Here is a 57671-nt window from a genome sequence, read left to right on the forward strand (position 1 = left end):
CTGGATCAGGCCGCATCAATTCAACGATGGGCTACCGCCTGCGGTGGCCGAAGAAAAACTTAACCCACTGTCCGGGATGGGTTGACCACTACAGTTGGGCAGGCTGAGAGTCGGCGTACTCCCCCTGCTTAATGGAGCGATCCAACGTCTTTAGGAACTGGGCTTCACCCAGCTCGTAGGCCTCGTGTTCAAGATGCAGCTGCTGTGCCGCGAGGTCTTCTCCGTACAGTTTGCTGAGGGTCTCGAACGCCCAGGGGTTGTGCTTGATGTCCGAGAAATCTTGTCTCTCGGGGACCAGCTGATTGCTTTGCATTGCGTTGGATTTCCATATGATTACCACGACTGTGAGCGAAACCTTGAGGAGCCTTTGTGGAGACTTTAGGGACCCTCAGAGAGATTTCATCTCATAGTGGGGGTTTTTAATTCTCCAGTGCGTCTACCTCGATCCGCCCTATCACATCAGACATCTTGTAAATGAAGTGCTTGGTCTCTCCTCCCCGTGACGTTTGGCTGACAGTCAGTAGCTCCTTATCGAGCTGATACCGCAGCACAGCAATATTCCTGCCATCCGCAAGAAAGGTGGTCGATTTGACTTCGTTAGTGAGCTGTCCCTGGGCGATGCTGGGGATCATTACGAAGAACTTGATGCGCTGAATCTCGGTCATTTTGGTATCCATGAAGAAACTGCTCGAATACTGCATTCGGCAGAAGGAGGTCCTCGAAGGTCCCCTTCTCAGTCCAATATCGCTGCTCATCCTGGCGGACGGCGAGCATGATAGCTTCCCTGCGAGAAACAAGGGCCACCACCGACGATAGTACGGTCTCGAACCGCGTTCTCAGCATTTCTTGCATGGCTTGGCTTGCGTCAAAATCAAGGCGCCCTCCCTTGCGGGTCACTACCTTGACGTTGAATTCTCGACACTCCCTTGATAACCTGCGCCGAATTGACGAAATCTGTTCGTCTATGGCCCTTACCTCTTGTGTGGACTTCTGGCGCGTGCTATCGGGAATTGTCTTCCTGTGCCTCCTCAGGCTTTCCATATCAAACATGGGTCTCACTCTATGAATCGCGGCAAGGACACGAAAATGAAGGCAGTGAAGCCGAGCAAGAAGCCCAGCCCCAAGTCTACCGGCCTGAGCCGCTTCGCAATTGCGCCCGGTGAAACTCCGCGCAAGGTCCCGAAGGACCTGCTGGATGAGTTCGATGAGGCGTGCCGTCAAGAAGACGAAGACACCCCCACCTGATCCCCGCTATTTGATCTCGCTCCAGAACACCAGAAGATTCCGGGTGCCCTCCGTTACGGGCAGACCCTGGTGCAGCGTCTTACTGCCCTGGAACAACATCGCGTGCCCCACGGGCAACTGCGGGACCTCGAAGGGCTCACCGAGACCCTGAGGCTTCACCATCGTGCCTCCGCCTTTGTGATGGTCCGTCAGGGCCACCACCAGCGTAATGTCCGAATCCTTGTCGTGGTGCCAGTGGCCCTTGGAGACCTCCTCGGGCGTGTACTGAGCGAACTGGATCGAGCGCATGAACTTCGGCTCCAGCTGGTACAGGACCTTGCTCAGCGGGTTCACCACATGGACGAACATCGAGTACAGGCAGTTGAAGAGACTCGGGCAGGTGTCCTGCAGGGTGATCTCAGGGATTTGCACCTCGGCCTCCTCGTCCGGGTTCACGGCGAAGGACATCAGGGTTATCTCCGTCAGGAGGTCCTGAATGTAGTCCGGGTGCAGGAACGGGATCGAGTAGACGCCTGAAGTAAATGCCCCAGCAGCGCTTCCCCCAAACTCCCTCACCACCTGCCCAAGTGCTGCGAGCCACCCAGGATTACTAAAGTCCTTCCACGTCAAACCATTGCACTCTTCGGCCACCCTGCCCATTTCTTGAATGGTCCCGAGGTGTGCCCGGAGGTCTGGGTGGTATTTGTCCTTGGATGGAATAGCTGTCGAGGATTTCAGAAGAACGTGAGACATCAGGCTTGCCTCCGAACGTAGTCACCGGACTGGTACGTGGAATCGTCCCAGAAGACCATGGTGACCATCCTGGCGTCGCTCGTCTCGATAGACTGCGGGAAGACCATGTAGGGCTCGAAGTCAGTGCCCAGCAGCTCCCAGCGTTCCACCTTGCGCCGGAAGAGGCCCACACGCTGGATCACCTTACGGGCATAGTAACGCCGCCCTTTGTGCTCAACAACGTGTGTGGCCCCTGCCAGGCGCAGCTGCCGCTTATGGGCGGCCCCTCGTAGTAGTGCGTCCATGCGCTGTTTCTCCTTGGCAGCTTCCTCTTGCTTGCGTTGAGTTTCTCGACTGGCTTTCACCAGCGGATGCTCCTTGAGTGACGCCACCATAGCCGTGAGGCGCTCGTACTCGCGCATCGCTTCTTCGGACCAATAGAAGAACGCGGCCCGAGTGATCTCGTAACCACAGTCCTGGGCGTTCCTATCGAGGAACTGGAAGACGCAGAGGTCTATTTCTCGCTCACTACGCTCAGACTTGATGTCCACGCGAAGCCAGCGCTTGCCCCTGCGGTTCTCCAGATACTGGCTATGACCAGTCTCGATTGCCTTCACCATGGCCGAAATGATGGCCTTGCCGGTCGCCTCGTGAGCGAATGACGTTTCGTTGAGCTTTTGCATTGCGTTGCGTTTCCCTGTGTATGGCGGGCTGCCTCCGCCGTACTGTACACGCATACAGTATAGACAGAAGTGTGACCGCGTTATCAAGAGGTTTTGAGGTGCGTTGCGTTGGGTTACAGCTCTGGCGTCAGTTGTGCCTCCAGAATTTCGTCAGGAACAGGTTGAGACCCTTGGTCCAGGGCCATGCGAGCGCGTAGAAGATTCCGAGCGTGAGGGCCAGTGCGTAGGCCGCAAAGAAACCGCCGGAATCACTCTGGAGCAGCACCCTGGCGAACTCCCAGGGCGTGAAGTAGCGGAGCCCCAGGACCTTTGCAGCCAGAGGGGCCGCAACGAGGAACGGGACGAGGTACGACAGGCGGAACATAAAGGGCATTGGGTCACCAATGATTCCAACGGAGAGCCCACCATATCGGGCGGTAGGCTCTCGACTTGAATCACTCAGGGATCGCAGCGGGTCTTCTGGCACGGGCGGCCATTACGAACCACAGGCCATTCTCGCGGCTCAACCACACTCTTCTGCCCGCCTTGGCCTGCTCCCAGGCCTCAGCGAATGCCTCCATGCGGGACATAGTGGTCACTCCCCGTCCAGCTCGTAGCTGTCCACTCGGAACGAGCTACGGTCACGGATGGAGTACCGGTTGATGCGCTCTTGGGCCAGCTCCGGCGACGAGTGCGCGGAGTGGAACTCATCGATACCGTCGAAGTTGGTGAACCAGACAATCCAGATCGTCATGGTGGTCACTCCTCGTCTTCATCGTCGGACTCAAGGTCCTCGACGAACTCGATACCATCGGAGTCTTCGTCGGCGAGCTGCTGCTCAAGCTCAGACTGAAGCCCAGACTCGTAATCGCCTTTCATGCAACGGAAGGCGACCGGATCGCACGACTCAAGGATGTCCCCAGCCGAGAACGTCATGCCTGCTACTTGGACATCCTCATGCGCCTCATCGAGGTACTCGCGGTACTCGCTGTCGCTGAGAGTGACCTCACCACCCACCACGTCGAAGCCACGGAATTGGCTCACGTTGGTGCTATCAAAATGTCTTCTGCTCATGATGGTTTCCTTGCGATGCGTTGCGTTGAGTTGCTTTGGGTTGCGTTACTTGCAGCCGCCTTGGGCGTTGCTGCGGACCATTGAGTCCAGCGGAAGGCACCGAGCGTGATGCCTTCGACTTGAATCAATAACCTTTGGACTTACCGGGCCACTCCCCTTCGATTGCCTTACGGATGCGCTCAGCGGCCTTTGTGGCACCGGCCTTTGTTGCGCGTCCAAGCTGCATCCGACAGTAGCGGAGCTGAGTGGCGTCACAGTGATTGAACTGAACGCCAGTCTCTTCGGACACCACACGTTCGATATACGTAGCTTCGTCGTTCCAGTTGATAGTCATTGCGTTGTTCCTTTCGGATTGCTTTGCGTTAGCACCTCAAGGTCAAGCCCTGGGCGCTGTTTGGGTTGAATCATTGGATTGGCCCCTATGGTCCCTTTCGAGACCCAAGAGCCAACACCTAATGAGCCATCCCATGGTGCGTGCTTTGTCACTATTCATCAGATTGTTAAAGAGCGGTAGAGCGTAGAGCTGGCCTATCGCCTCCCCTCAGTGCCTTACGGTCTTACCGTTGGGTGCGCCTACCTATTGTGTCGGCCCCCTTTGATGGCTCTTTAGGAGCACTCAGGGACCAAGATCGTCGGCAGACCAGTGAAGCTTAGAGCCCTCCTTAGGGACCGTTTACCGTGTCGCTCTGGAGTGATGCCAATTTACCACAGTCATACCCCGAGTCAATAGGCTAACCAAAAGATTTATTGAGATGGGAATAGACCATGTATGTCAGTTGCTTAGAGAGCAAACCTAATGCCCTACCTTATGGCCCTCCCTGGGTCTCTCTATTAGTGGGTGCTTTTGGCCCTTTCCTTATGTGGTCCTTATGTAGTGCTGCTGTCGTTATGAGAGAACCTCATGATGGCTTAAGGGAACGTGAAGAGGACTCATAGTGGGCCTACAGATAGGGACACACAGGGACGCTAAGTCAACTCAAGGTCACCCTAATGATCCCTCACCCATCCCTAAGGCCCACCTAATGCCTCCCCTATGGCAATCCCCCAGAGATTCCCACTGTTAGAGCCCTGTTAATCACAAGGAATACACAGGGTATCCCCAGGGTATCCACAAGGGTTCCTGAGGTGAATCGAGGGGTGGTACGGGGGGTGCCCAGGGCTGTGCCTGAGTGAGATGGGCTCTCAGATTTTTCTCTCAGATTCTTAAAGGCCACCTGAAGGCCTCTTAATGAGCTGCCTACCTAATGAATCAACCTAATGTTGACCTTCAGGGCCTAATGGGTACTCTGTGCGCCCATGGTTGACCTGGGAGGCTATTCTGAGTGGAGTGGTAACGACCTCAGAATAGCGGCGCGGCTCACTGTTAGAGGGTGTTAGAACCCTGTTCGACCCTTGTTAAACCCTGCTAAGATGCTGATTCCAAAGGTCTCAGCGGCGCACCTGCGGAGTCCTGCATACCCCGATGGAAATTTTCAAAGAATTCATTTTCGAAGCCGCGCACTTCCTGCCCAATGTTCCGGCAGGTCACAAGTGCGGGCGTCTCCATGGGCATTCCTTCAAGGTAGGCCTGCACATCGAAGGCGCGGTCGATCCCCATACTGGCTGGGTCCGGGATTTCGCCGACATCAAGGCCGTCTTCAAACCCCTGTACGAGCGTCTCGACCATCACTATCTGAACGACATCCCAGGGCTCGAGAACCCCACCAGCGAGGTGCTCGCCCGCTGGATCTGGCAACAACTCAAGCCCCAGCTGCCTGAGCTCAGCCAGGTCCGTGTCCATGAGACCTGCACCTGCGGCTGCATCTACCGCGGCGACTAATTCGCCTCTCCCATCCAAGGTGGCGATGGCGGCAGTCATTTTTCTGCCATAATTCGCGCCTGCCAACTGTCGACGTATCCCCATGTTCGAACTTTTCAGCGGACTCCACGCCTGGGTCGCCATCAGCCTCGTCTTGGCCCTGGCCTTTGTGCTGGCCTTTGAATTCATCAACGGCTTCCACGACACCGCCAACGCCGTCGCCACGGTGATCTACACCAAGGCCATGCCGCCGCACCTCGCGGTGTTCTTCTCCGGCATCTTCAATTTCCTCGGTGTGCTGCTCGGCGGCGTCGGCGTCGCCTACGCCATCGTCCACCTGCTGCCGGTGGAGCTGCTGATCAACGTCAACACCGGCCACGGTCTGGCCATGGTGTTTTCCCTGCTCGCCGCGGCCATCACCTGGAACCTGGGCACCTGGTATTTCGGCATCCCCGCCTCCAGCTCCCACACCCTGATCGGTTCCATTCTCGGCGTCGGCGTGACCAACGCCCTGCTCACCGGGATCCCAATGAGCGAAGGCGTGAACTGGCAGAAGGCGATCGACATCGGCCTATCGCTGATCTTCTCGCCGCTGGCCGGCTTCGCCGTCGCCGGCCTGCTGTTGCTCGCCCTCAAGCGCTGGCGGCCGCTGTCGAAGATGCACAAGACCCCGGAACAGCGCCGCGAAGTGGATGCCAAGAAGCACCCGCCGTTCTGGAATCGCCTGATGCTGGTCCTCTCGGCCATGGGCATGAGCTTCGTGCACGGCTCCAACGACGGCCAGAAAGGAATCGGCCTGATCATGCTGGTGCTGATCGGCATCGTCCCGGCCAAGTTCGTGCTGGACCTGGACAGCACCACCTACCAGATCGAGCGCACCCGCGACGCCGCCATCCATTTGGGCCAGTTCTACGAGCGCCAGGGCGACAACCTCAAGGACTTCCTCGCCGAAGTGCCCGGCAATCGCGACCTGCCCCAGGAATTCCGCTGCGCCCCGCACATGACCGTGCCGACCCTGCAGGCGCTGCTGGCCGACCTGGAAGGCATCACCGACTACCGCGCCATGAGCGACGACCATCGCCAGCAGGTGCGCCGCTACCTGCTGTGCCTGGACGACACCGCCAAGAAGGTGAGCAAGCTGCCGGTACTGACCGCGCGCGATCGCGACGACCTCAGCCGCCTGCGCAAGGATCTGACCAGCACCACCGAATACGCGCCCTTCTGGGTCATCATCGCGGTCGCCCTGGCCCTGGGCATCGGCACCATGGTCGGCTGGCGCCGCGTGGTACTGACCGTCGGCGAGAAGATCGGCCGCCAGGGCATGACCTATGCCCAGGGCGTCAGCGCCCAGGTGACGGCCGTGGCCGCCATCGGCATGGCCAACGTCTTCGCCCTGCCCGTCTCCACCACCCACGTGCTGTCCTCGGGCGTGGCCGGTACCATGGTCGCCAACCGCAGCGGCCTGCAGGGCAGCACGGTACGCAACATCCTGATGGCCTGGGTCCTGACCCTGCCGGCCTCCATGGCCCTCTCCGCCGGCCTGTTCTGGCTGGCGCACCTGTTCCTGTGATCTGCGCCAACCGGGCGCCGCGTCAGCGGTGTCCGGTTGGACCCCTCGTCGGGAAAGCCTGAACAGGATAGCTATTGACGAGTCTAGTGAAATGTGTCCCAGCAAAGACACCTTTCCGAGACAGCCGTACGGTGAACGTCAATGACTCCTGCGACCTACATCCTTCTTCTGATACTGGGCTGGCTGGCTCTGGCGCTGGCCATACTCTGGGCCATGCTGCGTCTGGCACGTCGCGCCAGGCCCGTGGCGGCGTCCTCGTCCAGGATGCTGCCCAAGGCAACGCCTACCTCCCCCTTGAGTCCAGGCAAACACCTGGCCTGCTAGAGCTCCAGGCGTGACGAGACCACCTCGACACCCAGAGAGTGCGCGGGAGAAAAAAGAAGGATTCTTATTGTTGGAAGGGAGGAGATTCGAGCGGAAGCGAATTAGGTGAGCAGGGTATTTTCCTGAGCGCTGCGGCTCATCTGCTCGAGGATCTGGTCTTTCTGCTGCGGGGTCAGGGTGTCCCAGCAGTGGTGCTTGATGAACAGCCCGGCGCCAAAGGCGACGTATAGCGACAGGGCGACGATGACGAGCGTTTCCAGCCCTACGATAGCCCAGGAACGACTCTTGGACGCATTGTCCTTGGTTTTCATAACGACCTCATCAAATCAAGAGGGGCAATAGTTTAGTCCCTTAAGCAACTGCCGTGCAGCGCCAGCCGTCGAATGGTCAAGCCTCTTGACCTGAATGATCGACGCAGCCGTTCGCTTCTATCGGACCCACCACATCGGCAACATCGCCCCACAGCCAGGCCGCGCCAGTGCGAATGCACGCCAGGCGCCGCGCTGATATACTCCGCCGACTGACGGGTCGCTGCAGGCCCTGCCGGGTCCGCTGGCTGTATCGGCCGATCCCGCAATTTCCGCAGCGACGCTTTGTCGCATCGCACGTCCATCGCCGCCGCGCCTGTCGCGCGGCCCGATAACGCCTTCTTGGGGCGTCTATCGACTCAAGGGTCGATCCTCGCTCGCCCGGCTTCGCGCCACAGCTGTGATAAAGAGGAGTTAAAGCAAGACATGTCCACCACGTCGAAGATCATCTACACCCTGACCGACGAAGCGCCCGCCCTGGCGACCTATTCGCTGCTCCCCATCGTCGAGGCCATCACCGCCTCCTCCGGCGTCGCCCTCGAAACCCGTGACATCTCCCTTGCCGGCCGCATCATCGCCCTCTTCCCCGAGTACCTGAAGGAAGAGCAGCGCATCTCCGACCACCTCGCCGAACTCGGCGAACTGGCCACCACTCCCGAAGCCAACATCATCAAGCTGCCCAACATCAGCGCCTCGGTTCCGCAGCTCAAGGCCGCGATCAAGGAACTGCAGGGTCAGGGTTACGCCCTGCCGGACTATCCGGACGAGCCCAAGGACGACAAGGAAAAGGACGTCAAGGCGCGTTACGACAAGGTCAAGGGCAGCGCCGTGAATCCGGTCCTGCGCGAAGGCAACTCCGACCGCCGCGCGCCGCTGTCGGTCAAGAACTACGCCCGCAAGCACCCCCATCGCATGGGTGCCTGGAGCGCCGACTCCAAGTCCCACGTCGCCCACATGGACGCCCATGACTTCTATGGCAGCGAGCGCTCGGCCACCATCGAGAACGCTGGCAGCCTGAAGATCGAACTGATCGGCAAGGACGGCGGCAGCAAGGTCCTGAAAGAGAAGACCGCGGTCAAGGCCGGCGAGATCGTCGACGCCTCGACCATGAGCCGCAAGGCCCTGCAGAGCTTCATCGCCGCTCAGATCGAAGACGCCAAGGCCAAGGGCGTGCTGTTCTCCGTGCACCTGAAGGCCACCATGATGAAGGTCTCCGACCCCATCATGTTCGGCATCATCGTCGGCGAGTTCTACAAGGACGTCCTGGCCAAGCACGAAGGCGCCCTGAAAGAAGCCGGCTTCGACCGCAACAACGGCATCGGCGACCTCTACGCCCGCCTGTCCAGCCTGCCGGAAGCCACCCAGGCCGCCATCAAGGCCGATTTCGACGCCCAGTACGCCCAGCGTCCGGCGCTGGCCATGGTCAACTCCGACAAGGGCATCACCAACCTGCACGTGCCGAGCGACGTCATCGTCGACGCCTCCATGCCGGCCATGATCCGTGACTCCGGCAAGATGTGGAACGCCGAAGGCAACCTGCAGGACACCAAGGCCATCATCCCAGACCGCTGCTATGCCGGCGTCTACCAGGTGGTGATCGAGGACTGCAAGCAGCACGGCGCCTTCGATCCCAGCACCATGGGCAGCGTGCCCAACGTCGGCCTGATGGCGCAGAAGGCCGAGGAATACGGCTCCCACGACAAGACCTTCCAGATCCCCACCGACGGTACCGTGCGCGTGACCGACGACCAGGGCAAGGTGGTCTTCGAGCATCCGGTCGAGGCCGGTGACATCTGGCGCATGTGCCAGACCAAGGACGCGCCGATCCAGGACTGGGTCAAGCTCGCCGTCAACCGCGCCCGTGCCAGCGGCACCCCGGCCATCTTCTGGCTGGACCAGAATCGCGCCCACGACGCCCAGGTCATCGCCAAGGTCGAGCGCTACCTCAAGGACCACGACACCAACGGCCTGGACATCCGTGTCCTGGCGCCCGAGGAAGCCACCCGCGTGTCCCTGGAGCGCATCCGCAAGGGCGAGGACACCATCTCGGTGACCGGCAACGTCCTGCGCGACTACCTGACCGACCTCTTCCCCATCATGGAACTGGGCACCAGCGCCAAGATGCTGTCCATCGTCCCGCTGATGAATGGCGGCGGCCTGTTCGAGACCGGTGCCGGCGGCTCCGCGCCCAAGCACGTCCAGCAGTTCGTGCAGGAAAACCACCTGCGCTGGGATTCCCTGGGCGAATTCCTGGCCCTGGCCGAATCCCTGAACCACCTGGGCGAGACCACCGGTAACGCCAAGGCCAAGATCCTGGCCAAGACCCTGGATCAGGCCAATGGCAAGTTCCTCGACAGCAACAAGTCGCCGTCGCGCAAGGCGGGTGAACTGGACAACCGCGGCAGCCACTTCTACCTGGCGCTGTACTGGATCCAGGCCCTGGCCGAGCAGAATGACGACACCCAGCTCAAGGCGCAGTTCGAGCCGGTGGCCAAGTCGCTGACCGCGGACGAAGCCAAGGTGGTCGCCGAGCTGAACGGCGTCCAGGGCCAGGCCGTGGACATCGGTGGCTACTACCACCCCGACCAGGCCAAGACCCGCCAGGCCATGCGTCCGAGCGCCACGCTCAACGCCGCCCTGGAACAGCTCAAGGGCTGAACCTGAGGGCTGCGTCCGCAGCCTTTATGGGTGATCAAGCGAACCCCGGCCCCGGCCGGGGTTCGCTGCATTTGGGACCGGCAAAGCTTAAGGCGTATACTGCGCGATTACCGATAGCGGAGTCCGAGATGGATTGGCACGCCCACGTCACCGTGGCCACCGTGGTGGAAGACGCCGGTCGCTTCCTGCTGGTGGAAGAAGAGAAGCAAGGTCGCCTGGTGCTCAACCAGCCAGCCGGGCACCTGGAGCCGGGCGAGAGCCTGATCGAGGCGGCGCGGCGCGAGACCCTGGAAGAAACCGCCTGGCAGGTGGAGATCCTGGGCGTGATCGGCATCGGCCTCTATGTCGCCCCGGCCAATGGCGTGACCTACTATCGCACGGCCTTCCATGCCCGGCCCCTGGCCCACGAGCCCGGGCGCGCGCTGGACGCCGACATCACCCGCGCGGTGTGGCTGACGCTCGACGAGATCCGCGCCGAGCAGGCCCGACTGCGCAGCCCCCTGGTCCTGGACGCCATCGAGAAATACCTGGACGGGCACCGCTATCCCCTGTCGATGATCGTAGATATGAGAGGTTTTTGAAGTGAACGGCACCCGCGTCATCGTCGGCATGTCCGGCGGAGTGGATTCCTCGGTCTCGGCCCTCTTGCTCAAGGAGCAGGGCTACCAGGTCGAGGGCCTGTTCATGAAGAACTGGGACGAGGACGACGGCACCGAGTACTGCACGGCCAAGGAAGACCTGGCCGATGCCCAGGCGGTCTGCGACCGCATCGGCATCAAGCTGCACACGGCCAACTTCGCCGCCGAGTACTGGGACCACGTCTTCGAGCACTTCCTCGCCGAATACAAGGCCGGCCGGACGCCGAATCCGGACATCCTCTGCAACCGCGAGATCAAGTTCAAGGCGTTCCTCGACTATGCCCTGGCCCTGGGCGCCGACCTGATCGCCACCGGTCACTATGTGCGCCGTCGCGACATCGACGGCCAGACCCTGCTGCTCAAGGGTCTGGACGCCAACAAGGACCAGAGCTATTTCCTCCACGCCGTGGGTGGCGAGCAGCTGGCGCGCACCCTCTTCCCGGTGGGCGAGCTGGAAAAGCCCGAGGTCCGCGCCATCGCCGAGCTGCATGGCCTGGCCACCGCGCGCAAGAAGGACTCCACCGGTATCTGTTTCATCGGCGAGCGCCGTTTCAGCGACTTCCTCAAGCAGTACCTGCCGGCCCAGCCGGGCGACATCGAGACCACCACCGGCGAGGTCATCGGCCGCCACCATGGCCTGATGTACCACACCATCGGCCAGCGCCAGGGCTTGGGCATTGGCGGCATGAAGGACGCCGGTGACGATCCCTGGTACGTGCTGAGCAAGGACCTGACCCGCAACGTGCTGATCGTCGGTCAGGGCAATGCCCACCCCTGGCTGTTCGCCGAGGCCCTGACCGTCAGCGAGATGTTCTGGGTCAATGAGCTGGAGTTCACCCAACCGCGCCGCCTCACCGCCAAGGTCCGCTATCGCCAGCAGGACCAGCCCTGCCAGATCGAGCGCCAGGGCGCCGGCTACCGGGTGGTCTTCGACGAACCCCAGCGCGCCGTGACTCCCGGCCAGTCGGTGGTCTTCTACGACGGCGACGTCTGCCTGGGCGGCGGTGTGATCGAACATTACCAACCCGCCTGCGCCGAGGCGCCCGCCGCATGAATCGCACCCAGGAACAACTCATCGCCCTGGGCGGCGTCTTCCAGGCCGCCGTGCTGGTCGACCAGCTGGCACGCACCGGCCAGGTCGCCGAAGAACCCCTGGCCTGCCTGCTCGGCAGCCTGCTGGTGCGGGATCCGGGCAGCACCCTGGAGGTCTACGGCGGCCATGTCGCGCCCCTGCGCGAGGGCCTGGGCGCCCTCTCCAGCACCCTGGAGCGCAATCCCAACAGCTTGCAGCGCGAGCCCCTGCGCTATGCCCTGGCGATGACCGCCCTGGAACGCAAGCTGGAGAAGCGCGGCGACCTGCTCGACCTCATCGGCCGGCGCCTCACCCAGATCCAGTCCCAGGTCGAGCACTTCGGGGTAGCCCACGAGAACGTCATCGCCGCCTGCGGGGGGCTCTACGAGGACACCCTGAGCACCTTCAAGCAGCGCATCCAGGTGCATGGCGAGATGCGCTACCTGCAGCAATCCGCCACCGCATCGCGGGTGCGCGCCCTGCTGCTGGCCGGCATTCGCTCGGCCCGCCTGTGGCGCCAGCTCGGCGGTCATCGCTGGCAGCTGGTGCTCAATCGCCGCAAGCTGCTCGACAACCTCTACCCCCTGCGCAACGGCTGACCCCGGATTGGCCGGCGGCGGTACTACAGCCCCGGCCTTTGCGTGTAGAATTCCGCCCCTTTCTCCCCCGCTACCAAGAGAATGCCCATGCAGCTCTCCTCGCTCACCGCCGTATCGCCCATCGACGGCCGTTACGCCGGCAAGACCGCCGCCCTGCGCCCCATCTTCAGCGAATTCGGCCTGATCCGTTTCCGCGCCCAGGTCGAGGTCCGCTGGCTGCAGCGCCTGGCCGCCCACGCGGGCATTCCCGAGGTCGCGCCCTTCTCCACCGAGGCCAATGCCTTGCTGGACAAGCTGGCCACCGAGTTCAGCGTCGAGCAGGCGCAGCGGGTCAAGGACATCGAGCGCACCACCAACCACGACGTCAAGGCCATCGAGTACCTGCTCAAGGAAGAGGTCGCCGGCCTGCCGGAACTGGCCGCGGTCAGCGAATTCATCCACTTCGCCTGCACCTCCGAGGACATCAACAACCTGTCCCACGCGCTGATGCTGCGCGAAGGCCGTGACCAGGTGCTGCTGCCGCTGATGCGCCAGATCGCCGGCGAGATCCGCGTGCTGGCCCATCGCTTCGCCGACGTGCCCATGCTCTCGCGCACCCATGGCCAGCCCGCCTCCCCCACCAGCCTGGGCAAGGAACTGGCCAACGTGGTCTATCGCCTGGAGCGCCAGATCGAGCAGATCGCCGCCATCCGCCCGCTGGGCAAGATCAACGGCGCGGTGGGCAACTACAACGCCCACCTGTCCGCCTACCCGGACGTCGACTGGGAAGCCAATGCGCGCACCTTCATCGAAGACGACCTCGACCTGACCCTGAACCCCTACACCACCCAGATCGAGCCGCACGACTACATCGCCGAGCTGTTCGACGCCATCGCCCGCTTCAACACCATCCTGATCGACTTCGACCGGGACATCTGGGGCTACATCTCCCTCGGCTACTTCAAGCAGAAGACCGTGGCCGGCGAGATCGGCTCCTCGACCATGCCGCACAAGGTCAACCCCATCGACTTCGAGAACTCCGAAGGCAACCTGGGCATCGCCAACGCCATCCTCCAGCACCTGGCCAGCAAGCTGCCGATCTCCCGCTGGCAGCGTGACCTGACCGACTCCACCGTGCTGCGCAACCTGGGTACCGGTCTGGCCCACGGCGTGATCGCCTACGAAGCCACCCTCAAGGGCATCGGCAAGCTGGAGCTCAACGCCGCGCGCATCGCCGAAGACCTGGACGCCTGCTGGGAAGTCCTGGCCGAGCCGGTGCAGACCGTGATGCGCCGCTATGGCGTGGCCAACCCCTACGAGAAGCTCAAGGAGCTGACCCGCGGCAAGGGCATCAGCGCCAGCGCCCTGCAGGACTTCATCGACGGCCTGGAAATCCCCGAAGCCGCCAAGGCCGAACTGCGCCAGCTGACCCCGGCCGGCTATATCGGTAACGCCGCCGAACAGGCCCGTCGGGTCTGAGAACCTGCCCACGATCTGCTGCGCGTCGGCCAAACGGCGTTGAAAATGCCTTCGGAATGCTCATCTACCACTCGTAAACTCGTTCGCGAGCCCGGTCCGCTTCCTCAGGCCTTTTCGCCTTGTTTGGCTCTAGCTCGCGAAATCGTGAACAGGTTCTGAGGCTGCCTTTTTTTCACGCCCGGCCTCGCCGGGCGTTTTTCATTGCGCGAGGTGTGCATGAACCCGGATCAACCCCTGCAACTGCTCGGCGGCCTGACCGCCCGTGAATTCCTCCGCGACTACTGGCAGCGGAAGCCCCTGCTGATCCGCCAGGCCATCCCGGACTTCCAGAGCCCCCTGGAACCGGACGAGCTGGCCGGCCTGTCGCTGGAAGAGGAAATCGAATCCCGCCTGATCATCGGCCAGGACCGCACCTGGGAGCTGCGCCGCGGCCCGCTGCCGGAAGACACCTTCGCCAGCCTGCCCGAGCGCGACTGGACCCTGCTGGTGCAATCGGTCGACCAGTTCGTCCCCGAGGTGGCCGAGGTGCTGGAGGCCTTCCGCTTCCTGCCCAGCTGGCGTGTCGACGACGTCATGATCAGCTACGCCGCCCCCGGTGGCGGTGTCGGCCCCCACTACGATCACTATGACGTCTTCCTGCTGCAGGGCCATGGCCGTCGCCGCTGGCGCATCGGTCAGCCGTGCACCGCCGACAGCCCGCTGATCGACGGCCTGGAGCTGAAGATCCTCGCCGACTTCCAGCAGACCGACGAATGGGTGCTGGAACCGGGCGACATGCTCTATCTGCCGCCGGGCCTCGCCCACGACGGCATCGCCGAAGACGAGTGCATGACCTACTCCATCGGCTTCCGCGCCCCCAGTGCCGGCGAGGTGCTCACCCACTTCACCGACTTCCTCAACCAGTTCATCCCCGAGGACGAGCGCTACAGCGACGCCGGCTGCGCCCCGGCCAGCGAGCATCCGGCGGAGATCCCGCCCGAGGCCATCGAACGCCTGCGCGGCCTCATGGAGCGCCACCTGAGCGACGATCGCCTGCTGCTGGCCTGGTTCGGCCAGCACATGACCGAGCCGCGCTACCCGGAGCGCGTCGCCGGAGAAAACCTCAGCGCCAAGCAGCTGCGCAAGGAACTCGACGAAGGCGCCCTGCTGATGCGCAACCCCTGTGGCCGCATCGCCTGGAGTCGCCTGGAAGACGAGGTGATGGTCTTCGCCAGCGGCCAGAGCCGCCTGCTGCCCATGCGGCTGCAACCGCTGCTCGACCTGCTATGCTCGGCGGACGTCCTGCACGAGGCCAATCTCGCGCCATGGCTGCAGGACGACGATGCCATGCGCCTGATCCGCGAACTGCTCCAGCAGGGCAGCCTGATCTTCGCCGGAGAAGACGACGACGAGTGATAGGGAGCCGCCGTGGACGAGTCCTTTGCCGATCTGACCCTGGACGGACTGCCCGAACCCCAGCTCGGCCAGGACCTCGCCCTGCGCCTCGAAGGCCTGGACGCCCTGCGTGAGCACGGTGTCCGCCTCATCGGCCAAGCCAGCCGCCAGCTGAGCATCCAGACGCCCGATCTGGAAGCACCGCTCTACGACAACCTCGCCGTCGAAGCGGCGATCAAGCGTCTGCTGCTGGGCCATCCGCGGCATCAGGTCCGCATCCTCATCAACGACAGCGCCCTCGCCATGCGCCAGGGGCACAGGCTCATCGCCCTGGCGCAGCGCCTGACCAGCAATCTGCTTATCCGGCGGCCACCGGCCGATCGGCAACCGGAAGGTAGTTGCCTCATCGTCGACGACCAGGCCCTGCTGCGCCGCACGGGCAGCGCACCCACGGGCTTCGTCCGCTACGGCGACCGCGCCGCCGTCAAGGTTCAGCAGCAGGTCTTCGATCGCCTCTGGGCCAGCAGCCAGCCGGATCAGGAACTGCGGAGGATGGTGCTGTGAAAGGTCTGCTGGCGTTCCTGCTGCTGGCGACGGCCACCGTCTGGGCGGCGCCTCGTACCGAGGTCATACCCCTGCAATACCGCACCGCCGACGATCTGCTGCCCACCCTGCAAGCCGTCCTTGGCAATGAAGGCCAGGTCAACGTCTACGGCAATCAGCTGATCGTCAATGCCGAGCCGGCCAAGCTGGCCGAACTCAAGAGTCTGCTGGCCCAGCTGGACACCCAACCGCGGCGCCTGCTCATCACCCTGGCCACCCGTGCCGGCAGCTCGGGCGCCAGTCAGGGTTATTCGGTAAACGGCGACGTGCGTGCGCCCCAGGTACGCATCATCGAAGACAGCACCGACCAGAGGGAGGATGGCGCCCAGCGCGTCCAGGTCACCGAGGGCTACCCCGCCTTCATCCGCTTCGGTGAAGACGTCCCGGTGACTACCTACCAGACCTCGCCCTATGGTCAGAGCTACGCCCAGACCGATTATCGCCGCCTCGAACGGGGCTTTCAGGTCACCGCCCGACTGAGCGGCAATCTGGTACACCTGGACATCAGCAGCGTCGATGACCGGGCCGCCGCCATGCGTCCGGGCACGGTGCAGACCCAGAGCGCCGCCACCCGCATCAGCGGCCCCCTGGGCCAGTGGCTGGACCTGGGCGGCTTCCGGCAGCAGATCGAGGGCGACCGGAGCGGCCTTGTCCGCCACTACTCCACCGAAGGCCGTGACGATCGTCAGCTGAGCATCCGCGCCGACCTCATCGACTAGCAAACCGGCGAACGGCAGAACTCCTGCCGCGCCTGGCAATCTAGGACACAGGAACAGCAGGAAGTTATTTGAGAATAATTCTTATATTCATTCTCAAATAAATCGGAAGTTCTGTTTAGTTTGATTCAAAGCAGTCCAATAGAATCTTTTTGGACCAATAAATTTACAGAATGAATCGATAGAGCATAAAATCTGTCTGTCTTGCGACACCGTGTCGCACTGATAGCGCCTGATACCCAATAATTAAGGATTCAAAGCATGTCTGAGTCGATCAGCCTACTGACCCACAACTGGAGCTTCGCGGTATTTCTCCTGGGCGTGGTCGGTCTGATCGCCTTCATGCTCGGAGTCTCGAGCCTCCTCGGTAGCAAAGCCGTAGGCCGTAGCAAGAACGACCCCTTCGAGTCCGGCATCGTCCCCACCGGGGGTGCCCGTCTCCGTCTCTCTGCCAAGTTCTACCTGGTCGCGATGCTCTTCGTGATCTTCGACGTCGAAGCCCTCTTTCTCTTCGCCTGGTCGGTGTCCATCCGTGAATCGGGATGGGCCGGCTTCGTGGAAGCCTCCATTTTCATAGCAATTCTGTTGGCGGGTCTTGTCTACCTGTGGCGAATCGGAGCGCTCGATTGGGCGCCTGCGAGCCGTCGCGAGCGGCAGGCGAAGTCGAAACAATGAGGCTTTGGCAATGCAATACAATCTCACCCGGATCGATCCCGATGCGGCAGTAGACCGCTATCCGGCCGGCCAGCGGGAAACCGTGGCCGACCCCGTCGAAAGTCAGGTCAACCGCAGCATCTTCATGGGCAAGCTCGAAGATGTCCTGCGGGGCGCGGTCAATTGGGGGCGAAAGAATTCCCTGTGGCCGTACAACTTCGGCCTGTCCTGCTGCTATGTGGAGATGACCACCGCCTTCACGGCGCCCCACGACATCGCCCGCTTCGGCGCCGAAGTCATCCGGGCCTCGCCGCGCCAGGCCGACTTCATGGTCATCGCCGGCACCCCCTTCATGAAGATGGCCCCGGTCATCCAGCGCCTGTACGAGCAGATGCTGGAACCCAAGTGGGTGATCTCCATGGGCGCCTGCGCCAACTCCGGCGGTATGTACGACATCTACTCGGTCGTTCAGGGCGTGGACAAGTTCCTGCCCGTCGACGTCTATGTGCCCGGCTGCCCGCCTCGCCCCGAAGCCTTCCTCCAGGGCCTGATGCTCCTGCAGGACTCCATCGGTGAAGAGCGCCGCCCCCTTTCCTGGGTGGTGGGCGACCAGGGTATCTACCGCGCCGAGATGCCCTCGCAGCGCGAGCAGAACCGCGAGCGCCGCATCCAGGTCACCAACCTGCGCAGCCCAGACGAAGTGTAAGTCCCCTTCGGGACCTGCACGCTGACGACGATCGATTAGCGACGGAACATCATGACCGCAGACACCGCTCTGTCCGCCTCTGCGCTCGCCCCTGCCGGCGAAGCGTCGGTGGTTGGCGAACTCCAGGGCCAATTCGGCGCCGACGCCCTGACCCTGCAAGACACCCGTACCGGCATGCCGGTGATCTGGGTGGCGCGCGAAAGAATCATCGAAGTACTGCGCTTCCTGCGCAACCTGCCCCGCCCCTACGTCATGCTCTACGACCTGCATGGCGTGGACGAGCGCCTGCGGACTCACCGCCGCGGCCTGCCCAACGCGGACTTCACCGTTTTCTACCACCTGCTGTCCATCGACCGTAACAGTGATGTGATGCTCAAGGTGGCCCTGTCCGCCAACGACCTGCGCCTGCCCACCGCCACCGGCATCTTCCCCAATGCCAACTGGTACGAGCGGGAAGTGCTGGACATGTACGGCATCCACTTCGACGGTCACCCGCTGCCCAAGCGCATGCTGATGGCCGACAACTGGCAGGGTCACCCGCTGCGCAAGGACTATCCGGCGCGCGCCACCGAGTTCGATCCCTATGCGCTGAACGCCGCCAAGCAGGATCTCGAACAGGAAACCCTGAGATTCAAGCCCGAGGAATGGGGCATGAAGGAGCACGCGGAGAATTCCGACTTCATGTTCCTCAACCTGGGTCCGAACCACCCCTCTGCCCACGGTGCGTTCCGCATCATCCTGCAGCTGGACGGCGAAGAGATCGTCGACTGCGTGCCGGAGATCGGCTACCACCACCGCGGCGCCGAGAAGATGGCCGAGCGCCAGTCCTGGCACAGCTACATCCCCTATACCGACCGGATCGACTACCTGGGCGGGGTGATGAACAACCTGCCCTACGTCCTGTCGGTGGAAAAGCTCGCCGGCATCAAGGTGCCGTCGCGGGTCGACTTCATCCGCGTGATGATGGCCGAGTTCTTCCGCATCAACAGCCACCTGCTGTACCTGGGTACATATATCCAGGACGTCGGCGCCATGACCCCGGTGTTCTTTACCTTCACCGACCGTCAGCGCGCCTACAAGGTGATCGAGGCCATCACCGGCTTCCGCATGCACCCCGCCTGGTTCCGCATCGGCGGCGTCGCCCACGACCTGCCACGTGGCTGGGACAAGCTGGTCCGCGAATTCCTCGACTGGATGCCCAAGCGTCTGGACGAGTACGAAAAGGCCGCGATGAAGAACAGCATCCTCATCGGCCGGACCAAGAACGTCGCCGTCTACAACACCAAGGAAGCCTTGGAGTGGGGTGTCACCGGTCCCAACCTGCGCGCGACCGGTCTGGACTTCGACCTGCGCAAGGCCCGCCCCTACTCCGGCTACGAAAACTTCGAATTCGAAGTGCCCATCGCCCACAACGGCGACTGCTACGACCGCGGCATGCTGCGCGTCGAGGAGATGCGCCAGAGCCTGCGCATCATCGAGCAGTGTCTGCAGCACATGCCCGAAGGCCCGTACAAGGCGGATCACCCGCTGACCACGCCGCCGCCCAAGGAGCGCACCCTGCAGCACATCGAGACCCTGATCACCCACTTCCTGCAGGTGTCCTGGGGTCCGGTGATGCCGGCGGGCGAAGCCTTCCAGATGATCGAGGCGACCAAGGGCGCCAACAGCTATTACCTGACGAGCGACGGCAGCACCATGAGCTACCGCACCCGCATCCGGACGCCGAGCTTCCCGCACCTGCAGCAGATCCCGGCCGTCATCCGCGGCAGCATGGTGTCCGACCTGATTGCCTACCTGGGCAGTATCGACTTCGTCATGGCCGACGTGGACCGCTGAGCATGAGCACCGAAACCCTGATCCAAACCGACCGTTTCGTCCTGAGCGAAACCGAGCGCTCGGCCATCGAGCACGAGATGCACCACTACGAGGACCCGCGCGCGGCGTCCATCGAGGCCCTGAAGATCGTCCAGAAGGAACGTGGCTGGGTGCCGGACGGCGCCATCTACGCCATCGGCGAAGTGCTGGGCATTCCCGCCAGCGACGTCGAGGGCGTGGCCACCTTCTACAGCCAGATCTTCCGCGTACCGGTCGGCCGCCACATCATCCGGGTGTGCGACAGCATGACCTGCTACATCGGCGGCCACGAATCCGTGGTTGGCGAGATCCAGCGGCAGCTGGGCATCGGCCTGGGCCAGACCACCGGCGACAGCCGCTTCACCCTGCTACCGGTCTGCTGCCTGGGCAATTGCGACAAGGCCCCGGCGCTGATGATCGACGACGACACCCATGGCGATGTCCAACCCGCGGGCGTGGCCAAACTGCTGGAGGGATACGCATGAGACTGACCTCCTTCGGGCCTGCCAACAGCATCGCCCGTACCCCCGAGACCCACCCCCTGACCTGGCGCCTGCGTGAAGACGGCGCCCCGGTCTGGCTGGAGGAATACCAGGCGAAGGACGGCTACGCCGCGGCGCGCAAGGCGCTGACCGAGCTGGCCCCCGATGCCATCGTCCAGGAAGTCAAGGACTCCGGCCTCAAGGGCCGTGGCGGTGCGGGCTTTCCCACCGGCGTGAAGTGGGGCCTGATGCCCAAGGACGAATCCCTCGACATCCGCTACCTGCTGTGCAACGCGGACGAGATGGAGCCCAACACCTGGAAGGACCGCCTGCTCATGGAGCAGCTGCCGCATCTGCTGGTGGAAGGCATGCTGATCAGTGCCCGGGCGCTCAAGGCCTATCGCGGCTATATCTTCCTGCGCGGCGAATACGTCGACGCCGCCGCCAACCTGCGGCGCGCGGTGGAAGAAGCCAAGGCTGCCGGCCTGCTGGGCAAGAACATCCTCGGCAGTGGCTTCGACTTCGAACTGTTCGTCCACACCGGCGCCGGTCGCTACATCTGTGGCGAAGAGACCGCGCTGATCAACTCCCTGGAAGGCCGCCGCGCCAACCCGCGCTCCAAGCCGCCCTTCCCCGCGGCCGTCGGCGTCTGGGGCAAGCCGACCTGCGTCAACAACGTCGAGACCCTGTGCAACGTGCCGGGCATCGTCGCGGGTGGCGTCGACTGGTACAAGAGCCTGGCCCGCGAAGGCAGCGAAGACATGGGCACCAAGCTCATGGGTTTCTCCGGCAAGGTGAAGAATCCCGGCGTCTGGGAACTGCCCTTCGGCATCACCGCCCAGGAGCTGTTCGAGGACTACGCCGGCGGCATGCGCGACGGCTTCAAACTCAAGTGCTGGCAGCCCGGTGGCGCCGGTACCGGCTTCCTGCTGCCCGAGCACCTCTCGGCGCAGATGTACGCCGGCGGCATCGGCAAGGTCGGTACCCGCATGGGTACCGGTCTGGCCCTGGCCGTGGACGACAGCGTCAACATGGTCTCGCTGCTGCGCAACATGGAGGAGTTCTTCGCCCGGGAATCCTGTGGCTGGTGCACCCCCTGCCGCGACGGCCTGCCCTGGAGCGTCAAGCTCCTGCGCAGCCTGGAAAAGGGCGAGGGGCAGCAGGGCGATCTGGACACCCTGCTGCAACTGGTCAACTTCCTCGGCCCGGGCAAGACCTTCTGTGCCCACGCACCGGGTGCCGTCGAGCCCCTGGGTAGTGCCATCAAGTATTTCCGCGAAGAGTTCGAGGCCGGTGTGCGCAAGGCGCCAACCGAGCCACGGCCGACTGCTTCGGCGAGCGTGACCTGAGGATCGGCCCCCGCGGGGGTCGCTTCCATCGCTTTCTGGCCGGACCCGCTCCGGCCGGCGCCGCCTCCGGCGATCGTCAGGGCGGCGCGAACGTTTTCCCATTAGCCAGACCCGCCCTGCGCGGGTGAGAAGAAAACCCTATGGCCACTATCCACGTAGACGGCAAGACGTACGAGGTCGACGGGGCGGACAACCTCCTCGAAGCCTGCCTGTCCCTGGGGCTCGACATCCCCTATTTCTGCTGGCACCCGGCGCTGGGCAGCGTCGGCGCCTGCCGCCAGTGCGCGGTGAAGCAGTTCGCCGACGAGAATGACACCCGCGGGCGCCTGGTCATGTCCTGCATGACGCCGTCCAGCGACAAGACTTACATCTCCATCGAAGACGCCGAAGCCAAGGAATTCCGCAGCTCGGTCATCGAATGGCTGATGACCAACCATCCCCACGACTGTCCGGTCTGCGAAGAAGGCGGCCACTGCCACCTGCAGGACATGACGGTGATGACCGGTCACAACAAGCGCCGCTATCGCTTCACCAAGCGTACCCACCAGAACCAGGACCTCGGCCCGTTCGTCGCTCACGAGATGAACCGCTGCATCGCCTGCTATCGCTGCGTGCGCTACTACAAGGATTACGCCGGCGGTACGGATCTGGGCGTCTACGGCGCCCACGACAACGTCTATTTCGGCCGCGTCGAGGACGGTGCCCTGGAGAGCGAATTCTCCGGCAACCTGACCGAGGTCTGCCCCACCGGGGTATTCACCGACAAGACCCACTCCGAGCGCTACAACCGCAAGTGGGACATGCAGTTCGCCCCGAGCATCTGCCATGGCTGCTCTTCGGGCTGCAACATCAGCCCCGGCGAGCGCTATGGCGAACTGCGCCGCATCGAGAACCGCTTCAACGGCTCGGTGAACCAGTATTTCCTCTGCGACCGTGGCCGCTTCGGCTATGGCTATGTCAATCGCAAGGATCGGCCGCGCCAGGCCCTGCTGAAAGATGGAAGCCTGGAAACCGGGATCGACGCTGCCCTGGATCGCGCGGCCCTGCTGCTGCGCGGTAAGAAGGTGATCGGCATCGGCTCGCCGCGTGCCAGCCTGGAAAGCAACCATGCCTTGCGCGAACTGGTCGGCGCCGAGAACTTCTACAGCGGCATGAGCGCCCGTGACCTGGCCAACGTGCGCCTGGTGCTGCAGGTCCTCAAGGATAGCCCCCTGCCCGTCCCGACCCTGCGCGCCATGGAAAAGCACGATGCCGTCTTTGTCCTCGGCGAGGATCTGACCCAGACCGCGGCCCGCCTGGCGCTGTCCCTGCGGCAGTCCGTCAAGGGCAAGCCCGAGGCCATGGCCGCGGCGCAGAAGATCCAGCCCTGGCTGAACGCTGCCGTGCAGAACATCGGCCAGAGCGAGCGCAATCCGCTGTTCATCGCCAGCGTCGCCGCCACCCGCCTGGACGACGTCGCCGACGCCCGTCTGCATGGCTCGCCGCTGGAACTGGCCCGTTTCGGCCATGCCGTGGCCCATGCCATCGACGCCAGCGCCCCTGCCGTCGATGGCCTGAGCGACGAGGTCGCCGAGCAGGCGCGCCTGCTGGCCGAGACCCTGCTGGCGGCCGAACGTCCGCTGGTGGTTTCCGGCACCTCCCTGGGTGAGCCGGCGCTGATCGAGGCCGCCGCCAACCTGGCCAAGGCCTTGGCCGCCAAGGGCAAGGCCGGCTCCCTGAGCCTGGTGGTGCCCGAAGCCAACAGCCTGGGCCTGGCGCTGTACGGCGGCGAGTCCGTCGAAGACGCCTTCGCGGCCCTGGAAAACGGCCAGGCCGATGCCCTGGTGGTGCTGGAGAACGACCTCTATCGCCGCGCCCCTGCCCAGCGGGTGGATCAGGCCCTGGCGCGCGCCCAGGTGCTGGTGGTGCTGGATCACCAGCGCACCGCTACCGCCCAGCGTGCCGATCTGGTGCTGCCGGCGGCGAGCTTCGCCGAAGGCGACGGTACCCTGGTCAGCCAGGAAGGTCGCGCCCAGCGCTTCTTCCAGGTCTATGAGCCGAGCTACTACGATCCTTCCAGCCTGGTCCGCGAAGGCTGGCGCTGGCTGCACGCCCTGCGCAACACCCTGGACAACCGTCCGGTGGACTGGACCCAGCTGGACCATGTCACCGACGCCGTGGCCGCCGCTGCGCCGCATCTGGACGGCATCCGCGACGCCGCGCCCAATGCCAGCTTCCGGGTGAAGGGCCTCAAGCTCGCCCGCGAACCGCATCGCTACAGCGGCCGCACCTCCATGCGCGCCAACCTCAGCGTGCACGAGCCGCGTGCGCCCCAGGACGCCGACACCGCCTTCGCCTTCTCCATGGAAGGCTATGCCGGCAGCGCCGAGCCGCGTCAGCAGATCCCCTTCGCCTGGTCTCCGGGCTGGAACTCGCCCCAGGCCTGGAACAAGTTCCAGGACGAGGTCGGTGGTCACCTGCGCGCCGGCGATCCGGGCGTGCGTCTGATCGAGACCCAGGGCGATCGCCTGAGCTGGTTCGCCGTCCCGGCCGCCGCAGTGCGCGGTACCGCGTCCGGCTTCCAGGCCGTGCCGCTGTACCACCTGTTCGGCAGCGAAGAGACCTCTTCCCGCGCCGAACCTGTGCGTGAGCGCATTCCAGCCGCCTACGTGGCGCTGGCCAAGGCCGATGCCGATCGCCTGGGCGTCAACGAGGGTGCCCTGTTGCGCCTGCAGGTCGCTGGTCAGGAATTGCGCCTGCCGCTGCAGATCAAGCCCGAGCTGTCCGCCGGCCTGGTTGGCCTGCCCGCCGGCTTCGAAGGGATTCCGGTGGACTTCGCCGGCCTCACCGTGGAAGGACTGCAGGAGGCCGCGGCATGACCTGGCTCACCCCCACCCTCATCGCCGTGGTGATCGGCGTCCTCAAGGCCATCGTCATCCTCCTGGCGGTGGTCATCTGCGGGGCGCTGCTGAGCTTCGTCGAACGGCGCCTGCTGGGTCTCTGGCAGGACCGCCACGGTCCCAACCGGGTCGGTCCCTTCGGCGCCTTCCAGCTGGGCGCCGACATGCTGAAGATGTTCTTCAAGGAGGACTGGACGCCCCCGTTCGCCGACAAGATGATCTTCGCCCTGGCACCGGTGATCGCCATGGGGTCGCTGCTGGTGGCCTTCTCGGTCATCCCGATCACTCCCACCTGGGGCGTGGCGGACCTGAACATCGGCCTGCTGTTCTTCTTCGCCATGGCCGGCGTCAACGTCTATGCGGTGCTCTTCGCCGGCTGGGCGAGCAACAACAAGTTCTCGCTGCTGGGCGCCATGCGCGCCTCGGCCCAGACCCTCTCCTACGAGGTGTTCATGGGTCTGTCGGTGATGGGCATCGTCGCGGTGACCGGTTCCTTCAACATGAGGGACATCGTCGAGGCGCAGCACCAGGGTTGGTGGTTCATCGTTCCCCAGTTCTTCGGCTTCTGCACCTTCTTCATCGCCGGCATCGCCGTCACCCACCGTCACCCCTTCGATCAGCCGGAAGCCGAGCAGGAGCTCGCCGACGGTTACCACATCGAATACGCGGGCATGAAGTGGGGCATGTTCTTCGTCGGCGAGTACATCGGCATCGTGCTGATCTCGGCGCTGCTGGTGACCCTGTTCTTCGGCGGCTGGCACGGTCCCTTCCTGGACACCCTGCCCTGGCTGTCCTTTGTCTGGTTCGCCCTGAAGACCGCCTTCTTCATCATGATCTTCATCCTGTTGCGCGCGTCCATTCCGCGTCCGCGCTACGACCAGGTAATGGCCTTCAGCTGGAAGTTCTGCCTGCCCCTGACCCTGATCAACCTGCTGGTGACCGGTGCGGTGGTGCTCTATAGCGCCACGCCGGCCATCGGCCAGTGAGGTATTCGTCATGATCAAGGAAATCCTGCACGTCCTGCATGGCACCTACACCCAGTTGCGCAGCGTGGTGATGGTCTTCGGCCACGCCTTCCGCAAGCGCGACACCCTGCAATACCCCGAGGAGCCCGTGTACCTGCCGCCGCGCTACCGTGGCCGCATCGTGCTCACCCGTGACCCCGACGGCCAGGAGCGCTGCGTGGCGTGCAACCTGTGCGCCGTCGCCTGCCCGGTCGGCTGCATCTCGCTGCAAAAGACCGAAGCCGAAGACGGCCGCTGGTACCCCGAGTTCTTCCGCATCAACTTCTCGCGCTGCATCTTCTGCGGCATGTGCGAGGAGGCCTGCCCCACCACCGCCATCCAGCTGACCCCGGATTTCGAGATGTCCGAGTTCAAGCGCCAGGAGCTGGTGTACGAGAAGCAGGACCTGCTGATCTCGGGTCCGGGCAAGTATCCGGAATACAACTTCTACCGCGTGGCCGGCATGGCCATCGCGGGCAAGCCCAAGGGTGCCGCGCAAAGCGAGGCAGAGCCGATCAACGTGAAGAGCCTGCTGCCCTAAGGAGCTGTCGTGGAATTCGCCTTCTATTTCTCCGCTGGGGTGGCCGTCCTGGCCACCTTCCGGGTGATCACCAACACCAATCCGGTGCATGCGCTGCTGTACCTGATCATCTCGCTGCTGGCCGTGTCCATGGTGTTCTTCGCCCTGGGCGCGCCCTTCGCCGGGGCCCTGGAGATCATCGTCTACGCCGGCGCCATCATGGTGCTGTTCGTCTTCGTGGTGATGATGCTCAACCTCGGGCCGGTCGTCGCCGAGCAGGAGCGCAAGTGGCTGACCCCCAAGGTCTGGATCGGTCCTTCGATCCTGGCCGGTGCGCTGCTGGTGGAACTGCTGGTGGTGCTCTCGCGCACCCCGGGCGGCGCCGCCATCGGCCACACCTCGGTGGAAGCCAAGGCCGTGGGCATCAGTCTGTTCGGACCCTATCTGCTGGCGGTCGAACTGGCCTCCATGCTGCTGCTGGGTGCCCTGGTCGCGGCCTACCACCTGGGTCGCAGCGACGTCAAAGACGGGATCGGCGAGTGAGTCGCCAAGGACTGGAGAACAGCCAATGAACGCCATACCTCTGGAACACGGCCTGGCCCTCGCCGGCGCCCTGTTCGCCCTTGGCCTGGTGGGCCTGATGGTCCGCCGCAACATCCTCTTCGTGCTCATGAGTCTGGAAATCATGATGAACGCCGCCGCCCTGGCCTTCGTGGTCGCGGGTAGTCGTTGGGGCGCTCCCGACGGCCAGGTGATGTTCATCCTGGTGCTGAGCCTGGCCGCCGCCGAGGCCAGTATCGGCCTGGCGATCCTGCTGCAGCTCTATCGCCGCTTCCACACCCTCGACGTCGATGCCGCCAGCGAGATGCACGGATGAACCTGCTACCCCTCACCTTCGCCTTTCCCCTGGTCGGCTACTTCCTGCTGGCCTTTTCCCGCGGTCGGCTGTCGGAGAATCTCTCCGCGCTGATCGGTGTGGGTTCGGTGGGCCTGGCGGCGCTGGTCGCCGCCTGGGTCGGCTGGAACTTCCACGTCGCGCCGCCCGCCGACGGCCACCTGACCCTCGTCCTCTGGCAGTGGATGAACGTGGAGGGCTTCGCGCCCAACATGGCGCTCTACCTGGACGGCCTGTCGCTGACCATGCTCGGCGTGGTCACCGGCGTCGGCTTCCTGATCCACCTGTTCGCGTCCTGGTACATGCGCGGTGAAGAGGGCTACTCGCGCTTCTTCGCCTACACCAACCTATTCATCTTCAGCATGTTGCTGCTGGTTCTCGGCGACAACCTGCTGCTGCTGTACTTCGGTTGGGAAGGCGTGGGCCTGTGCAGCTATCTGCTGATCGGCTTCTACTACAGCGAGCGCGCCAACGGCAACGCCGCGCTGAAGGCCTTCATCGTCACCCGCGTCGGTGATGTCTTCATGGCCTTCGGTCTGTTCATCCTGTTCATGACCCTGGGCACCCTGGACATCCAGGAGCTGCTGCAGAAGGCGCCCGACGTCTTCGCCAGCGGCGATCCGCTGATCGTGCTGGCCACCCTGGCCCTGCTCGGCGGCGCGGTCGGCAAGTCGGCCCAGCTGCCGCTGCAGACCTGGCTAGCGGACGCCATGGCCGGCCCCACTCCGGTCTCCGCCCTGATCCACGCGGCGACCATGGTGACCGCGGGCGTCTACCTGATCGCCCGGACCCACGGCCTGTTCCTGCTGGCCCCGGAGATCCTGCACCTGGTCGGCATCGTTGGTGCCGTGACCCTGGTGCTGGCCGGTTTCGCCGCCCTGGTGCAGACCGACATCAAGCGCATCCTGGCCTATTCGACCATGAGCCAGATCGGCTACATGTTCCTGGCCCTGGGTGTCGGCGCCTGGCAACCGGCGATCTTCCACCTGATGATCCACGCCTTCTTCAAGGCGCTGCTGTTCCTCGCCTCGGGCTCGGTGATCCTGGCCTGCCACCACGAGCAGAACATCTTCAAGATGGGCGGCCTGTGGAAGAAGATTCCCCTGGCCTACGCCAGCTTCGTGGTGGGTGGTTCGGCGCTGGCGGCATTGCCGCTGGTCACCGCCGGCTTCTACTCCAAGGACGAGATCCTCTGGGAAGCCATGGCCAGCGGCCACACCTACCTGCTCTATGCGGGCCTTGCCGGTGCCTTCCTGACCTCGATCTACACCTTCCGCCTGATCTTCATCACCTTCCACGGCCAGGCGCATACCGACGCCCATGCCGGCCACGGCATCGCCCACAACCTGCCGCTGGCGGTGCTGCTGGTGCTTTCGACCTTCGTCGGCGCGATGATCGTGCCGCCGCTGGCCGGTGTGCTGCCGGAATCCATCGGCCATGCCGGTGGCGAAGCCAAGCACTCGCTGGAAATCACCTCGGGGGCCATCGCCATCGCCGGTATCCTCTTGGCCGCCCTGCTCTTCCTCGGCAAGCGTTCCTTCGTGAACGGCCTGGCCAAGAGCGCGCCGGGTCGCTTCTTCGGGACCTGGTGGTATCACGCCTGGGGCTTCGACTGGCTGTACGACCTGATCTTCGTCAAGCCGTACCTGCTGCTGGCCCGCCTGCTGCGCCGCGATCCCATCGACCAGGCCATCGGCCTGATCCCGATGCTGGCCCGCGGTGGCAACCTGGCACTGAGCATCACCGAGAACGGCCGTCTGCGCTGGTACGCGGCTTCCATCGTGGGAGGCGCCGTGCTGCTGCTCGGCGCGCTGCTGCTGGCCTGACCCCCTGACTAAGGATAAGTACACGTCATGCTTCTGCCCTGGCTAATCCTGATCCCCTTCATCGGCGGCCTGCTCTGCTTCCTCACGGAAAAGACCGGCCCGCTGGTGCCCCGCTGGATCGCTCTGTTCACCATGCTGCTGGAGCTGGTGCTCGGCCTGTGGCTGTGGGCCCACGGCGACTACAGCCTGGCTCCGGCCCCTGGCGCCGAAACCGCCTGGACCGCGGAATTCCAGATGAACTGGATTCCGCGCTTCGGCATCAGCCTGCACTTCGGCCTCGACGGCCTGTCGCTGCTGATGATCCTGCTCACCGGCCTGCTCGGTGTGCTGGCGGTGACCTGCTCCTGGCGCGAAGTGCAGCGCCACGTCGGCTTCTTCCACCTCAACCTGCTGTGGATCATCGGCGGCGTGGTGGGGGTGTTCCTGGCGCTGGACCTGTTCCTGTTCTTCTTCTTCTGGGAAATGATGCTGGTGCCGATGTACTTCCTGATCGCGCTGTGGGGCCATAGCTCCGCGGACGGCAAGAAGAGCCGCATCACCGCCGCCACCAAGTTCTTCATCTTCACCCAGGCCAGCGGCCTGATCATGCTGGTGGCGATCATCGCCCTGGTGCTGGTGAACTACGGTGCCACCGGCGTCCTGACCTTCGACTACGAAGACCTGCTGCAGCTGCAACTGGATCCCAAGCTGGAATACCTGCTGATGCTGGGCTTCTTCATCGCCTTCGCGGTGAAGCTGCCGGTGGTGCCGGTGCACTCCTGGCTGCCGGATGCCCACGCCCAGGCGCCGACCGCCGGTTCCGTCGACCTCGCCGGCATCCTGCTCAAGACCGCCGCCTACGGCCTGCTGCGCTTCGCCATCCCGTTGTTCCCCAACGCTTCTGCGGAATTCGCGCCGATCGCCATGTGGCTGGGCATCATCGGCATCTTCTACGGCGCCATCCTGTCGTTCGCCCAGACCGACATCAAGCGCCTGGTGGCCTACTCCAGCGTCTCACACATGGGCTTCGTGCTGATCGGCATCTACTCCGGCAGCCCCCAGGCGCTGCAAGGCGTGGTGGTGCAGATGATCGCCCACGGCCTGTCCGCCGCCGGCCTGTTCATTCTCTGCGGCCAGCTCTATGAGCGCATGCACACCCGTGACATGCGCCAGATGGGCGGACTCTGGGCGCGAGTGCCCTACCTGCCGGCGCTGAGTCTGTTCTTCGCCTCGGCCTCGCTGGGTCTGCCGGGTACCGGCAACTTCGTCGGCGAATTCCTGATCCTGCTGGGCGCCTTCCCGGTGGTGCCGATGATCACCGTCATCGCCACCTTCGGCCTGGTGTTCGCCTCGGTCTACTCGCTGATCATGATCCACCGCGCGTACTTCGGTCCGGCCAAGGCCGAAGGCGCTCTGCCGGGTCTGAACGCACGGGAGCTGTCGATGCTGCTGTTGCTTGGCGTGCTGCTGGTGCTGCTCGGCGTCTATCCGCAGCCGGTGCTGGATACCTCGGCCGCGAGCATGGCCGGTGTCCAGCAGTGGCTCGGCGAAGCCTTCTCCTCTCTCGTTTCCGCCCGGTAAGAGCGCCATGACCTTTACCTACGAACACTTCATCGCCCTCCTGCCGATCATCATCACCGGCTTCACCGCCGTGGTGGTGATGCTGGGCATCGCCTGGCGGCGGGATCACACCATCATCCCGACCCTGGGCGTGATCGGTCTCAACCTGGCCCTGCTGTCCTGCATCCCGGCTCTGGGCGTCGGTGCCATCGACGTCACCCCGCTGTTGCGCATCGATGGCTTCACCTGCTTCTACATGGCGCTGATCCTGATCGCCACCCTGGCTTGCATGACCCTGTCGCATGCCTACATGGAAGGCTATCCGGGCAACCGCGAAGAGCTGTACCTACTGCTGCTGATCTCCGCCACCGGCGGTCTGGTGCTGGTGGCGGCGCAGAACGTCACCGGCCTGTTCATCGGTCTGGAACTGCTGTCGGTACCGGTCTACGGCCTGGTGGCCTACAGCTACTTCAATCGCCGCTCCCTGGAAGCCGGCATGAAGTACCTGGTGCTGTCCGCCGCCGGCTCGGCCATCCTGCTGTTCGGCATGGCCCTGCTCTACGCCCAGTCCGGCAGCCTGAACTTCGCCGACATCGGCATGCAGATGGATGCCCCGGCGAGCACCGGCCTGCTGATGGAAATCGGCCTCGGCATGCTGATCGTCGGTCTCGGCTTCAAGCTGTCCCTGGTGCCCTTCCACCTCTGGACCCCGGACGTCTACGAGGGCGCCCCGGCGCCGGTCGGCGCCTTCCTCGCCACCGCCAGCAAGGTCGCCGTGTTCGCCGTGCTGGTACGGGTGTTCCAGACCATGCCCATGGCCACCGAGGACGGCTGGCTGCACGATGCCATCGCCTTCATCGCCATCGCCTCCATGCTGGTGGGCAACCTGCTGGCGCTGATGCAGAGCAACCTCAAGCGTCTGCTGGGTTACTCCTCCATCTCCCACTTCGGCTACCTGCTGGTGGCGGTGGCCTCGGGCGAAGGCCTGTCGATGGAAGCCGTGGCGGTCTATCTGGTGACCTATGTCTTCACCAGCCTGGGCGCCTTCGGCGTGATCACCCTGATGTCCAGCCCGAGCAACGGTCAGCGTGACGCCGATGCCCTGTTCGAGTACCGCGGCCTGTTCTGGCGCCGTCCGTACCTGACCGCGGCCCTTACGGTGATGATGCTGTCCCTGGCCGGCATCCCGCTAACCGCCGGCTTCATCGGCAAGTTCTACGTCATCACCGTGGGCGTGGAAGCGGGCATGTGGTGGCAGACCGCGGCCATCGTGCTGGGCAGTGCCATCGGCCTGTTCTACTACCTGCGCGTGATGGTCACCCTGTACCTGACCGAGCAGGGCCTGCAGCGCCACGACGCGCCGATGAACTGGGGTCAGCGCGCCGGTGGCGTGATGCTGATCGCCATTTCCATCGCCACCTTCGTCCTCGGCGTCTATCCGCAGCCGCTGCTGCAACTGGCGCAGTTGACGGTGTTCTGATCCAGGGCGTTGTCCACGATCCCCGCTTCGGCGGGGATCGTCGTTTCTGGGGTCACGGCAAGACGCGCCTTGGCAGGGTCGCGCCCCGACCGCTACCCTCGACGCCCTACCCTGCTTTCCCTGTCCTTTCCTGGAGACCCTTTTCTCCCATGCCTGCGTTGAAACCCCTCACCCTCGCCGTCGGCCTGCTGCTCGGCAGCCAGGCCTTCGCCGCCCCTGTCTTCGACGTCACCGAACTGGGTGACCCCGCCACCGCCTGTAGCGACCTCGATACCTTCGTCAACCGGAAGTGGGTCGCCGCCAATCCGATCCCGCCGGACAAGTCGCGCTGGGGTTCCTTCATGGCCCTGGGGGAGAAATCGCTCAACGACCAGCACGCCATCCTGCAGCGGGCGGCCCGCACGGCGGATCGTGCGGCAGCGGGGTCGGTGGAACAGAAGATCGGCTGGCTGTATCGCTCGGGCATGGACGAGGCCGCCATCGAGCGCGCCGGCTATCGGCCGATCCAGGCGCAACTGGCGGCCATCGATAGATTGCGCACCACGGCCGATGTCGTGAAGTACCTACAACAGAGCTTCGCCCGCGGCGACATGCAGGTGTTCTCCTTCGGCTCCGGCGCCGACTACCAGAATGCCAAGCAGCAGATCGCCTATGCCTACCAGGGCGGCCTGGGCCTGCCGACCCCCGATTACTACACCGAAGCCGACTACGCCAAATTGCGCCAGGCCTATCTGGGTCATATCGCCCGGCTGCTGGTCCTGACCGGCGTACCCAAGGCCCAGGCCGACGCCCAGGCCGAGCTGGTGCTGGCCTTCGAAAGTCGCCTGGCGCGCGCCTCGGTCAAGCCGGTGGAGCTGCGCAATCCGGAGAACCAGTATCACTACCTGAGCTTCGCCGAGGCCAACAAGGTGACGCCGCACTTCGACTGGCAGGCCTTCTTCGCCAGCCAGGGCGTCACCGGCCAGCGGGGCTTTTCGCTGTCCCAGCCGGGCTTCTTCGCCGAATTCGACCGGATGCTGGCGGAGACCCCCGTCGAGCAGTGGCAGGCCTATCTGCGTGCCCATGTGATCGACGACGCCGCGCCCTGGCTGTCCAAGCCCTTCCAGCAGGAGAGCTTCGACTTCAACCAGAAGACCCTCAGCGGCCAGCAGCAGCAGAGCGAGCGCTGGAAGCGGGTGCTGCGCGCGGTCAACGGCGCCATGGGCGAAGGTCTCGGCCAGCTCTATGTGCAGGAGCATTTCTCGCCCCAGGCCAAGGCCCGCGCCCAGGAACTGGTGGACAACGTGATGCTGGCGCTCAAGGCGCGCATCGAGCAGCTCGACTGGATGAGCCCCGAGACCAAGCAGAAGGCGCTGGCCAAGTGGGACAGCTTCCTGCCCAAGATCGGCTATCCGGAGCGCTGGCGCGACTGGAGCGGCCTGACCCTCCAGCCCCAGGGGTTCTATGCCAACCTGGAAGCCGCCTCGCGCTTCAACTACCGGCATGACCTGGACAAGATCGGCAAGCCCACCGACCGCAAGGAATGGGGCATGTATCCGCAGACGGTCAACGCCTACTACAGCCCCACCGACAACACCATCAACTTCCCCGCGGCCATCCTGCAGCCGCCGTTCTTCTACCCGGACGGCGACGACGCCATCAACTACGGCGGCATCGGCGCGGTGATCGGTCACGAGGCCAGCCATGGCTTCGACGACCAGGGCAGCAAGTTCGACGGTGCGGGCAACCAGGTGGACTGGTGGACTCCGGCCGACCGCAAGGCCTTCGAGGCCCGCACCGGCAAGCTGGTGCAGCAATTCGACAACTACCAGCCGCTACCGGACCACCCGGAGCTGCACGTCAACGGCAAGCTCACCCTGGGCGAGAACATCGGCGACCTCGGCGGCATCAATGCCGCCTATGACGCTCTGCAACTGGCCCTGGCGAAGAATCCGGATGAGGCCACGCGCAAGATCGACGGCTACACCCAGCAGCAGCGCTTCTTCCTCAACTGGGCGCGGGTCTGGCGGGGCTCGATCCGTGAAGAGCAGGCGCGCCTGTTCCTCAACACCGATCCCCATGCGCCCATGAGATTCCGCGCCCTCGGCGCGCCGTCCAACATGCCGGACTTCGCCAAGGCTTTCAGTTGCAAGGCGGGCGATGCCATGGTCCGGCCGGACGAGCAGCGCGTCGAAATCTGGTGATGGACCCGGGGCGTCCGGTGGGCGGGTATCGCTTTTGCATCGCCTGTCTTCTCTCTCCTCTGGCGCCCCGTCCATGCCCCTAGAACTCGCCTTCGCCGAAGCCTCCGCGACCGGTCCGCGCAAGGAAAACCAGGACGCCTTGCGCAGTGTCCAGCCCAGCGCGGCGCTGGCGGCGACCAAGGGGTACCTGTTCGCCCTCGCCGATGGCGTCAGCGGCTGTCCGGACGGCGGCCTTGCCGCTCGGGCCACCCTTCAGGCCCTGGCCCAGGATTACTATTCCACCCCGGAGACCTGGCCGGTGGCCCAGGCGCTGGAACGGCTGCTGCTCGCGCAGAATCGCTGGTTGCAGGCCGCAGGCAATGGCCAGCCCCTGCTGACTACCCTTACCGCCCTGGTGATCCGCGGACGGCGCTACACCCTGGCCCATGTCGGCGACTGCCGCGCCTATCGCTGGCATGGCGAGCGGCTGACCTGTCTCACCGTCGACCACGTCTGGCAGCAGGCCGGCATGCAGCATGTGCTGACCCGTGCCCTAGGCCTGGAAAACCACCTGGTGGTGGATTTTCGCGAAGGCGAGCTGGAAGCCGGCGAAACCCTGCTCCTGGTGAGCGACGGCGTCTGGGCCGCACTGGGCGAAGACAGCATGAGGCGCATCCTCGTCGACGGCGTCAGCGATCTGGACGCCACCGCCCAGGCGCTGGTGGCCGGCGCCCTGCATGCCGGCGGCCAGGACAATGCCAGCGCCCTGCTGGTGCGGGTCGATCGCCTGCCGGATATCTCCCTGGCCGATACCCTGGCCAATGCCGATACCTGGCCGCCGCTGCCCGCCTTGAAACCTGGGCAGGCCTTCGAGGGCTGGACGGTGGTGGAGCGCCTGGCCGAGTCGCGGCAATCGCTGCTCTACCGGGTCACCGACGAAGGTGGTCGTCCCTGGCTGCTCAAGACCCTGCCCGCGGCGCTGCAATTCGACACCCTGGCCGGTCATGCCCTGCTCATGGAGGAGTGGTTCCTGCGTCGCGTCGCCGGCCGCGCCTTCGTCGAGGTGCATCCGCTGCCACGGCGCGCCCATCTCTATTTCGTGCAGCGCGAATATCCGGGGCGCACCCTGGCGCAGCAACTGACCAACGACGGCCCCCTGGCCCTGGCCGACTGGCTGGACGTCGCCTCGCGCCTGTTACGTGCGCTCGGCCAGTTGCACAGACGCAACATCCTCCACCGCGACATCAAGCCGGACAATCTGCACCGTGGCCGGGACGGTGAACTGCGCCTGCTGGACTTCGGCCTGGCCTACTGCCCGCAACTGTCCCAGGACTTGCAGGACAGTCCGGGCACCCCCAGCTACCGGGCACCGGAATCCTTCGAAGGCGCAGAACCGAGTCCGGCCCAGGACCTCTACGCGGCCGGGGTGACCCTCTATCAGCTGCTGACCGGTGGTTATCCCTATGGCGAGGTGGAACCCTTCCAGCGCCCTCGCTTCGGCGCGCCGGCCAGCGTCCTGCGCCGGCGTCCGGATGTACCGGCCTGGCTCGACGACTGGCTGCAGCGTGCCGTGGCAGTGGATCCCGCCGAGCGCTTCGAAACCGCGGAAGAAGCCCTGCTGCTGCTGGAACAGGGCGAACGCCACCCCCTGGCCCGCCCGCTGCCACTGCTGCAGCGCGATCCCCTGCGTACCTGGCAGAGCGTGGCTGCCTGTTCGCTGCTGCTCAATCTGCTGCTGGTGCTGCTCTGGCTCTATCGGCACTGAAGGCTTGGGGACGCCACGCCCTCTTTTGCAGCACGCTGCGCCCAAAAGAGGCAGCCAGAGGGCCATTTCCTGCCGCAAACCGCCCGAAAGGACGGATACGGACCTTGGCATGAAGCCTGCAATTCCACAGTGCACATAGGTCTTTCTTCAACGGCGAGGAAAGGCCCTCCGGACAAAGGCGTCCCAGCTGCTTGCAGCGGGACGCCTTTTTTTTGCGTTACAGTCGCCACCCTGGAAACGAGAGGTCACTACATGAGCGGGAAAGTCTGGTTGATCGGTGCCGGCCCCGGCGATCCCGAGCTGCTGACCCTCAAGGCGGTGCGCGCCTTGGGCGAGGCCGAGGTGGTGATGATCGATGACCTGGTCAATCCGGCGGTGCTCGAACACTGCCCGACCGCCCGGGTGATCTGCGTCGGCAAGCGCGGCGGTTGCCGCTCCACGCCACAGGCCTTCATCCATCGACTGATGTTGCGCTATGCCCGCCAGGGCCGTTGCGTGGCCCGGCTGAAGGGCGGTGATCCCTGCATCTTCGGTCGCGCCGGCGAGGAAGCCGAATGGCTGGCCGCGCGCGGTGTCAGCAGCGAGATCGTCAATGGCATCACCGCCGGCCTGGCCGGCGCCACCGCCTGCGGCATCTCCCTGACCCTGAGAGGCGTGGCCCGTGGCGTGACCCTGGTCACCGCCCACACCCAGGACGACAGCGCACCCAACTGGCCGGCCCTGGCCGCCACCGGTACGACCCTGGTGGTCTACATGGGCGTTGCGCGACTGGCCGAGATCCAGCAAGGCCTGCTGGACGGCGGCCTGGCGCTGACCACCCCGGTGGCCATGATCGAGAACGCCTCCCTGCCCAGCCAGCGCGAGTGCCGCTCCACCCTGCAAGACCTACAGGTGGACGCCACCCTCTTCCAGCTGCGCAGTCCGGCGATCCTGGTGATCGGCGAGGTGGTCGGCCAGGCCGCCCTGCAACAGGCCTTGAGCTTCGCCGCCCAGGCCTGAGTCAGGTCTCATGCATGCCAAGGCTTCCAGCGCCAGGCCAGACCGGCGAGCAGGATGACGCCGGCCAGGGTACCCAGGCCTAGCAGAGCCAGATAGGGCAAGGTTCGCCACCAGTCCCCCAGCAGCAGGGCCATGCAGAAAGCACAAAAGCTGAGCAGGCCCTGGTCGCGCCAGGCAACCTGCTCGAGCAGATCCAGACGTTTCAGCAGTGTTGCCGTGGTAGTCAGCAGACCGAGCAGTGCGGCGACCGCGATGCCCGCCACACCCAGCACACTGGGCAGTATCAACAGGCTCAAGGCATTGACCAGATTGCCCGTCAGCTCGCAGCGCAGTGGCAATCGGGTGTCCCCGGCCGCGTAGGCGTAACGGGCCAGCATGGCATTCCAGGCGCCTACCGCCAGCGGCGCGGAAAACCATACCAGCAGCAACGCTAGGCGATCACCTCCCACCTGGGCCGGCAGCAGCATTGCCACTAGCGCCGGAGCCGTGGTGACGATACCGACCATTGCCGGCAAGGTCAGCAGGGCCGCACATTGCAGGCCTACTCTCAGCACCGCCAGACGGGCATCCCAGACAAGGCCACTCATCAGCGCTAGGAGGATCTGGTTCAGGCTCATGAGCGCAACCAAGGGCAGATTGATGAGCTTGCGTGCCAGATTGACCCAGGTCACCACGCCCTCCCCCAGCCAGGAAGCCACCATTCGCTCGAGCAAGGCCAGGCCATTGCTGGCGCAGGCGCTGACCAGCAAGGGACCCAGTCGCCCTGCCAGTTCCTGACCGACAACGCCGGGGTCCGGCCAGCGCCAGGGTCGCCAGCCTTCACGCCAGGCGGTCGGCCACAATGACAGCGGCATCAGTAGACTGCCTACCACACAGCTCCACGCCAGTGTCTCGATGGTGATGGCGCTCCCCCAGGCCAAGAGGCAGACCACCGGCGGCAGGTTGAACAGGAGGGAGCCGCACCCGTTCAGCAGATAGCGTTCACGTGTCAGGGCCGCCACACCGAACAGAGCGTGCAGGCACAAGCCGGGCAAGCACCAGGCCAGTATCTTCAGGGCTGCGGTGGCCTGCTCTCCGCCCACCTCGCTCAAGCCGGCGCCCACCACACCTGTCCAGGCGTCGGCACCCAGCGTCAACGTCAGCGCGCCACCGGACGCCAGGAGCAGAACGCTGGGCGCCAGGGCCTCGAGCCAGCGCGCCCGCGCCGGCGCCGTTCGCTGCTGATAAAGCGGTAGCGCTGCGTTGCTCAGTAAACCCGTAGCGAGGGCGGTACGCACGGCTTCCGGTAGAAACAGGGCCACCAGGAAGGCGTCGCTGGTCAGACCTGCCCCCCAGGCATGCACCAGCAGCCACTCCCGGGCAAATCCCAGAACCAGCCCGGCGAGGGTAGCCAGCGTCAACCAGAGCGTGGAGCCGAACATGGGCGCTCTCAATGCAGGAAGGTGAACAGGCCCTTGCCACCGACGCGGTAGGCAAGATCGCGCGGCCTTTCACCCATTACCTTGGCACCGCTGCCGCCTACGATCTTGTAGGGCGGTACGACCTTGGCGACCACCGTATTGGCAGTGACTACAGCTCCGCGGCCGATCTGGGCACCATGACCGACGAGGGCTCGCGAGGCGATCCAGGCGTAGTCATCGATACGAATGGGCGCGGAGATCGACCAGAACTCCGGAGCGGCCAGATCATGGCTGCCGGCGATGATCAGCACATGGGAGGCGATGGCCACATGATCACCTATGATGAGCCCAGCGCGGGCATCTACCTGGCAATGCCAGGCGATGACGCTGTCCTCGCCCATGCGCAGGTTCTCGATGCCAAGCACCTCGGTATTGCGCCAGATGGATGAGCCCTTCCCAATCCTGGCGCCGCCCAGGCGCAACCAGGCCAGGCGGACGTTATGGCTGGGAATCTTGTTGACGATGATGTTGTAGAGCTGCTCCCAGACTCGCAGGGCACGATCGCGCAAGGTGGGCAGATTGTAGCCGTAGAGAGGCACCAGCCGGGTCGGTACGAGACTTCTGAGGCGGACAAACCAGCGCCGGGCGAGCGGATGCTCGATACGAGGTTCGATATCCACCGAGCAGATGGAATAGCGTCTGGCCAAACCTTCGCCTTCCTCGAAGGCGACATCATGCGCCAGCATCCACGCCAAGGCCTCGGTCAGCTCCTCTTCGCTCACCTCCAGGATTCGAGCCTCCTGCGCCAGGTCGGTGCGCAGGTCCACGGGTACAGCGATGCGATGCTTCATGACGGATTCGTCCGCGGCGAGGTCTGGGAACCAGCGAATTCAGGATGGGCACGGGCTTGCTGCAGGTTGAGGGCAAGCAGCAGCCAGAACAGGGCCACCAGCACGTTGGTGAAACTGAAATAGTGGTCGAAGAATCCGGTAAGCAGCGCTGCCGCCACTCCGCAACCGCTGCCCAGCCAGAGGGCATTGGCTTGGGTGACCAAGGGAATGGGACCGTGAGGACGCGTCTCGCGCCACCAGCGCCAGGTCACCAGCACGAATAGCAGCAGGCCCGGCACGCCTACCTTGTAGATGTAGTTGAGCCAGAGATTGGAGATGCCCAGCAGCCCACTACCCGGCACTGGTGGATCCACCTTGAAACCTATGCCCAGGGGATAGGCCGCCATGGCTTCGGGAAACCGGGTGTATTCGTCCAGTCGGATCTCGGTACTGGCGTTGGTCGAGGAGAACATGGTCGCCAGGCGTTCCTGCAGGGGAGGATAGCAGGCCACCAGCAGCATGCCGAACACCACTGCCAGACCGACGATTCGGCCGCTGTAGGGCACCTTGCGCGCGCTCAACCACAGCAATACCAGAGCGAGAGCCAGGATAGCGCCGCGCGAGATGCTCAGCAGCAGGCCGGCGCATCCCAACAGCGCCACCCCGAAACCCAACCAGCGCCGCCAGCCCTGTCGCACCCAGCCATAGAAAAGCGCGAGGGGGATGAACAGGGCCAGGGCGCCGCCGGTGAGGTTGGGATGGACCCAGGATGAGGCCATACGCGTGTAGTTGCCGGAGAAGATGTCCCGCACCGCTTCCGGATGGGCGTATTTGAGCGTCGTGAGCAGTGGCAGCATGCTCAGCGCGTTGCGGTCCTTGAGGAAGTAGCCGATGGAAACCACCAGCATCACCAGGTTACCCAGCAACAGGGCTACCAGCAGGCGATCGCGGGAGCGCTCATCGGGCAGCAGCAGGGGCACCAGGAACAGGACCGACAGATTCAGCAACCAGCGGATCCAGTTGACCAGGCCACTGCCGGGCGCGGCAATGACCAGCTCTCCCACCACGAAAGGCAGCGCACTGAACAGCATCAGCGTCAGCAGCGCCCGCTCCGTCGCAAGCCAGCGTAGCCTTCCCTGATAACATCCGAGGAAGGCTCGCCAGAGCACCCCGAGCCAGGTCAGGCCAAGCAGAGCCTCGCTCAGGGTGGTACGCAACCCCAGTTGCACCGTGCTGTAGGGAATCGCCGTGGCCACCCCGGCAAACAGCAACAGCCCCAACAGGGGGTATTGCAGCAGTACCAGCAGCAGCACCAGACCGGCGGCGACGAGAGCTACCTGGCCCGCCGGGAGTACGCACAGCAGAATGCCAAACGCCAGGCCGAGCACAGCGGCAATCCAGGTCCCCAGCCTTGTCACGGTCGCAACTCCGCCAACAGCTCGGCCAGCCGAGCACGATAGGCAGGCGCGCCAAACCGAGCCGCCCAGTCAGGGCCGCGAATCGATTCACGCGGCGCGGGGTGTGCCAGCGTGGTCATCAAAGCCGCCAAGGCCGGTACGTCCATGGCCTCGAAGCGTGGCGCCCAGGGCGGCGTCACCTCGTCCAATGCGGAACCCCGGGCGCAGGCGACCGGAGTACCCACAGCCAGGGCCTCCACCACAGGTAGACCGAAGCCCTCGGCATAAGACGGCTGCCAGAGGCGGTCCGCCTCCTGGTACAGCCCGCTGAGGGCCGCCTCGTCCAAATTCGCTAGACAATGCAGACCGGGCAACCCACGCCACTCTCCTGGCAGGTCCTCCGCTGCACCGAGCAGCACTAGATCGGGTACCCCCGAACACCGGCGTGCCTCCATCCAGGCGCTCACTAGGCGAACGATGTTCTTGCGTGGCTCGCGGGTACCCACTGCCAGCCAGTAGCCCGGCGTCAGCCCCTCGATCGGCCGTGCCTCATCGGGTGGCGACTCGACCAGGTTCGGCAAGATACGGATCCGCGTCCTGGCCTGGGGAAAGCGCCTGGCCACCTCCTCGGCGGTGAACGCCGAGGGCGTCCAGATACGGGTCGCGCGAGCGATGGAATAGGCAATGGAGGCCCAGTCGATCAGCCGGTAGGCGCTCGCCTTCCAGACCGAGGCGTGGCGATTGTGCTCGGTGAGCTGAAAGAGATCGTGCAGCAGCAAGACCTGACGCAGACCCGCGATGTGCCCGAGGGGTAGTCCCATGTTAGCGGTGGCGATATAGACCTCTATACCCAGCGCGCGCAGGCGGGCCGGTAGGAAGGCGGCCTCGAAGGCGAAGCGTTGCCGCGGTCGATGCTGCCCCTGGAGGTCCAGGTCGCCGGCCGGGGCCTCGATCTGGCCTCGCAAGGGGTGGTCGAGGGGCATTCCGCCGAAACAGGTTACGCTGCTCTCGTCCAGTTCGGCCAGATGGGTTTCCAGCGCGCGGACCTGCCGACCGATACCCGAGCGGGGCGCGGCGAGTACGGGGCGATAATCCAGTCCTACGCGCATGGTCTGTGCTCTTTTGGCGGCAACAAACCCTGGTAAACCGCCTCGAGCTGGCTCGCAGCAGTTTGCCAGTCGTGATGGGCCCGCACGTAGGCACGACCCGCCTCACCCATTCTTGCGGCGCCGACCGGCGCTCCGAGCAAATCGGCCGCCGCCCGAGCCAGGGAAGCCGCCTCCTCCGCGAGCGAAGCCTCCTGCTTGTTTCGCAGCGCCAGACCCGATACGCCCTGAGCGGTGCTCACCACCGGCAAGCCGGCAGCCAGGGCTTCCAAGACCTTGAGCTTGGAACCACCGCCTTGCCGCAAGGGCGCGATGAACAGCGCGGAGCGACACTGGGCGTCACGAAGGTCGGGCAGATAGCCGCACCATTCCAGACGCGGATCGGGGAAATCCCGTACCCAACGCGCGGGCATGGCATAGCCGCCGATCTGCAGGCGTGCCCGGGGATGGGTTCGCCATAGCAGGGGCATGATCTCGGCCACCAACCATTCCACGGCATCCAGATTCGGCGCATATTCGTAGTTACCGATGAACAGTAGCCGCTGACTGGCCGAGTCGGGCCGCACCTTGGCGAAGAACTGCGTATCCACGGCATTCACCACTACGGAGATCTGCCTTGCGGTTAGTGGCTGCAAAAGTCGGGCATCGTCGGGCGTCACCGCCACGATCCGGTCGGCAGCACCCATTACCCGTCGCTCCCAACGTCGATAACGCCCCTGGTCGTAGCGGGCGAAGCCTTTCAGCCAGGCAGGTAGCCGACCGTAGGTCGCTCCTCCAAGCGCCGATTCCAGATTGTGCTCGGTAAGTATCCAGGGTAGCCGACGGGACTCGAGCAGTTCGAGGTAGGGCTGGCACCCATAGCTGTGCTCAAGCTGAATCACATCCCAGGACTCCTCCAGCAGCGTGGCGAAGGCGCTCCTGGCCGCCGGCGCGAATCCATTGATGCTCGCGAGCATGGGACAGCGAGCGAAGGCCACCGCTGCCAGGGTGAGCGGATGGCGTACCGGGCGCCTGGGGAGGACCACCAGTCGTTCCAACCAGGGTTCCAGGGCGGCTCGGGCGGCTGCATCCAGGGGTGTCTTGCTTTGCGCCAACAGGGTGATGCGATGTCCCCGCGTGGCCAGCCCCCGTAGCAGATGGTACTGACGTGTCTTGCCACCGCTGGACAATGGCCAGGGTAGATAGGGTAGAACCCAGAGCAGCCGCAGTCCGGGGCTTCGAAGCGTCATCGCCCTACTTCCATGTCAGCATCTGCAAGCTGGCCTTGGCCTGGACTGCAATCCCGGAGGAGTCATTCAGCTCATGGCTTTCGCCCGTCAGGGGATCGTGCAGCGTGGCCTGGGTGATCTGCGGCAGTTGGAGACGTTCCTGGCCAGCCGACCAGAACAGCCAGACCTGGCTGCCGTCATTGCGGCGCCAGGCGATGCTGTAGAGTTCGTCGGGCGCCCGAACCAGAGTTGGCGGCGCCACGGGAGTCAGTCGCGGACCTGTCAGGGCGAGAAAGCGCTGAAGGGCCCGGTACACCGGTTTGGGGCTACCATCCAGACGCAACAGGCCGTAGTGCTGATCTCGAACACTGGCGCGACCGTCCAGATCGCTCAGGGCGAAAAGGAAGATACGGTCATAATCGAGAGCACTCATCAGGGCGAGCCGACGCAGCACGAAGTCCGCCTGGCCCTCTTCGCCGATGATGTTCTGCTCTTCCTGCGGACCAGGATAGCTCGACCAGCCCCACTCGTCCGCCCAGATCGCCGGTGGCGCTATGCCGCGCAGCTTTTCATTGAGCAGCTGGGCGCGCACGATGAAATCCCGCGCCTTGGGATCGTCTCCTTCGGGATACTGGGAATAGGGATGGTAGGCAATGACCGTCCCCAAGCGCTGCACCCCGAGCTTGCCGAGGGATTCGAGCATCAGGCCGCCGCGTACCGGCATCTGACTGTAGTAGGCCATGCCGCCCATCACCACCTCTCGACCGGGGGCCTGGCTGCGCATGGCTTCCACACTGGCCTGCAGCAGACGGGCATAACGCTCGGGGTCCTCGAAAGGTTGCCAGTAGCTGGGTAGATTGGGTTCATTCCACACCTGCCAGGCCTGCACCGAGGGATAGCGCGAGGCGAACTTGACCAGGCTCGAGGCATAGAGCGCAGGATCCCGGGGTGGATAGGCGCCGCGGTTGGCGACGCCGAACGGGCCGCTGCTGGCGAAATCCGGACTGCCCACGAGGTACATTTCCGATTTGAGCTGGCGCGTGCTCAGGGTCTGCGTCAACTCATCCAATTCTGCCGTACGCAGCTGACCCTGCTCCGGCTCCATGATGTCCCAGTGCAGATCGATGCGGGTCCACTCGAGACCGAGGTCTTGCAGTCGATCCATCTGCTGCCGGTACTGCTCGGGGCTAAACCAGAGGAAATGGGCGTTCACGCCGAGGAAGTCACGCCAGACCACAGGACGCGGACCCTGCAGACGCTGTTCAGCCTGAGCGCCGGCCTCGCCGAGTACGATGGCAAGACACATCACCGCTAGGCGCATCAGCTCAGCGCGGCGCATCGGTATGACCTCGACTGGCTTGCTCGAAGACCTGCCGGAAGCGCCGTGCGGTTTGCGGCCAAGCTCTCGCGGCGCCCAGCTGCGCCGCGTGTTGCGCCCAGCTTTCCAGTTGCTGAGGATGGTCGATCAGCGTGCGCAGACGCTCCGTCAGCGCGGTGACGTCGCCTTCCGGATAGGTCATGCCATTGCCATGGGAGGTTTCTTCGGCAAAGGCCCGGGCATCCGAAGTGATCACACCGCGACCGCAGGCCATGGCCCAGGCCAGCACGCCGCTGGTTCCGCGCTGAGCGCCCAGAATCGCCAGCTTGCGTGACTCTCGATACGGCAACACCAGCAGATGGTGGGCCTGAATGGTCGTGACGATGGCCTCTTCCGGCAGATCCAGCTGCCAGTCCAGGCAGTCGTTCAGGCCGCGGCGAAGGGCACGCTCGCGCAGTTCGCCCAGGTAGTCGCTCTGGGCGGCGAAGGTGACTTCCGGCGCGGTACCGCCAGCCAGCGTCAGGCGGATACGACCGCGCCAATCGGGCCGCTCGCTGAGCAGCTTCGCCAGGGCGTCAAGCAGATCCTCGATGCCCTTGCCCCGATAGATGAAGCCGAAATAAAGCAGGCGCAGGGGTTCCAAGGGCGGGAGCGGTGCCACGGGTACCACCCTGTTGCCATGGGGAATGCTGATGACCTTGCCCGGTGCCAGGCGCAAACGCTGACTCAGGGCGTTCGCTCCGGTCTCGGTTAACGTCACCAGCTGCGTTAGGCTTGCCGCCAGCGTCCGCTCCTCACGCAGCGTCATGGGATCGCCCAATACCGTCGCCACTTGTGGCCAGGGCGAGCGCTGCTGCATCAGCAGGCTAAGTGGCCAGGGCTGCTGCCGGCGGCGCCAGACCAGGCGCTCGGGATCATGCACCGTCACCGTAATCGGCAGACGCGGGTAGCGCTGACGCAGGCGTAGCAGGGTCTCGTATTCCCGCACCCGGCCGCCGCCCAACTCCGCGTGGACCACGTCCACGCTCAGCCAGTCGAAATCGGTCAGACGCCGCGCGGGACGACCACCGTGCTCCGGGTGGTGCAGGGGAATGAGCACCTCCATGCCCTCTTCCTCCAGAGCCTGACGAAAGTGCACCGCATAATCAGCGATACCGTTGCGTTCCATTGGTAGCGGTGCCAATAGCGCTATGCGCATCGTTACCCCCGGGTCCGGTGGAGAAAATCGAGGAGCCGGGAGGGCACTTCGAAACGGCGGAAATTGACGATGATGCCGTCGGTCCGCTTGAAGGCGGTGTCGAGCACTGCCAGGGAGCTCTCCAGCATGGGTACCGTACCGGAGCGCGCCCTTACCACGAGGGCGATCAGATCGGCGTGGTGCAGATAGAGAAATGCCTGGCTGTTGGCCAGCAGGGCCGAGGCCACCAGCAGGATGACTTCGCCGGGTAGCGCCTGCAGTGCCTGCGGCGGCGGCTCATTGGCGCTATCGAGAATGCGTACGGTGAATCCCTGCTCGCGTAGCAGCGTGGCCAGCCGTTCGGCGACGAAGCTGCACCCCTCGCCATGGCGGGACGAGGTGAGCCCGACCTTGAGTCCCTGCTCGCGGATACGCTCCAGCGGCAACTGACTGAGCAGGCGATACAGGCTGGCAGTAAAGGCCGGATCGTCGAATTGCGGGTTCTCGAGTTGCTGCAACGTCGTCCATAGCGGGATGCCGAAACGTGCCTGGATGCGTCCACCGTCGTGGATGCGCTGATCGAGCAAATAGCAGAGATAGATCACCAACAGCCCGACGGCCAGCCCTGCGGGAAGGCAGAGCAGAATGATCAGCAGGCTCTTGGGAAACACTCGGCTGGGATTGAAGGTAGGCTGTTCGATAATGGCGATGTTGCTGATACGACTGCTATCCAGTGCCCGATCGATCCGGGCCTTTTCCAGGTTGTCGGCATAGAGAAGGAAGTTCTGCTGAGCCACCTGCAGCTCACGCATGACGCGGCTGACCTCTGGCTCCTGGGCCATGACCTGCTCGAGGTCTGCACGTACCTCCTTGATCTGCTGGTCCTGCTTGGCAAGCTGCGCCTTGAGGCTGGCCAGGCGTACGGTGCCATCAGCCACCTGCTGCTTGAGATTGACCACGATACCGTTGGGCGCGCGGTTGGTACTGCTTTTGACGTGCTCGGCCTGCTGGCTGAGCTGCTGTCGCAGGTCCGCGATGTTCTGGTCAATCTGCTTTAGCGGCTCGGTACCGGGCAGAAATACCCGCAGGAGGCGCTCACGCTCCACGATTAGGCCGTTGAGCTGCCGCTGCATGTCCAGGCGATCCGGATTGAGCGTACTGGACTCCTCGGTCACGACCTGCTGTGGCATGCCAGCGATCTGCTGACGGGCGCTGATCAGGGATGTGGCCAGACTGGCAATCTCGGCACTGGTCTGGAACCGCTCCGCGTTCATCCGCTGCAGGGTGTTGCTCTGGTCATGCAGGTAATCTTCCACGCTGCTGCTGCCGATCCGGCTCAAATGGCCGGCGAGCTGATCCTTGAGCTGCTCCACCCGGCGTCCGGTAGTGGCGGTTTGCTCCTGGTAGAAGGCGTACAGGCTCTTGCGCTCAAGGCTGGCCGCGCGCGCCTCCAGGTAGGTGTTCACCCAGACCTGTACCAGGCGCTGCGCCACCGCAGGATCATCCCAGCGCAGGCTGGCGACCATGACCGAGGAGCCCGGTTCGTGACCGATGCTCAGACGCTTGATCAACTCCGTGGCGAGACGCTCTTGCGCACTCTGGGCTTCGGCCAGGCCGAGTGCCTGCAATACCGCCCGCAGGCCATCCTTCAATCCGGCTAGCAACTGCTTGATCTGCAATTTGACTGTCTGCCACCAGCCTTCGGGCGGACGGGCAGCACTTTCCTGCAGATAGCTTTCGGCAACCTTGAGCGCTATGGGTCGGCCAGTGAACAGTTGCTCCTCGTCGAGAATGGGGTCCCGCTGGGTGCTGGGCGCCACCAGCGTCTGCCGATCGCTGGCTTCGATCGGCAGGGTATTGCTCAGGCCGGGCTTGACCAGCAGGCGTGCGGTGGACTCGTACTGCCTGGGCAGCAGGAAGGCGCCGAGAATGGCTACCGCCACCGTCACCACGAAGGCCAGCTGGAATTCTCGCCGGAAGATGAAGAATAGGCGCAGGAGATCGCGCAGGGAGCGGACTTCGATCATTGACAGCTTGCTCCCGCGCTGCACACCGTACGGATGTTCGTGTTTCCGCTGTTGCTGATGTCGCGTTGATTGAGGTCGTAGTTCAAACCAAGGCCGATGCCCTTGTTGATGGGGATCAGGCGGGTGAAATACAGGTCTACGGCCTCTACGGCGTTGCCGATACCGGACTTGGGCACGAAGATCAGATCGCCACGTTGCAGCGCAACGGGCGGTAGGCTGCCGCTGAGCAGGTCGCTGAAGGCGAAGAAATAGCGCCGATAGCCGCCCGCGTCATCGCGCCGAATCAGCGCGATATTGCTGCTATCGGCGCTGGGCAGCAGACCACCCGCTCCGATCAACGCCTGCTCCACAGAAGCTTCGCCGCTCAACTCGTAGACCGAGGGGTTATGCACCTCACCGCCGACGAAGATACGGTTGCTGGGTGCCACGGCGATGTTCACGGTGACATGGGGCTCACGGTAGAGGTGGGCGCCGGCGGCGGTCAGCCGTTGGGATACCTGCTCCGGCGTTTGCCCCGCTACTGCCAGGCGCCCCACGTAGGGATAGTGGATATAACCATCGGGCTGGACCATGAACAGCGTCTGGCGATCTTCCTCTGCCGGACTGCGGGCATCGCGGGTGATGCGCAGGGTATCGCCTGGCTGGACTGCCACGGCCGGCAGTGGCTGCATCGCCAACTGCACATAGGCGGCATGTCCGGCTGCCAACGCCTGCTTATCGGGCAGACCGATCTTGGCCGGCGTGCCGCATGCACAAAGCAGACAAAGCGACCCGAGCAGCAGGCCACGTGCGAAAAGGTACTTCATGAACGATCAGGCCCAATAGGTTGAGAACATGCTGATGCGGCGCTTCAGCGCATTGGGCAGCAGACGCTCCCGATGCCCGAGGCGATAACCGAGAAGCTTGCAGGCACTGCGCAACAGCACCTCCGGAATGCGCCAGGCCTGACCGGCCGCGCGCAAGGCGTCGATCTCGGCCTCGACAAAACGGCGCCCCTCACCCGCCGCCCCGCCGAAAGCCGCGGCGATCCAGTCCTCGCGACCGTAGAAGACGCCGATATCGAAGTACCGACGGAATTCCTCGAGCAGCCGGTAATCATGGGAATGCCTCGCCTGGGCTTCGGCCACGTAATGCACGGCCCAGCCACGCAGCAGCATGCGCGCCGCGGTATAGGCGTCCTCACTGCCGATCACGTCGGTGGGAAAGCCGCCGGCGTCGGTCAGTGCTGCCCGGCGATAGGCGGAAAAGGAATTAGAGCTGAAGCAAGTCTTCACTTTCAGCTGGGGAGCATCGCTCAACCGCTTGATGCGGCTCTCGACGGGATAATTGAAACGGCGTGCCTGGGCACCAAGAATACCGGCGTCAGTATGTGGCAATTGGCGGCCGTAGGCGACACCAATGTCCGGCGCGGCGAAGAGCCCGGCGCGCAAGTTTTCCAGGCAGTGCGGATCGGCGGGAATGGCGTCCTGGGTGAGGAACATCAACACCTCGGCGTCCACCTGGCGACTGGCCCAGCGCCGGGTCCCGCCATGGTTGAACTGCTGCGGCTGAATCACCTCGACGCGTGCACCGAAGGCACGAAAGCGCGCCGCCGTCGCATCCTGCGAATGGGTATCGACGACCAGCAGCTCATCGGGCTGCAGGGTCTGAGCAGCCAGAGCCGGCAGCAGGTGGTCGAGGTAGCGTTCGGCATTGCGAGTCGGAATGATCAGCGCGGTCTTCATCAAAGCACTCCAGTGCGATACGACGATGAAACAACGGACGATAGAATGAACGGTTTGGCTGAGGATTGGCTTAATAGGCCGTTCGGCTCCAGATAAGCGAAGGCAAGGTGCGAAAGAGGATGTACAGGTCCAGCCAGAGCGACCACTCCTCGATGTAGCGCAAGTCGTATTCGATACGGCGCTCGATCTTGTCCAGGGTGTCGGTCTCACCGCGAAGGCCATTGACCTGCGCCCAGCCGGTCATGCCAGGTTTCACGCGATGACGGGCGGAATACTCCATCACCGCATCCTCGAACTTCAGTCCGGCGGCCAGGGTGGCCTTCGCATGGGGCCGAGGTCCCACCAGCGACATGCTGCCACCGAGGACATTGAACAGCTGTGGCAACTCGTCCACGCTCAGTCGTCGCAGCCAGCGCCCCATTTTCGTCACCCGGGGGTCATCCTGGATGGTCTGCTGCCTGGCCTCCTGATCAGCCTGGCCATTGAACAGCGTGCGAAACTTCCACACTTCGATGAGCTGGTCGTTGTAGCCATAGCGCTTTTGCCGAAACAGAACGGGTCCCGGCGAATCCAGCTTGATCGCCAAGGCAATCAGCAACATGGGTACTGCCAGCATGGGCAGCGCCACTCCTGCCAACAGCAGATCCTCACAGCGCTTGAACAGCGGCGCCCAATCCCTGAGCGCCTGACGCGAAACCCGGAATAGATGCATGCCCGCCAGCTCGGCAACGGGTGTCTGGGCGTAGCGCAGGGCCACCAGATCGGGGACCAGCAGCACATTGACCGGCATGCGCTTGAGCTCACGTGTCACCTGATCGATCCGCGCCTCGGCGGTCCAGGGCAGCGCGATGAAGATGGTGTCCAGGCGCAACCTCTCGATCAGCGCGCGCAAATCCCGGGTGGAGCCCAGCCAGGACAATCCGGCCAGGTGCTCGGGCAAACGCTCCACGGATCGGTCATCGACGATGCCCACCAGGCCGCAACGGAAGTCCTGGCGGACCAGCAGATGGTTGGCCATGCGCAACCCGTTCTCGGTAGCGCCCAGGATGACTGCGCGCTGCAGGTAGATACCGCGCTGCATCAGCCAGCCATAGGAGGACAATGCCAGCAGTCGGCTGAGCAACAGCAGCATCAGGCCACCAAAAAACCATTTCAGCAGCGGTGCCCGATTATCGACCAGGGAAAAGGGATGGATCTGCTGCAGCACGAAGAGGCACAGGACGAAGGCCAGCAGCCAGGCCACGGTCAGGCGCCGGAAGCGCAGCAGATTGCTGAACAGCAGGTCGCCGTAGAGGCCCGCCGCCTGGAATACCACCAGCACCAGCAGCACCAGCAGTCCATGAGCCTTCCAGTGCTGTTCGAAGGGATAGTAAAGGGTCCCAACCCCGACAACGATCAAGGCCTGAACCAAACGGGTGATCAGAATCAGGTAGGCCGCACGGCCCGCACAGCCGTACCACAGCCGCTTGAACGCTCCATCCCTGGAGGAGGTCGATCCGGCACCTTCCATGCTCACTCCAAAGCCCTTCACTGCCATACCAAAACAACGACCGAACCGCTTGTTTCCGCTGCCTGTCCAAGCAGAAACAGAAGAAATGCAGGTCGAGGCCCGGATATGAATGTTGAATCAATGCACAGACAAATTGTGAACTAGTTCCGCTATCAAATCATTAGCCGCACAGGGCTTTTCATCGCGAATTTGACGCCTTTTGCCACCACGTCATGCAGTTGACGGCATATTGGCGTCAGATTTCCAAGCACCTTGCTCGGGATTTCTGTCCATGGACCTCGTCATCGCTCGCCCGGACGGCCTCTATTGCCCGCCCGGCGATTTCTACATCGATCCCTGGCATCCGGTGGAACGTTCGGTCATTACCCATGGGCACGGCGACCATGCCCGGGTAGGCAACGGTCACTATCTCGCCACCTCCGGCAGTGCCGGCATCCTGCGCACCCGGCTCGGTGCCGACATCAACCTCCAGACCCTGGAATACGGCGAGGTCATCGACCACCACGGGGTCAGGCTCAGCTTCCATCCAGCCGGCCATGTGCTGGGTTCGGCCCAGGTGCGCCTGGAATACCGCGGCGAGGTCTGGGTGGCCTCGGGCGACTACAAGGTCGAACCCGATGGCACCTGCACTCCTTTCGAGCCGGTGCGCTGCCATACCTTCATCACCGAATCCACCTTCGGCCTGCCGATCTATCGCTGGCGACCCCAGGCCGAGATCTTCGCCGAGGTCAACGAATGGTGGCGCGCCAACCAGGCCCAGGGCCTGGCCAGCGTCCTCTACAGCTATGCCTTCGGCAAGGCGCAACGCTTGCTGCACGGCCTGGATCCGCAGATCGGCCCCATCCTCGCCCATGGTGCGGTGGAGCCGCTCAACCGGGTCTATCGCGAGGCCGGCATCCGCATTCCGGAAACCCACTACGCCGGCGACTTCAAGAAGAGTGATCCCACGCTGCGCCATGCGCTGATCATCGCTCCGCCCTCGGCCGGGGGCAGCACCTGGATCCGCCGCTTCGGCGAGCACAGTGACGCCTTCGCCAGCGGCTGGATGATGCTGCGCGGCACCCGCCGCCGGCGCGGCGTGGATCGCGGTTTCGTGCTCTCCGACCACGCCGACTGGCCGGGCCTGCTGTGGGCCATCGAGCAGACCGGCGCCGAGCGGGTGATGGTCACCCATGGCTCGGTCGCCACCCTGGTGCGCTACCTGCGCGACCAGGGCCTGGACGCCCAAGGCTTCACCACCGAATACGGCGAGGAAGACGACACCCCCATCGCCGCGGAGGCCCAGGCATGAAGGCCTTCGCCGAACTCTACGGGCGTCTCGACGCCACTACCTCCAGCAACGCCAAGCTCGCGGCCCTGGTGGACTACTTCGGCAGCGCCCCGGCCGCGGATGCGGCCTGGGCGGTGTACTTCCTCGCCGGCGGGCGACCGCGGCGGCTGGTACCGACCCGGCAGCTGCGCGAATTGACCATGGCCCTCTCCGGGCTACCCGAGTGGCTGTTCGAGGAGAGCTACCAGGCGGTGGGCGACCTGGCCGAAACCATGGCACTGCTGATTCCCACCGCCGATGCCGCCAATGCCGAAGGCCTGGCTTTCTGGCTGGAGGAGTACCTGCTGCCCCTGCGCGGCCTGCAGCCGGAAGAACTGGCCGAGCGCCTGCCGCCACTGTGGGGCCAGCTGGATCGGCAGAGCCTGATGGTCTGCATCAAGCTGATCACCGGCGAATTCCGCGTCGGTGTCTCCAAGCTGCTGGTGACCCGTGCCCTGGCCACCCTGGCGGACCTGGACCCCAAGCGCGTAGCCCAGCGCCTGGTGGGCTATACCGATCTATCCCACCGCCCCACCGCCGAGGGCTATGCCCGGCTGGTCGCTCCGGAAAGCCCGGACGAGCATGCGCAGCGCGGCGGCCAGCCCTATCCCTTCTTTCTCGCCCACGCCCTGCAATTGCCGGTAGAACAGTTCGAGGCGCAACTGGGTCCGGCCGAGGACTGGCAGGTGGAATGGAAGTGGGACGGCATCCGCGCCCAGCTGGTCAAGCGTGACGGCCGGCTATGGATCTGGTCGCGGGGCGAAGACCTGGTCACCGATCGTTTCCCCGAACTGCATCCCCTGGCGGCACAGTTGCCCGATGGCACGGTGATCGATGGCGAGATCGTGGTCTGGAAGGAAGACGCCACGCCCGACACCCTGCTCAGCAGCGAGGAGGTCAGGGAGCAGCAGGACGGCCGCGATCCGGCCGCGCCCATCCCCTTCGGCGTGCAGCCCTTCGCCCTGCTGCAGCAACGCATCGGGCGCAAGACCCTGGGCAAGAAGATCCTCGAAGACGTACCGGTCATCCTGCTCGCCTATGACCTGCTGGAATGGCAGGGCCACGACCTGCGCAGCCAGCCGCAACGCCAGCGCCGTGCCGAACTGGAACGAGTGGTGGCGCGCTGCGCCAGTCCGCTGCTGCGCCCCTCGCCCCTGTTGCACGGCAAAGACTGGCAGGACCTCGCCCGCCAGCGCGAGGCCTCCCGCACCCTGGGTGTCGAAGGCATGATGCTCAAGGCCCAGGATTCGCTCTATGGCGTTGGCCGCACCAAGGACATGGGCACCTGGTGGAAATGGAAGGTCGATCCCTTCTCGGTGGATGCGGTGCTCATCTATGCCCAGCGCGGCCACGGGCGGCGCGCCAGTCTCTATTCCGACTACACCTTCGCCGTCTGGGACGGTCCGCCGGAGAGCAGCGAACGCGCCCTAGTGCCCTTCGCCAAGGCCTACTCCGGCCTCACCGACGAAGAGATGCGCAAGGTGGACGCCATCGTCCGGCGCACCACGGTGGAGAAGTTCGGCCCAGTACGCAGCGTCGAGCCGACCCTGGTATTCGAACTAGGTTTCGAGGGCATCGCCCTGTCCAAGCGCCACAAAAGCGGTGTCGCGGTGCGCTTTCCACGGATGTTGCGCTGGCGCCACGACAAGCCGGTGGCCGAAGCCGATACCCTCGACATCCTGCAGAATCTGCTGGCCTAGCGCATGGCCGGTCAGACCGCGCCGCCGGCCGCCGATGGCGCCATAGGCGCCCCGCAGGAACCGCGCTGGGCCCTGGCGATCACCTGCCTGCCGGCGCTGGCGATCATCCTGCTCGCCGGCGGGTGGACGGAGGCCTGGCTACCCTGCGTGGTGGCCCTGGGCGGCGCCTATACCGTCGGCTTCGGCGCCTACAAGAGCTTTGCCGCCGAACCCCTGGCGCCCATGCTGGTGGCGGCGCTGGGGATGGCCTTTTCCGCCGTGGTCGGCTCCTTGCTGGGCCATCAGTTGCCGGCGCTGGTCCTGGCCGGCGCCCTCTGGGCCGCCTGTTGCGCCTGGCTGTTCGCGGTTGGCAACGGCCCCTGGTGGATCACCCAGCAATGGACGGTCGCCCTGCTGGTGGCCGGCGGCTTTCCCGGCGACCTGCACCAGGCGCTGCTGCGGGGCGGGCTGGTGCTGGGCGGCGGGCTGCTGCAGCTGGTGCTCTTCGCCCTGGTGCAAAAGGCGCTCTACCGCTCCCACTGGCGGCTGCGCACCGGCTCCCTGAAGGCCCACTTCCACGAGGTCGTGGTGCTGTTCGCGGACAGGTTTCGCCTCGGTCGGTACGGCTTCTATGCTGCTGCCGTGGTCGCCCTCTGCCAGACGCTGACCGGCCTGCTCGACTACGGTCACGGCTACTGGGCGCCCATGACCGCCCTGCTGGTGCTCAAGCCACGGCTGGGGGATACCTGGCGGCGCGGCCTCGGTCGGTTGGGCGGCACCCTGGCCGGCTGCCTGCTGGCGGGCGCGGTGGTCTGGCTCGACGACACCCGCGCGGTCCTGGCCGGTGCCTGCCTGCTGTGCGCAGCGGGTGCCTATCTGTTGCAGGACGGGCGCTATTCGCTGCAGACGCTGTTCATCACCGGCACCACGGTACTGATGGTCGCCCTGGCCGGCGCCGCCGAGGCCAGCATTGCCCGCGAACGGATCGGCAGCACCCTGCTCGGCGGCGCGGTCGCCCTGCTCTTTCTGGCGCTGGAAGCCGGCGTCGAACGGGGGCTCGGCGGCCTTCAGCGGCGGCGCCGATTGCGCCAGGCGAACGCCAGCAAACCCAGCAAGGCTCCCAGGTAGCTACCATCGTGCATCCAGGCCGCCAGCAGGAAGCCACGACGGTCCTGCACGCAGGCCGGCACCTGAGGGACGCTGCCCAGCTCCAGGGCGAGCCAGCCCAGGGACAGGCCCAGCAGGGCACAGCCCAGCGCCCCGAGCAGCACGGCCGCGCTACCGCGCCAGAGATAGCGGTCACCGGCAGGACGCCCGCGCGCCAGCCAGAGCAGCGCCAGGCCCAGCGGCAGTCCGGCCACCGCGCCGGCCTGCAGGCCGACCCTGGCCGCTCGCCAACGAGGCGCCAGCGCCGTGTCGAGCAGGCCGAATTGCGGAAATTTCAGGCAGGTGAAGTAATCCGGACCAAGGCCATAGCTGACCTGATCATGCAGCGCCCCATAGAGCGCGGCCAGCGCGATCAGCGTCAGCAACCTGCCCAGGCCTCGCGCCACCGGCTAGCCCAGCGCCTTCGGGAAGTTGTGCAGACCCGTCCCCGGCGGTCGCGGCAGAAAGCCGCAGTGTCGATTGCAGTAGTGGTCGTCGACCTCAACCTGGTAGAGAACGCCAGATGTCATCACCTTTCCCCGACAGGTCATCTCGCCTCGCTCCCGTTTCCTTTGCACACAGCTGCACGCCGCCGTTGCTACCGAGTAGATACGATGTCTTATCGAATCAGGTCTTCTGCTACCTTTCTGCCCACCTTTGGCGCACGTGTGTCTTTTTAGACCCAAAGCAGTGCGTTCGTCCGCCCCAAGCAGGAAAGCCGCGCCTTTCCGGTGCATAATGCGCGCCGTTTGGCCGGGTCGGCTGCTACAGGATGTAACCAACGCGGCAACCGCGTACAGATTTGGGACGATCTTCGCCGACTGGTAAGCTTATTGCTCCCGCGAGGGCACGGGCGTCGTACTGGCGCCATGATTTCATCCACATTCGCACTAGGATCCGACATGAAAAAAAGCTGGCTGACTCTCTCTGCGCTCGCCCTGTGTCTGGCCGCCGGTTCGGCGATGGCCAAGGAATGGAAAGAGATCCGCTTCGGTGTGGACACCACCTACCCGCCCTTCGAATCCCAGGCCGCCGATGGCAGCTTCGTCGGCTTCGACATCGAGCTGGGCAACGCCATCTGCGAAAAGCTGGAAGTGAAGTGCAAGTGGGTGGTGAGTGACTTCGACGGCCTGATCCCCGGCCTGCGCGCGCGCAAGTTCGACGGCATCCTGTCCTCGCTGACCAAGACCCCGGCCCGTGCCGAACAGATCGACTTCTCCGACCTGCTGTGGTCGGGTCCCTCCTCCATGGTCACCAAGGAAGGCGCCAACCTGCAGGCCACCGCGGAAAGCCTGAAGGGCAAGACCGTGGGCGTGCAGCAGGGCACCATCCAGGAAACCTTCGCCAAGCAGAAGCTGGCGCCCAACGGCGTCAACGTCCAGAGCTACCAGAACCAGGATCAGGTCTATGCCGACCTGGTATCCGGTCGTATCGACGTCGCCATGCAGGACATGCTGCAGGCCGAAGGTGGCTTCATGAAGTCGCCCCAGGGCAAGGGCTACACCAACACCGCCATCCACGACGAGCTGCTGCCGGCCGATACCGCCGTCGGTATCCGCAAGGGCAACGACGAGTTCAAGACCTTCGTCAACAAGGGCATCGCGGCCATCCATGCCGACGGCACCTACGACAAGATCCAGAAGAAGTACTTCGGCGACCTGAACCTCTACGATCCCAAGTAAGATCGGTTCGGCAGACGCCCCCGGTGCCACCGGGGGCGTTTTACGTATGACCGCCAGCGCTCACGGCGCCCGCGGCCTCACCAGGCGATTCTCCCAAGACGCATGCAGCAGAATTCCTTCGACTCCTTCTTGCAGTCCATCGGACTGGGCACGCTCAGCCTGCATGGCTACGGCCCGCTGATCCTGGAAGGCACCCTGACGACCCTCAAGCTTGCCGGCTTCGCGCTGGTCGTGGCGGTCATCCTCGGCCTGCTCGGCGCCTCCGCCAAGCTGTCGCGCCTCGCGCCCCTGCGCTTCATTGCCCAGAGCTACACCACCCTGATCCGCGGCGTGCCCGATCTGGTGCTGATGCTGCTGATCTTCTACAGCCTGCAGAACTGGCTGGGCGCCCTCACCGACTACATGGGCTGGGACTACATCGACATCGATCCTATGGCCGCCGGCATCGCCACCCTCGGCTTCATCTATGGTGCCTACTTCACCGAGACCTTTCGCGGCGCCATCCTCGCCGTGCCGCGCGGCCAGGGCGAGGCGGCCCTGGCCTACGGCCTGGGCCGCTGGCAGACCTTCACCCTGATCACCTTCCCCCAGATGATGAGATTCGCCCTGCCCGGCATCGGCAACAACTGGCAGGTGCTGCTCAAGGCTACCGCGCTGGTCTCCATCATCGGCCTGGCGGATCTGGTCCGCGCTTCCCAGGAGGCCGGCAAGGGCACCTTCAAGCTGTTCTACTTCCTGATCGTCGCCGGCGTCATCTATCTGCTCATCACCGCCGTGACCAACGCCATCCTCGGGGCACTGGAACGGCGCTATCACGTCGGCGTGCGGGAGGCCAAGCGATGATCGAACTCCTGCAGCAATACTGGAAACCGCTGCTGTGGACCGATGGCTACCACATCACCGGCCTGGCCATGACCCTCTGGCTGCTGGTGGCCTCGGTGGTGATCGGCTTCATCGTCTCGGTGCCGCTGTCGGTGGCCCGGGTCTCGGAGCGTCGCTGGCTGCGCTGGCCGATCGGCTTCTACACCTACGTCTTTCGCGGCACCCCGCTCTATCTGCAGCTGCTGATCTGCTACACCGGCATCTACAGCCTGGGCTTCGTGCGTGACCAGCCGATGCTGGGCAGCTTCTTCCGCGACGGCCTGAACTGCACCATCCTGGCCTTTGCCCTGAATACCTGCGCCTACACCACCGAGATCTTCGCCGGGGCCATCCGCAACACCCCCCATGGCGA

54 protein-coding genes (1 of these 54 running past the window's edge) are annotated in these 57671 nt (G+C 64.4%); 33 read left to right on the plus strand and 21 right to left on the minus strand.

Features of this window, described 5'->3' with window-relative positions; genetic code table 11:
• Positions 1–88: 88 nt before the first annotated feature.
• Positions 89–313: a hypothetical protein gene (locus tag EC839_RS19925; protein ID WP_132833057.1), complete on the minus strand. Its 225-nt coding sequence runs from the start codon at positions 311–313 to the stop codon at positions 89–91.
• A gap of 106 nt (positions 314–419) precedes the next feature.
• Positions 420–665 (minus strand): hypothetical protein, encoded by a 246-nt coding sequence (locus EC839_RS19930; protein ID WP_132833058.1) that lies wholly within the window; start codon positions 663–665, stop codon positions 420–422.
• Between the two features lie 421 nt (positions 666–1086).
• Here EC839_RS19930 and EC839_RS24225 point away from each other — a divergent pair, with 421 nt between their 5' ends.
• Complete coding sequence (locus EC839_RS24225) at positions 1087–1245, plus strand: hypothetical protein (RefSeq protein WP_165904691.1); 159 nt, start codon at positions 1087–1089, stop codon at positions 1243–1245.
• Positions 1246–1251: 6 nt separating this feature from the next.
• Here the strand turns inward: EC839_RS24225 and EC839_RS19935 are convergent, their stop codons facing one another.
• From EC839_RS19935 to EC839_RS19955, 6 genes are all read right to left on the minus strand, one after another.
• Positions 1252–1977, minus strand: coding sequence for a hypothetical protein (locus EC839_RS19935; RefSeq protein WP_132833059.1), 726 nt, complete (start codon positions 1975–1977; stop codon positions 1252–1254).
• Positions 1977–2639 carry a hypothetical protein gene (locus EC839_RS19940; protein WP_132833060.1) on the minus strand — a complete coding sequence of 221 codons (663 nt, stop codon included), beginning with the start codon at positions 2637–2639 and terminating at the stop codon, positions 1977–1979. Before EC839_RS19940 ends, EC839_RS19935 begins: the two co-directional genes overlap by 1 nt.
• A 127-nt stretch (positions 2640–2766) precedes the next feature.
• Complete coding sequence (locus EC839_RS19945) at positions 2767–3012, minus strand: hypothetical protein (RefSeq protein WP_132833061.1); 246 nt, start codon at positions 3010–3012, stop codon at positions 2767–2769.
• Between the two features lie 201 nt (positions 3013–3213).
• The gene (locus EC839_RS24230; RefSeq protein ID WP_165904692.1) at positions 3214–3372 is read right to left on the minus strand and encodes a hypothetical protein; all 159 of its coding nucleotides are present in this window, start codon (positions 3370–3372) and stop codon (positions 3214–3216) included.
• A 5-nt stretch (positions 3373–3377) separates the two neighbouring features.
• Positions 3378–3692 (minus strand): hypothetical protein, encoded by a 315-nt coding sequence (locus EC839_RS19950; RefSeq protein ID WP_132833062.1) that lies wholly within the window; start codon positions 3690–3692, stop codon positions 3378–3380.
• 124 nt (positions 3693–3816) lie between these two features.
• A complete protein-coding gene (locus EC839_RS19955) occupies positions 3817–4026 on the minus strand; it encodes a hypothetical protein (protein WP_132833063.1) in 210 nt (69 codons plus the stop codon).
• A 1128-nt stretch (positions 4027–5154) separates the two neighbouring features.
• Here EC839_RS19955 and queD point away from each other — a divergent pair.
• Positions 5155–5511: a 6-carboxytetrahydropterin synthase QueD gene (gene queD, locus EC839_RS19960; RefSeq protein WP_074583066.1), complete on the plus strand. Its 357-nt coding sequence runs from the start codon at positions 5155–5157 to the stop codon at positions 5509–5511.
• Positions 5512–5593: 82 nt separating this feature from the next.
• Positions 5594–7060, plus strand: coding sequence for an inorganic phosphate transporter (locus EC839_RS19965; protein WP_007158874.1), 1467 nt, complete (start codon positions 5594–5596; stop codon positions 7058–7060).
• 425 nt (positions 7061–7485) lie between these two features.
• Here the strand turns inward: EC839_RS19965 and EC839_RS19975 are convergent, their stop codons facing one another.
• Positions 7486–7695, minus strand: coding sequence for a hypothetical protein (locus tag EC839_RS19975; protein WP_132833065.1), 210 nt, complete (start codon positions 7693–7695; stop codon positions 7486–7488).
• Positions 7696–8118: 423 nt separating this feature from the next.
• Here EC839_RS19975 and EC839_RS19980 point away from each other — a divergent pair, with 423 nt between their 5' ends.
• The 24 genes from EC839_RS19980 (at position 8119) to cobA (ending at position 36924) form a co-directional block, all read left to right on the plus strand.
• A complete protein-coding gene (locus EC839_RS19980; protein WP_132833066.1) occupies positions 8119–10350 on the plus strand; it encodes an NADP-dependent isocitrate dehydrogenase in 2232 nt (743 codons plus the stop codon).
• A 128-nt stretch (positions 10351–10478) separates the two neighbouring features.
• A complete protein-coding gene (locus EC839_RS19985; protein WP_132833067.1) occupies positions 10479–10931 on the plus strand; it encodes an NUDIX hydrolase in 453 nt (150 codons plus the stop codon).
• A gap of 1 nt (position 10932) precedes the next feature.
• Positions 10933–12042, plus strand: coding sequence for a tRNA 2-thiouridine(34) synthase MnmA (mnmA, locus tag EC839_RS19990; protein ID WP_132833068.1), 1110 nt, complete (start codon positions 10933–10935; stop codon positions 12040–12042).
• Positions 12039–12659, plus strand: a complete 621-nt coding sequence (hflD, locus tag EC839_RS19995; RefSeq protein WP_132833069.1) for a high frequency lysogenization protein HflD — start codon at positions 12039–12041, stop codon at positions 12657–12659. Before mnmA ends, hflD begins: the two co-directional genes overlap by 4 nt.
• Positions 12660–12746: 87 nt before the next feature.
• A complete protein-coding gene (gene purB / locus EC839_RS20000) occupies positions 12747–14117 on the plus strand; it encodes an adenylosuccinate lyase (protein WP_132833070.1) in 1371 nt (456 codons plus the stop codon).
• Between the two features lie 216 nt (positions 14118–14333).
• Positions 14334–15512 (plus strand): cupin domain-containing protein, encoded by a 1179-nt coding sequence (locus EC839_RS20005; protein ID WP_132833071.1) that lies wholly within the window; start codon positions 14334–14336, stop codon positions 15510–15512.
• A gap of 12 nt (positions 15513–15524) precedes the next feature.
• On the plus strand, positions 15525–16055 hold the full coding sequence (locus EC839_RS20010; RefSeq protein WP_132833072.1) for a hypothetical protein: 531 nt from the start codon (positions 15525–15527) through the stop codon (positions 16053–16055).
• Positions 16052–16813, plus strand: a complete 762-nt coding sequence (locus EC839_RS20015; protein ID WP_132833073.1) for a secretin N-terminal domain-containing protein — start codon at positions 16052–16054, stop codon at positions 16811–16813. Before EC839_RS20010 ends, EC839_RS20015 begins: the two co-directional genes overlap by 4 nt.
• A gap of 258 nt (positions 16814–17071) precedes the next feature.
• Positions 17072–17485, plus strand: a complete 414-nt coding sequence (locus EC839_RS20020) for an NADH-quinone oxidoreductase subunit A (protein ID WP_007158885.1) — start codon at positions 17072–17074, stop codon at positions 17483–17485.
• Between the two features lie 10 nt (positions 17486–17495).
• Positions 17496–18170, plus strand: coding sequence for an NADH-quinone oxidoreductase subunit B family protein (locus tag EC839_RS20025; RefSeq protein ID WP_007158886.1), 675 nt, complete (start codon positions 17496–17498; stop codon positions 18168–18170).
• A 51-nt stretch (positions 18171–18221) separates the two neighbouring features.
• A complete protein-coding gene (gene nuoC / locus EC839_RS20030) occupies positions 18222–20006 on the plus strand; it encodes an NADH-quinone oxidoreductase subunit C/D (protein ID WP_017642311.1) in 1785 nt (594 codons plus the stop codon).
• A 2-nt stretch (positions 20007–20008) separates the two neighbouring features.
• Positions 20009–20509 carry an NADH-quinone oxidoreductase subunit NuoE gene (gene nuoE / locus EC839_RS20035; RefSeq protein ID WP_132833074.1) on the plus strand — a complete coding sequence of 167 codons (501 nt, stop codon included), beginning with the start codon at positions 20009–20011 and terminating at the stop codon, positions 20507–20509.
• Positions 20506–21855 (plus strand): NADH-quinone oxidoreductase subunit NuoF, encoded by a 1350-nt coding sequence (nuoF, locus tag EC839_RS20040; protein WP_132833075.1) that lies wholly within the window; start codon positions 20506–20508, stop codon positions 21853–21855. Before nuoE ends, nuoF begins: the two co-directional genes overlap by 4 nt.
• A 140-nt stretch (positions 21856–21995) precedes the next feature.
• Entirely contained in the window at positions 21996–24713 is a 2718-nt protein-coding gene (gene nuoG / locus EC839_RS20045; RefSeq protein WP_132833076.1) for an NADH-quinone oxidoreductase subunit NuoG, read from the plus strand.
• Positions 24710–25720, plus strand: coding sequence for an NADH-quinone oxidoreductase subunit NuoH (gene nuoH / locus EC839_RS20050; RefSeq protein WP_132833077.1), 1011 nt, complete (start codon positions 24710–24712; stop codon positions 25718–25720). Before nuoG ends, nuoH begins: the two co-directional genes overlap by 4 nt.
• Positions 25721–25730: 10 nt before the next feature.
• Positions 25731–26279, plus strand: a complete 549-nt coding sequence (gene nuoI / locus EC839_RS20055) for an NADH-quinone oxidoreductase subunit NuoI (protein WP_007158892.1) — start codon at positions 25731–25733, stop codon at positions 26277–26279.
• A 9-nt stretch (positions 26280–26288) separates the two neighbouring features.
• Entirely contained in the window at positions 26289–26801 is a 513-nt protein-coding gene (gene nuoJ / locus EC839_RS20060; protein WP_027599799.1) for an NADH-quinone oxidoreductase subunit J, read from the plus strand.
• Between the two features lie 25 nt (positions 26802–26826).
• Positions 26827–27135: an NADH-quinone oxidoreductase subunit NuoK gene (gene nuoK / locus EC839_RS20065; RefSeq protein WP_007158894.1), complete on the plus strand. Its 309-nt coding sequence runs from the start codon at positions 26827–26829 to the stop codon at positions 27133–27135.
• Entirely contained in the window at positions 27132–28979 is a 1848-nt protein-coding gene (gene nuoL / locus EC839_RS20070; protein WP_132833078.1) for an NADH-quinone oxidoreductase subunit L, read from the plus strand. Before nuoK ends, nuoL begins: the two co-directional genes overlap by 4 nt.
• Before the next feature lie 27 nt (positions 28980–29006).
• The gene (nuoM, locus tag EC839_RS20075; RefSeq protein ID WP_007158896.1) at positions 29007–30539 is read left to right on the plus strand and encodes an NADH-quinone oxidoreductase subunit M; all 1533 of its coding nucleotides are present in this window, start codon (positions 29007–29009) and stop codon (positions 30537–30539) included.
• Between the two features lie 7 nt (positions 30540–30546).
• Positions 30547–31998 carry an NADH-quinone oxidoreductase subunit NuoN gene (nuoN, locus tag EC839_RS20080; RefSeq protein ID WP_132833079.1) on the plus strand — a complete coding sequence of 484 codons (1452 nt, stop codon included), beginning with the start codon at positions 30547–30549 and terminating at the stop codon, positions 31996–31998.
• Positions 31999–32147: 149 nt separating this feature from the next.
• Positions 32148–34181, plus strand: coding sequence for a M13 family metallopeptidase (locus tag EC839_RS20085; RefSeq protein ID WP_256681088.1), 2034 nt, complete (start codon positions 32148–32150; stop codon positions 34179–34181).
• Between the two features lie 73 nt (positions 34182–34254).
• On the plus strand, positions 34255–35925 hold the full coding sequence (locus tag EC839_RS20090; protein WP_132833080.1) for a bifunctional protein-serine/threonine kinase/phosphatase: 1671 nt from the start codon (positions 34255–34257) through the stop codon (positions 35923–35925).
• A 252-nt stretch (positions 35926–36177) separates the two neighbouring features.
• Positions 36178–36924: a uroporphyrinogen-III C-methyltransferase gene (gene cobA, locus EC839_RS20095; protein WP_132833081.1), complete on the plus strand. Its 747-nt coding sequence runs from the start codon at positions 36178–36180 to the stop codon at positions 36922–36924.
• An 8-nt stretch (positions 36925–36932) separates the two neighbouring features.
• Here the strand turns inward: cobA and EC839_RS20100 are convergent, their stop codons facing one another.
• The 11 genes from EC839_RS20100 to EC839_RS20150 form a co-directional block, all read right to left on the minus strand.
• Entirely contained in the window at positions 36933–38345 is a 1413-nt protein-coding gene (locus EC839_RS20100) for a lipid II flippase MurJ (RefSeq protein ID WP_132833082.1), read from the minus strand.
• An 8-nt stretch (positions 38346–38353) separates the two neighbouring features.
• Positions 38354–39175, minus strand: a complete 822-nt coding sequence (locus EC839_RS20105; RefSeq protein ID WP_132833083.1) for an acyltransferase — start codon at positions 39173–39175, stop codon at positions 38354–38356.
• Complete coding sequence (locus EC839_RS20110; RefSeq protein WP_256681089.1) at positions 39172–40572, minus strand: O-antigen ligase family protein; 1401 nt, start codon at positions 40570–40572, stop codon at positions 39172–39174. The genes EC839_RS20105 and EC839_RS20110 overlap by 4 nt, the downstream gene beginning before the upstream one ends.
• Positions 40569–41660, minus strand: a complete 1092-nt coding sequence (locus EC839_RS20115; protein ID WP_132833084.1) for a glycosyltransferase family 1 protein — start codon at positions 41658–41660, stop codon at positions 40569–40571. Before EC839_RS20115 ends, EC839_RS20110 begins: the two co-directional genes overlap by 4 nt.
• Positions 41651–42865 carry a glycosyltransferase family 4 protein gene (locus EC839_RS20120; RefSeq protein ID WP_132833143.1) on the minus strand — a complete coding sequence of 405 codons (1215 nt, stop codon included), beginning with the start codon at positions 42863–42865 and terminating at the stop codon, positions 41651–41653. Before EC839_RS20120 ends, EC839_RS20115 begins: the two co-directional genes overlap by 10 nt.
• Positions 42866–42890: 25 nt before the next feature.
• Positions 42891–44204: a beta-xylosidase gene (locus EC839_RS20125; RefSeq protein ID WP_256681090.1), complete on the minus strand. Its 1314-nt coding sequence runs from the start codon at positions 44202–44204 to the stop codon at positions 42891–42893.
• A complete protein-coding gene (locus EC839_RS20130; protein ID WP_132833085.1) occupies positions 44191–45381 on the minus strand; it encodes a glycosyltransferase in 1191 nt (396 codons plus the stop codon). The genes EC839_RS20125 and EC839_RS20130 overlap by 14 nt, the downstream gene beginning before the upstream one ends.
• Before the next feature lie 2 nt (positions 45382–45383).
• Entirely contained in the window at positions 45384–47387 is a 2004-nt protein-coding gene (locus EC839_RS20135; protein WP_132833086.1) for a GNVR domain-containing protein, read from the minus strand.
• Complete coding sequence (locus tag EC839_RS20140; RefSeq protein ID WP_132833087.1) at positions 47384–48193, minus strand: polysaccharide biosynthesis/export family protein; 810 nt, start codon at positions 48191–48193, stop codon at positions 47384–47386. The genes EC839_RS20135 and EC839_RS20140 overlap by 4 nt, the downstream gene beginning before the upstream one ends.
• A 6-nt stretch (positions 48194–48199) precedes the next feature.
• Positions 48200–49111 carry a glycosyltransferase family 2 protein gene (locus EC839_RS20145; RefSeq protein ID WP_132833088.1) on the minus strand — a complete coding sequence of 304 codons (912 nt, stop codon included), beginning with the start codon at positions 49109–49111 and terminating at the stop codon, positions 48200–48202.
• A 70-nt stretch (positions 49112–49181) separates the two neighbouring features.
• Positions 49182–50621 carry an undecaprenyl-phosphate glucose phosphotransferase gene (locus tag EC839_RS20150; protein WP_165904693.1) on the minus strand — a complete coding sequence of 480 codons (1440 nt, stop codon included), beginning with the start codon at positions 50619–50621 and terminating at the stop codon, positions 49182–49184.
• A 271-nt stretch (positions 50622–50892) separates the two neighbouring features.
• Between EC839_RS20150 and EC839_RS20155 the strand changes: the two genes are divergently transcribed.
• Genes EC839_RS20155 through EC839_RS20165 form a run of 3 tightly spaced genes read left to right on the plus strand, consistent with a single transcriptional unit; the run spans position 50893 to position 54737 of the window.
• Positions 50893–51912, plus strand: a complete 1020-nt coding sequence (locus EC839_RS20155; RefSeq protein WP_132833090.1) for a ligase-associated DNA damage response exonuclease — start codon at positions 50893–50895, stop codon at positions 51910–51912.
• Positions 51909–53630, plus strand: coding sequence for an ATP-dependent DNA ligase (locus EC839_RS20160; RefSeq protein ID WP_132833091.1), 1722 nt, complete (start codon positions 51909–51911; stop codon positions 53628–53630). The genes EC839_RS20155 and EC839_RS20160 overlap by 4 nt, the downstream gene beginning before the upstream one ends.
• A 3-nt stretch (positions 53631–53633) precedes the next feature.
• Positions 53634–54737, plus strand: a complete 1104-nt coding sequence (locus EC839_RS20165; protein ID WP_132833092.1) for an FUSC family protein — start codon at positions 53634–53636, stop codon at positions 54735–54737.
• On the opposite strand, the gene EC839_RS20170 is transcribed toward EC839_RS20165, so the two are convergent.
• The gene (locus EC839_RS20170; RefSeq protein WP_132833093.1) at positions 54677–55141 is read right to left on the minus strand and encodes a hypothetical protein; all 465 of its coding nucleotides are present in this window, start codon (positions 55139–55141) and stop codon (positions 54677–54679) included. The genes EC839_RS20165 and EC839_RS20170 overlap by 61 nt on opposite strands.
• A 516-nt stretch (positions 55142–55657) precedes the next feature.
• Here EC839_RS20170 and EC839_RS20175 point away from each other — a divergent pair.
• The 3 genes from EC839_RS20175 to EC839_RS20185 form a co-directional block, all read left to right on the plus strand.
• Entirely contained in the window at positions 55658–56437 is a 780-nt protein-coding gene (locus EC839_RS20175) for a transporter substrate-binding domain-containing protein (RefSeq protein WP_017642290.1), read from the plus strand.
• A 102-nt stretch (positions 56438–56539) separates the two neighbouring features.
• Positions 56540–57280, plus strand: a complete 741-nt coding sequence (locus EC839_RS20180; protein ID WP_132833094.1) for an ABC transporter permease — start codon at positions 56540–56542, stop codon at positions 57278–57280.
• A protein-coding gene (locus tag EC839_RS20185; protein WP_007158912.1) for an ABC transporter permease crosses the window boundary here: on the plus strand, positions 57277–57671 show its 5' portion. The gene runs 316 nt beyond the window's last position; only the first 395 of its 711 coding nucleotides appear in the window; its start codon is at positions 57277–57279; its stop codon lies beyond the right edge, outside the window. The genes EC839_RS20180 and EC839_RS20185 overlap by 4 nt, the downstream gene beginning before the upstream one ends.

The sequence above is a fragment of the Pseudomonas sp. JUb52 genome (genome assembly GCF_004341115.1).
GTDB classification, from domain to species: domain Bacteria; phylum Pseudomonadota; class Gammaproteobacteria; order Pseudomonadales; family Pseudomonadaceae; genus Chryseomonas; species Chryseomonas oryzihabitans.

Coding starts and splice junctions, on each gene's coding strand:
- EC839_RS19925 (WP_132833057.1), bottom strand. CDS start 313: ATGCAAAGCAATCAGCTGGTCCCCGAGAGACAAGATTTCTCGGACATC.
- EC839_RS19930 (WP_132833058.1), bottom strand. CDS start 665: ATGACCGAGATTCAGCGCATCAAGTTCTTCGTAATGATCCCCAGCATC.
- EC839_RS24225 (WP_165904691.1), top strand. CDS start 1,087: ATGAAGGCAGTGAAGCCGAGCAAGAAGCCCAGCCCCAAGTCTACCGGC.
- EC839_RS19935 (WP_132833059.1), bottom strand. CDS start 1,977: ATGTCTCACGTTCTTCTGAAATCCTCGACAGCTATTCCATCCAAGGAC.
- EC839_RS19940 (WP_132833060.1), bottom strand. CDS start 2,639: ATGCAAAAGCTCAACGAAACGTCATTCGCTCACGAGGCGACCGGCAAG.
- EC839_RS19945 (WP_132833061.1), bottom strand. CDS start 3,012: ATGCCCTTTATGTTCCGCCTGTCGTACCTCGTCCCGTTCCTCGTTGCG.
- EC839_RS24230 (WP_165904692.1), bottom strand. CDS start 3,372: ATGACGATCTGGATTGTCTGGTTCACCAACTTCGACGGTATCGATGAG.
- EC839_RS19950 (WP_132833062.1), bottom strand. CDS start 3,692: ATGAGCAGAAGACATTTTGATAGCACCAACGTGAGCCAATTCCGTGGC.
- EC839_RS19955 (WP_132833063.1), bottom strand. CDS start 4,026: ATGACTATCAACTGGAACGACGAAGCTACGTATATCGAACGTGTGGTG.
- queD (WP_074583066.1), top strand. CDS start 5,155: ATGGAAATTTTCAAAGAATTCATTTTCGAAGCCGCGCACTTCCTGCCC.
- EC839_RS19965 (WP_007158874.1), top strand. CDS start 5,594: ATGTTCGAACTTTTCAGCGGACTCCACGCCTGGGTCGCCATCAGCCTC.
- EC839_RS19975 (WP_132833065.1), bottom strand. CDS start 7,695: ATGAAAACCAAGGACAATGCGTCCAAGAGTCGTTCCTGGGCTATCGTA.
- EC839_RS19980 (WP_132833066.1), top strand. CDS start 8,119: ATGTCCACCACGTCGAAGATCATCTACACCCTGACCGACGAAGCGCCC.
- EC839_RS19985 (WP_132833067.1), top strand. CDS start 10,479: ATGGATTGGCACGCCCACGTCACCGTGGCCACCGTGGTGGAAGACGCC.
- hflD (WP_132833069.1), top strand. CDS start 12,039: ATGAATCGCACCCAGGAACAACTCATCGCCCTGGGCGGCGTCTTCCAG.
- purB (WP_132833070.1), top strand. CDS start 12,747: ATGCAGCTCTCCTCGCTCACCGCCGTATCGCCCATCGACGGCCGTTAC.
- EC839_RS20005 (WP_132833071.1), top strand. CDS start 14,334: ATGAACCCGGATCAACCCCTGCAACTGCTCGGCGGCCTGACCGCCCGT.
- EC839_RS20020 (WP_007158885.1), top strand. CDS start 17,072: ATGTCTGAGTCGATCAGCCTACTGACCCACAACTGGAGCTTCGCGGTA.
- EC839_RS20025 (WP_007158886.1), top strand. CDS start 17,496: ATGCAATACAATCTCACCCGGATCGATCCCGATGCGGCAGTAGACCGC.
- nuoC (WP_017642311.1), top strand. CDS start 18,222: ATGACCGCAGACACCGCTCTGTCCGCCTCTGCGCTCGCCCCTGCCGGC.
- nuoE (WP_132833074.1), top strand. CDS start 20,009: ATGAGCACCGAAACCCTGATCCAAACCGACCGTTTCGTCCTGAGCGAA.
- nuoF (WP_132833075.1), top strand. CDS start 20,506: ATGAGACTGACCTCCTTCGGGCCTGCCAACAGCATCGCCCGTACCCCC.
- nuoG (WP_132833076.1), top strand. CDS start 21,996: ATGGCCACTATCCACGTAGACGGCAAGACGTACGAGGTCGACGGGGCG.
- nuoH (WP_132833077.1), top strand. CDS start 24,710: ATGACCTGGCTCACCCCCACCCTCATCGCCGTGGTGATCGGCGTCCTC.
- nuoI (WP_007158892.1), top strand. CDS start 25,731: ATGATCAAGGAAATCCTGCACGTCCTGCATGGCACCTACACCCAGTTG.
- nuoK (WP_007158894.1), top strand. CDS start 26,827: ATGAACGCCATACCTCTGGAACACGGCCTGGCCCTCGCCGGCGCCCTG.
- nuoL (WP_132833078.1), top strand. CDS start 27,132: ATGAACCTGCTACCCCTCACCTTCGCCTTTCCCCTGGTCGGCTACTTC.
- nuoM (WP_007158896.1), top strand. CDS start 29,007: ATGCTTCTGCCCTGGCTAATCCTGATCCCCTTCATCGGCGGCCTGCTC.
- nuoN (WP_132833079.1), top strand. CDS start 30,547: ATGACCTTTACCTACGAACACTTCATCGCCCTCCTGCCGATCATCATC.
- EC839_RS20085 (WP_256681088.1), top strand. CDS start 32,148: ATGCCTGCGTTGAAACCCCTCACCCTCGCCGTCGGCCTGCTGCTCGGC.
- EC839_RS20090 (WP_132833080.1), top strand. CDS start 34,255: ATGCCCCTAGAACTCGCCTTCGCCGAAGCCTCCGCGACCGGTCCGCGC.
- cobA (WP_132833081.1), top strand. CDS start 36,178: ATGAGCGGGAAAGTCTGGTTGATCGGTGCCGGCCCCGGCGATCCCGAG.
- EC839_RS20100 (WP_132833082.1), bottom strand. CDS start 38,345: ATGTTCGGCTCCACGCTCTGGTTGACGCTGGCTACCCTCGCCGGGCTG.
- EC839_RS20105 (WP_132833083.1), bottom strand. CDS start 39,175: ATGAAGCATCGCATCGCTGTACCCGTGGACCTGCGCACCGACCTGGCG.
- EC839_RS20115 (WP_132833084.1), bottom strand. CDS start 41,660: ATGCGCGTAGGACTGGATTATCGCCCCGTACTCGCCGCGCCCCGCTCG.
- EC839_RS20125 (WP_256681090.1), bottom strand. CDS start 44,204: ATGCGCCGCGCTGAGCTGATGCGCCTAGCGGTGATGTGTCTTGCCATC.
- EC839_RS20130 (WP_132833085.1), bottom strand. CDS start 45,381: ATGCGCATAGCGCTATTGGCACCGCTACCAATGGAACGCAACGGTATC.
- EC839_RS20135 (WP_132833086.1), bottom strand. CDS start 47,387: ATGATCGAAGTCCGCTCCCTGCGCGATCTCCTGCGCCTATTCTTCATC.
- EC839_RS20140 (WP_132833087.1), bottom strand. CDS start 48,193: ATGAAGTACCTTTTCGCACGTGGCCTGCTGCTCGGGTCGCTTTGTCTG.
- EC839_RS20145 (WP_132833088.1), bottom strand. CDS start 49,111: ATGAAGACCGCGCTGATCATTCCGACTCGCAATGCCGAACGCTACCTC.
- EC839_RS20150 (WP_165904693.1), bottom strand. CDS start 50,621: ATGGAAGGTGCCGGATCGACCTCCTCCAGGGATGGAGCGTTCAAGCGG.
- EC839_RS20155 (WP_132833090.1), top strand. CDS start 50,893: ATGGACCTCGTCATCGCTCGCCCGGACGGCCTCTATTGCCCGCCCGGC.
- EC839_RS20160 (WP_132833091.1), top strand. CDS start 51,909: ATGAAGGCCTTCGCCGAACTCTACGGGCGTCTCGACGCCACTACCTCC.
- EC839_RS20165 (WP_132833092.1), top strand. CDS start 53,634: ATGGCCGGTCAGACCGCGCCGCCGGCCGCCGATGGCGCCATAGGCGCC.
- EC839_RS20175 (WP_017642290.1), top strand. CDS start 55,658: ATGAAAAAAAGCTGGCTGACTCTCTCTGCGCTCGCCCTGTGTCTGGCC.
- EC839_RS20180 (WP_132833094.1), top strand. CDS start 56,540: ATGCAGCAGAATTCCTTCGACTCCTTCTTGCAGTCCATCGGACTGGGC.